This window comes from Thiorhodococcus fuscus (genome assembly GCF_042682685.1).
In the GTDB taxonomy this organism is placed as follows: Bacteria; Pseudomonadota; Gammaproteobacteria; order Chromatiales; family Chromatiaceae; genus Imhoffiella; species Imhoffiella fuscus.
In genome coordinates, this window is sequence record NZ_JBHUHX010000048.1 from 1 (window position 1) to 54,693 (window position 54,693).

General features: G+C 61.8%; 46 protein-coding genes and 2 pseudogenes. 20 read left to right on the top strand and 28 right to left on the bottom strand.

Annotated features, from left to right (window positions below; genetic code table 11):
• Positions 1 to 195: 195 nt before the first annotated feature.
• Positions 196 to 495, bottom strand: a pseudogene (gene tnpA, locus ACFSJC_RS16000) (IS200/IS605 family transposase); the annotation flags it as partial.
• Positions 496 to 520: 25 nt separating this feature from the next.
• Between tnpA and ACFSJC_RS16005 the strand changes: the two are divergent.
• A pseudogene (locus ACFSJC_RS16005) lies at positions 521 to 715 on the top strand (ISAs1 family transposase); the annotation flags it as partial.
• Positions 716 to 791: 76 nt separating this feature from the next.
• On the top strand, positions 792 to 917 hold the full coding sequence (locus tag ACFSJC_RS16010; RefSeq protein ID WP_386028217.1) for a hypothetical protein: 126 nt from the start codon (positions 792 to 794) through the stop codon (positions 915 to 917).
• 731 nt (positions 918 to 1,648) lie between these two features.
• On the opposite strand, the gene ACFSJC_RS16015 is transcribed toward ACFSJC_RS16010, so the two are convergent.
• Together ACFSJC_RS16015 and rimK are read right to left on the bottom strand one after the other, a co-directional pair.
• Entirely contained in the window at positions 1,649 to 2,689 is a 1,041-nt protein-coding gene (locus ACFSJC_RS16015) for a succinylglutamate desuccinylase/aspartoacylase family protein (RefSeq protein ID WP_386028147.1), read from the bottom strand.
• A 3-nt stretch (positions 2,690 to 2,692) separates the two neighbouring features.
• Positions 2,693 to 3,598 carry a 30S ribosomal protein S6--L-glutamate ligase gene (rimK, locus tag ACFSJC_RS16020; protein WP_386028149.1) on the bottom strand — a complete coding sequence of 302 codons (906 nt, stop codon included), beginning with the start codon at positions 3,596 to 3,598 and terminating at the stop codon, positions 2,693 to 2,695.
• Between the two features lie 343 nt (positions 3,599 to 3,941).
• Here rimK and ACFSJC_RS16025 point away from each other — a divergent pair, with 343 nt between their 5' ends.
• The 9 genes from ACFSJC_RS16025 (at position 3,942) to ACFSJC_RS16065 (ending at position 15,532) form a co-directional block, all read left to right on the top strand.
• Positions 3,942 to 4,274 carry an STAS domain-containing protein gene (locus tag ACFSJC_RS16025; RefSeq protein WP_386028151.1) on the top strand — a complete coding sequence of 111 codons (333 nt, stop codon included), beginning with the start codon at positions 3,942 to 3,944 and terminating at the stop codon, positions 4,272 to 4,274.
• 11 nt (positions 4,275 to 4,285) lie between these two features.
• A complete protein-coding gene (locus ACFSJC_RS16030; RefSeq protein ID WP_386028152.1) occupies positions 4,286 to 4,729 on the top strand; it encodes an ATP-binding protein in 444 nt (147 codons plus the stop codon).
• The gene (locus ACFSJC_RS16035) at positions 4,730 to 6,667 is read left to right on the top strand and encodes a SpoIIE family protein phosphatase (protein WP_386028153.1); all 1,938 of its coding nucleotides are present in this window, start codon (positions 4,730 to 4,732) and stop codon (positions 6,665 to 6,667) included.
• 213 nt (positions 6,668 to 6,880) lie between these two features.
• A complete protein-coding gene (locus tag ACFSJC_RS16040; RefSeq protein ID WP_386028154.1) occupies positions 6,881 to 8,350 on the top strand; it encodes an MFS transporter in 1,470 nt (489 codons plus the stop codon).
• Positions 8,351 to 8,363: 13 nt separating this feature from the next.
• The gene (locus ACFSJC_RS16045; RefSeq protein ID WP_386028156.1) at positions 8,364 to 9,506 is read left to right on the top strand and encodes an alpha/beta hydrolase; all 1,143 of its coding nucleotides are present in this window, start codon (positions 8,364 to 8,366) and stop codon (positions 9,504 to 9,506) included.
• Positions 9,440 to 10,558 (top strand): hypothetical protein, encoded by a 1,119-nt coding sequence (locus ACFSJC_RS16050; RefSeq protein ID WP_386028157.1) that lies wholly within the window; start codon positions 9,440 to 9,442, stop codon positions 10,556 to 10,558. The genes ACFSJC_RS16045 and ACFSJC_RS16050 overlap by 67 nt, the downstream gene beginning before the upstream one ends.
• A gap of 394 nt (positions 10,559 to 10,952) precedes the next feature.
• Positions 10,953 to 12,299, top strand: a complete 1,347-nt coding sequence (locus ACFSJC_RS16055) for a L,D-transpeptidase (RefSeq protein WP_386028159.1) — start codon at positions 10,953 to 10,955, stop codon at positions 12,297 to 12,299.
• Positions 12,296 to 13,432, top strand: a complete 1,137-nt coding sequence (locus tag ACFSJC_RS16060) for an aminotransferase class V-fold PLP-dependent enzyme (protein WP_386028160.1) — start codon at positions 12,296 to 12,298, stop codon at positions 13,430 to 13,432. The genes ACFSJC_RS16055 and ACFSJC_RS16060 overlap by 4 nt, the downstream gene beginning before the upstream one ends.
• Before the next feature lie 216 nt (positions 13,433 to 13,648).
• Positions 13,649 to 15,532 carry a sulfatase-like hydrolase/transferase gene (locus ACFSJC_RS16065; protein ID WP_386028161.1) on the top strand — a complete coding sequence of 628 codons (1,884 nt, stop codon included), beginning with the start codon at positions 13,649 to 13,651 and terminating at the stop codon, positions 15,530 to 15,532.
• Here ACFSJC_RS16065 and bioA read toward each other — a convergent pair.
• From bioA to ACFSJC_RS16150, 17 genes are all read right to left on the bottom strand, one after another.
• Complete coding sequence (gene bioA / locus ACFSJC_RS16070; RefSeq protein WP_386028163.1) at positions 15,523 to 16,815, bottom strand: adenosylmethionine--8-amino-7-oxononanoate transaminase; 1,293 nt, start codon at positions 16,813 to 16,815, stop codon at positions 15,523 to 15,525. The genes ACFSJC_RS16065 and bioA overlap by 10 nt on opposite strands.
• Positions 16,816 to 16,924: 109 nt before the next feature.
• The gene (locus tag ACFSJC_RS16075; protein WP_386028165.1) at positions 16,925 to 18,364 is read right to left on the bottom strand and encodes a GTPase/DUF3482 domain-containing protein; all 1,440 of its coding nucleotides are present in this window, start codon (positions 18,362 to 18,364) and stop codon (positions 16,925 to 16,927) included.
• A complete protein-coding gene (locus ACFSJC_RS16080; protein ID WP_386028167.1) occupies positions 18,364 to 20,664 on the bottom strand; it encodes a DUF2868 domain-containing protein in 2,301 nt (766 codons plus the stop codon). The genes ACFSJC_RS16075 and ACFSJC_RS16080 overlap by 1 nt, the downstream gene beginning before the upstream one ends.
• Positions 20,665 to 20,928: 264 nt before the next feature.
• A complete protein-coding gene (locus tag ACFSJC_RS16085) occupies positions 20,929 to 22,596 on the bottom strand; it encodes a methyl-accepting chemotaxis protein (RefSeq protein WP_386028168.1) in 1,668 nt (555 codons plus the stop codon).
• A 32-nt stretch (positions 22,597 to 22,628) separates the two neighbouring features.
• Complete coding sequence (locus ACFSJC_RS16090; RefSeq protein ID WP_386028170.1) at positions 22,629 to 23,201, bottom strand: cache domain-containing protein; 573 nt, start codon at positions 23,199 to 23,201, stop codon at positions 22,629 to 22,631.
• 396 nt (positions 23,202 to 23,597) lie between these two features.
• The gene (locus ACFSJC_RS16095) at positions 23,598 to 24,893 is read right to left on the bottom strand and encodes an adenylosuccinate synthase (RefSeq protein WP_386028172.1); all 1,296 of its coding nucleotides are present in this window, start codon (positions 24,891 to 24,893) and stop codon (positions 23,598 to 23,600) included.
• Between the two features lie 12 nt (positions 24,894 to 24,905).
• On the bottom strand, positions 24,906 to 26,108 hold the full coding sequence (locus ACFSJC_RS16100; protein WP_386028173.1) for an ATP phosphoribosyltransferase regulatory subunit: 1,203 nt from the start codon (positions 26,106 to 26,108) through the stop codon (positions 24,906 to 24,908).
• A 126-nt stretch (positions 26,109 to 26,234) separates the two neighbouring features.
• A complete protein-coding gene (locus ACFSJC_RS16105) occupies positions 26,235 to 26,417 on the bottom strand; it encodes a DUF2065 domain-containing protein (protein WP_386028175.1) in 183 nt (60 codons plus the stop codon).
• A 175-nt stretch (positions 26,418 to 26,592) separates the two neighbouring features.
• Positions 26,593 to 27,474, bottom strand: a complete 882-nt coding sequence (gene hflC, locus ACFSJC_RS16110) for a protease modulator HflC (RefSeq protein ID WP_386028177.1) — start codon at positions 27,472 to 27,474, stop codon at positions 26,593 to 26,595.
• Entirely contained in the window at positions 27,474 to 28,640 is a 1,167-nt protein-coding gene (hflK, locus tag ACFSJC_RS16115) for an FtsH protease activity modulator HflK (RefSeq protein ID WP_386028179.1), read from the bottom strand. Before hflK ends, hflC begins: the two co-directional genes overlap by 1 nt.
• Positions 28,641 to 28,884: 244 nt before the next feature.
• Entirely contained in the window at positions 28,885 to 30,177 is a 1,293-nt protein-coding gene (gene hflX / locus ACFSJC_RS16120; RefSeq protein WP_386028213.1) for a ribosome rescue GTPase HflX, read from the bottom strand.
• 56 nt (positions 30,178 to 30,233) lie between these two features.
• Positions 30,234 to 30,485 carry an RNA chaperone Hfq gene (gene hfq, locus ACFSJC_RS16125; RefSeq protein WP_386028180.1) on the bottom strand — a complete coding sequence of 84 codons (252 nt, stop codon included), beginning with the start codon at positions 30,483 to 30,485 and terminating at the stop codon, positions 30,234 to 30,236.
• A gap of 165 nt (positions 30,486 to 30,650) precedes the next feature.
• Complete coding sequence (gene miaA / locus ACFSJC_RS16130; protein ID WP_386028215.1) at positions 30,651 to 31,646, bottom strand: tRNA (adenosine(37)-N6)-dimethylallyltransferase MiaA; 996 nt, start codon at positions 31,644 to 31,646, stop codon at positions 30,651 to 30,653.
• A gap of 117 nt (positions 31,647 to 31,763) precedes the next feature.
• On the bottom strand, positions 31,764 to 33,665 hold the full coding sequence (mutL, locus tag ACFSJC_RS16135) for a DNA mismatch repair endonuclease MutL (RefSeq protein WP_386028182.1): 1,902 nt from the start codon (positions 33,663 to 33,665) through the stop codon (positions 31,764 to 31,766).
• An 87-nt stretch (positions 33,666 to 33,752) separates the two neighbouring features.
• Positions 33,753 to 35,150 carry an N-acetylmuramoyl-L-alanine amidase gene (locus ACFSJC_RS16140; protein WP_386028183.1) on the bottom strand — a complete coding sequence of 466 codons (1,398 nt, stop codon included), beginning with the start codon at positions 35,148 to 35,150 and terminating at the stop codon, positions 33,753 to 33,755.
• 189 nt (positions 35,151 to 35,339) lie between these two features.
• The gene (gene tsaE / locus ACFSJC_RS16145; RefSeq protein WP_386028185.1) at positions 35,340 to 35,792 is read right to left on the bottom strand and encodes a tRNA (adenosine(37)-N6)-threonylcarbamoyltransferase complex ATPase subunit type 1 TsaE; all 453 of its coding nucleotides are present in this window, start codon (positions 35,790 to 35,792) and stop codon (positions 35,340 to 35,342) included.
• The gene (locus tag ACFSJC_RS16150; protein ID WP_386028186.1) at positions 35,792 to 37,303 is read right to left on the bottom strand and encodes an NAD(P)H-hydrate dehydratase; all 1,512 of its coding nucleotides are present in this window, start codon (positions 37,301 to 37,303) and stop codon (positions 35,792 to 35,794) included. Before ACFSJC_RS16150 ends, tsaE begins: the two co-directional genes overlap by 1 nt.
• Positions 37,304 to 37,358: 55 nt before the next feature.
• On the opposite strand from ACFSJC_RS16150, the gene queG reads away from it, so the two are divergent.
• Positions 37,359 to 38,453, top strand: a complete 1,095-nt coding sequence (gene queG / locus ACFSJC_RS16155; RefSeq protein WP_386028188.1) for a tRNA epoxyqueuosine(34) reductase QueG — start codon at positions 37,359 to 37,361, stop codon at positions 38,451 to 38,453.
• 19 nt (positions 38,454 to 38,472) lie between these two features.
• On the opposite strand, the gene sbmA is transcribed toward queG, so the two are convergent.
• The gene (sbmA, locus tag ACFSJC_RS16160) at positions 38,473 to 39,729 is read right to left on the bottom strand and encodes a peptide antibiotic transporter SbmA (protein ID WP_386028190.1); all 1,257 of its coding nucleotides are present in this window, start codon (positions 39,727 to 39,729) and stop codon (positions 38,473 to 38,475) included.
• A 301-nt stretch (positions 39,730 to 40,030) separates the two neighbouring features.
• Between sbmA and ACFSJC_RS16165 the strand changes: the two genes are divergently transcribed.
• Complete coding sequence (locus tag ACFSJC_RS16165) at positions 40,031 to 40,570, top strand: flavodoxin (RefSeq protein WP_386028191.1); 540 nt, start codon at positions 40,031 to 40,033, stop codon at positions 40,568 to 40,570.
• 419 nt (positions 40,571 to 40,989) lie between these two features.
• Positions 40,990 to 41,262, top strand: a complete 273-nt coding sequence (locus tag ACFSJC_RS16170) for a hypothetical protein (protein WP_386028192.1) — start codon at positions 40,990 to 40,992, stop codon at positions 41,260 to 41,262.
• A 70-nt stretch (positions 41,263 to 41,332) separates the two neighbouring features.
• On the opposite strand, the gene ACFSJC_RS16175 is transcribed toward ACFSJC_RS16170, so the two are convergent.
• Positions 41,333 to 42,712, bottom strand: a complete 1,380-nt coding sequence (locus ACFSJC_RS16175; RefSeq protein WP_386028193.1) for an HDOD domain-containing protein — start codon at positions 42,710 to 42,712, stop codon at positions 41,333 to 41,335.
• A 220-nt stretch (positions 42,713 to 42,932) separates the two neighbouring features.
• Between ACFSJC_RS16175 and ACFSJC_RS16180 the strand changes: the two genes are divergently transcribed.
• Positions 42,933 to 43,397, top strand: coding sequence for an EVE domain-containing protein (locus tag ACFSJC_RS16180; RefSeq protein ID WP_386028194.1), 465 nt, complete (start codon positions 42,933 to 42,935; stop codon positions 43,395 to 43,397).
• Positions 43,398 to 43,415: 18 nt separating this feature from the next.
• On the opposite strand, the gene ACFSJC_RS16185 is transcribed toward ACFSJC_RS16180, so the two are convergent.
• From ACFSJC_RS16185 to ACFSJC_RS16200, 4 genes are all read right to left on the bottom strand, one after another.
• Positions 43,416 to 43,772, bottom strand: coding sequence for a hypothetical protein (locus tag ACFSJC_RS16185; RefSeq protein WP_386028196.1), 357 nt, complete (start codon positions 43,770 to 43,772; stop codon positions 43,416 to 43,418).
• A 130-nt stretch (positions 43,773 to 43,902) separates the two neighbouring features.
• Complete coding sequence (locus tag ACFSJC_RS16190) at positions 43,903 to 44,256, bottom strand: SET domain-containing protein (protein ID WP_386028197.1); 354 nt, start codon at positions 44,254 to 44,256, stop codon at positions 43,903 to 43,905.
• Positions 44,257 to 44,258: 2 nt separating this feature from the next.
• Positions 44,259 to 46,583, bottom strand: a complete 2,325-nt coding sequence (locus ACFSJC_RS16195) for a Tex family protein (protein WP_386028199.1) — start codon at positions 46,581 to 46,583, stop codon at positions 44,259 to 44,261.
• Positions 46,584 to 46,705: 122 nt separating this feature from the next.
• Complete coding sequence (locus tag ACFSJC_RS16200) at positions 46,706 to 46,915, bottom strand: hypothetical protein (protein WP_386028200.1); 210 nt, start codon at positions 46,913 to 46,915, stop codon at positions 46,706 to 46,708.
• A gap of 189 nt (positions 46,916 to 47,104) precedes the next feature.
• Between ACFSJC_RS16200 and ACFSJC_RS16205 the strand changes: the two genes are divergently transcribed.
• Entirely contained in the window at positions 47,105 to 47,800 is a 696-nt protein-coding gene (locus ACFSJC_RS16205; protein ID WP_386028202.1) for a 4'-phosphopantetheinyl transferase family protein, read from the top strand.
• A 52-nt stretch (positions 47,801 to 47,852) separates the two neighbouring features.
• Positions 47,853 to 48,665 (top strand): undecaprenyl-diphosphate phosphatase, encoded by an 813-nt coding sequence (locus ACFSJC_RS16210; RefSeq protein ID WP_386028204.1) that lies wholly within the window; start codon positions 47,853 to 47,855, stop codon positions 48,663 to 48,665.
• A 12-nt stretch (positions 48,666 to 48,677) separates the two neighbouring features.
• Here the strand turns inward: ACFSJC_RS16210 and glyA are convergent, their stop codons facing one another.
• Together glyA and metE are read right to left on the bottom strand one after the other, a co-directional pair.
• Positions 48,678 to 49,925, bottom strand: a complete 1,248-nt coding sequence (gene glyA / locus ACFSJC_RS16215) for a serine hydroxymethyltransferase (RefSeq protein WP_386028206.1) — start codon at positions 49,923 to 49,925, stop codon at positions 48,678 to 48,680.
• A 175-nt stretch (positions 49,926 to 50,100) separates the two neighbouring features.
• On the bottom strand, positions 50,101 to 52,392 hold the full coding sequence (metE, locus tag ACFSJC_RS16220; protein ID WP_386028208.1) for a 5-methyltetrahydropteroyltriglutamate--homocysteine S-methyltransferase: 2,292 nt from the start codon (positions 52,390 to 52,392) through the stop codon (positions 50,101 to 50,103).
• Positions 52,393 to 52,504: 112 nt separating this feature from the next.
• Here metE and ACFSJC_RS16225 point away from each other — a divergent pair, with 112 nt between their 5' ends.
• The 3 genes from ACFSJC_RS16225 (at position 52,505) to ACFSJC_RS16235 (ending at position 54,660) form a co-directional block, all read left to right on the top strand.
• Positions 52,505 to 53,407 (top strand): LysR family transcriptional regulator, encoded by a 903-nt coding sequence (locus tag ACFSJC_RS16225; RefSeq protein WP_386028210.1) that lies wholly within the window; start codon positions 52,505 to 52,507, stop codon positions 53,405 to 53,407.
• Between the two features lie 198 nt (positions 53,408 to 53,605).
• On the top strand, positions 53,606 to 54,370 hold the full coding sequence (locus ACFSJC_RS16230) for an SDR family oxidoreductase (RefSeq protein ID WP_386028211.1): 765 nt from the start codon (positions 53,606 to 53,608) through the stop codon (positions 54,368 to 54,370).
• Positions 54,371 to 54,411: 41 nt separating this feature from the next.
• Positions 54,412 to 54,660: an AraC family transcriptional regulator gene (locus tag ACFSJC_RS16235; protein WP_386028216.1), complete on the top strand. Its 249-nt coding sequence runs from the start codon at positions 54,412 to 54,414 to the stop codon at positions 54,658 to 54,660.
• The last annotated feature ends 33 nt before the right edge of the window (positions 54,661 to 54,693 follow it).

The following is a 54,693-nucleotide window of genomic DNA, read 5'->3' on the forward strand; positions in this document are numbered from 1 at the left end:
GGTTGAACCTTAGAGCGGCGTGGCCTAGACCCGGATTCAGTCCGCTCCTTGATTTCGCATAATGTATATTATGTTAAGTAAGGTACGGTTGGAACCAGGGTGAGCGCGTAGTAACCATCCCCCGGCAAAGCCGGGGGCTTTAAATTCGTGAGCCGCTCAAAGCGGCAAGGGGTCGCTAACGCGGCCCCACGGTCGATAGTTGCGTTGCCGTTCGCCGTAGACCCGTGCCAAGTGAATCGCACTCTTACCCTTGATGTAGCCGACTACTGCAGAGACGGCATATTTCGGCGGAATCGAAATCAGCATGTGAACGTGGTCGGACATCAGATGCCCTTCTTCGATTCGGCATTCCTTCTGGCTCGCAAGTTTATGGAACACTTCTCCGAGATGTCGGCGCAGCTGTCCGTACAACACCTTTCGGCGACACTTCGGAATAAAAACAATGTGATATTTACACTCCCACCGGGAGTGGCTTAGGCTGTCAAAGTCGTCCATCGGGACTCTCCTCACGATCGATGCGATGGGCTGTCAGCGAGCCATCGCCGAGCAGATCCGTTCCCAGGGCGGGGATTATGTGCTTGGACTCAAAGGCAACCAGAGCACGCTGCAAGAGCCTGTCGAGGATTTCTTCACCACCGCCGTTGCGGGCCAATTCGCTGGTGTTGCCCATGCCTATACCGAGGAAACCGACAAAGACCACGGACGCCTGGAGATCCGCCGTTACTGGATCACGGAGGATCTGAGGACGGTGCCCAATGCCGCGCGCTGGGCGGGGTCAGGCTCCCGCCATCATGACCGCGATTCGTCATTGCTGCGTCAATCTGCTCGAGAAGGAGGGCTCCTCGCTCAGCATGGCGCACAAACGTCGCAAGGCTGCCTGGGACGACGACTATCGCGCTAAGCTCCTGGTTACTTGACGATTAATACGCGCTCGCCCTGCGCCCGGAACCATACGCGCCCTGAAAACCCATCTGCAACGCGAGCAGAACGCAGAGCCGATCCTATCCTACAAACTGCGCTGAATCCTCAGTAGGAATAGATCGGAACCTTCTTCATGTAACCGTTCCTGCACCGAATCACATCGTTGTTCAGCTCGTTGTCGGGGCCTAAACACTCTTTCAGAGGACGGCCCGCAACCCTTTGTTCATCGTAACCGATGACTCGCTTTCGAGGACGAGGACGAGTGTCGGGACTGATCGGCGTGGTCAGAACCTGGATCGACGGGAAAGGAGCCGGCGGATTCGCTGGCGTTTGGCGTCTCAGATACGAATGTGGTTGAGGCATGTTCATGGTCTTTTCCGAAAAGCTCTGAGAAATCGCCGAGGAAAACGCTGATATGAGCGCGATTACGACCCCAACATTCGCAGCCCATAGAATGACAAAGGCCAAAACAACACCCGCAGCGATCTTGAGCACTAGCTCCATAGTTCCGCCCTACCCTGCCTGGTAGACATCGAACAAGATTCGATCTTAAAACGAAACAGTGACGTTTGCGAAAATCTCAGACAGACGACGATCAGAGGTATGGAAAAGTGAGAATTCCGGACCGTACTACTAGGTCTGCTAGGAAATGATAGGTTGGTTATTTAAATATTGAACTGGCATAACATGCGTTATGCACAAAGGCACTGCCACCGGACTGAGGTCGTCACACGATCGGAGGATCCATGACCGCAGCGTCGTCCAGGCAGTCTTGCTGAAAGGCCACCACTTCGTCCGCTACGTCTTCGTGGTCGTCGTGGAAACGCGCAATGTGATAAACAGCTTCGCCTTCATGCACCGAGGGAATCTGAATACGGCCAATGACCACACCGCGCGTCTGGGCGGCGACTGGGTGCTGGGTGCCAGTGGATGGATCGCTGATGAAACCAAGAATATCGCCGCGCTGTACCCTGGCTCCGAGTGGAACCAACGTGCGCAGCAATCCGCTTTCGGACGCGCGAACCCAAGTGCTGGAGCGTGCGACGAAGGGTGCGGTCTCTCGTGCCTGTCGGCGCTGCTTACTGAGCATTCCGAGCTCGCGCATCACATTCAACACTCCCGCCAGTCCGGCACGAATGCAAAACTCGTCGAAGCGCAGCCCCTCGCCCGCCTCATAGAGCAGCATGCGAATCCCGAGCGTCGTCGCGGCCTCGCGCAACGAGCCGTCTCGCAGGGTGGAGTTGAGTAACACCGGCACGCCGAAGGCACGCGCCAGCCGGTCGGTTTCCGGATCGTCGAGGTCGGCACGGATCTGCGGCAGATTCGTCCGGTGAATCGCTCCGGTATGCAGATCGATTCCATGCGTGCAACGCCGCACGATTTCCTCCATGAATACATGGGCGACCCGTGCCGCCAGCGATCCTGCGGCGGAACCTGGAAAACTGCGATTGAGATCGCGACGATCCGGGAGATAACGCGATTGATGGATCAATCCATAGACGTTGACGACAGGAACCGCGATCAGCGTGCCGGACAAACGACGCAACGCCTTGGCTTCGAGTAGACGGCGGACGATATCCACACCATTGAGTTCATCCCCATGGATCGCAGCCGAAACGAAGAGACAAGGCCCCGCTTTCTTGCCGTGGATCACATGCACGGGCATGGAGAGAAAGGTGTGCGAATTGAGCTTCGGCAGTGCCAGATCGACCAATGCGCGCTGGCCAGGCGCGACGAGCTGGTCCTGTATTTGGAAAGGCGCCCGCATCTCCTAGCCTTTGCCACGGGTGCGCGTGTTACCCGATGCGGCAGTTTTTTCGATGAATTCGATGATGTTTCCAGCGATGTCCTTGCCGGTCGAGCGCTCGATTCCCTCAAGCCCTGGAGAAGAGTTGACCTCCATCACCACAGGGCCGTGATTGGAGCGCAGCAGATCGACACCGGCGACATTCAAGCCCATCGTCTGCGCCGCCCGCAGCGCGGTCGAGCGTTCCTCCGGGGTGATCCGCACAACGCTTGCGGTCCCTCCCCGGTGAAGGTTTGAGCGGAACTCGCCCTCTTTGCCCTGACGCTTCATGGTCGCGACGACCTTGTCTCCGATGATAAAGCAGCGCAGGTCGGCGCCTCCGGCCTCCTTGATGAACTCCTGCACCAGAATGTTGGTATGCAGGCCCATGAATGCCTCGATCACGCTCTCGGCCGCCTTGTGCGTCTCGGCCAGTACCACGCCGATCCCTTGCGTTCCTTCCAGAAGCTTGATCACCAAAGGCGCCCCGCCGACCATCTTGATCAGATCCTGGATGTCGTCCGGCTTGTGTGCGAATCCAGTCACCGGCAGACCAATCCCTTTGCGAGAGAGCAGCTGCAATGAACGCAACTTATCACGTGAGCGTGAAATGGCCACCGACTCGTTGAGCGGAAACACACCCATCATCTCGAACTGGCGCAAAACGGCGGTTCCGTAGAAGGTGACAGAGGCCCCGATGCGTGGAATGACCGCGTCGAAACCCTCGATCCGCTCGCCCTTGTAGTGGATCTGCGGACGCATGGAGGTGATGTTCATGTAGCAGCGAAGCACGTCGAAGACCCGAACCTCGTGCCCACGCGCAACGGCGGCCTCGACCAGGCGACTCGTGGAATAGAGCTTTGGATTTCTGGACAGGACGGCGATCTTCATGGTTACCTCGCAAGCCATTGAATTGGATGAGAGTGCAGCCCTCTGATCTGGGCGGGGGTCAGGCGCCCGCTAACTGACAGGAACCTGCCAGTCGAGCCGACGTTAGAGCATTACACCATAGTCGCGGGCGCTCTCCGCGTCCACAGATGCCATCGGTCAATTGCTGCGATCGATGCTGTTGTCATCGATTTTCTCGAACTTCCCAGCCATGCGCTGCGGCTTGCACCAACTCGCGAATATGGATTATGAAACCGGGAGTATGGAGGGTTGTGGTAACCTCCGCGCGACGGTCTGGAGGATTGCCGGACCCCTTGGTTAGAGTCTCTGCGGAGAACAGACATAGATGGATATCCAGATATCGCACGAGCAGCAGGCATCGATCGTGGCTGTTTCGGGCAAGTTGGACACCCTGACGGCGCCAGCTTACGAAAAGGCGGTTACCGAGTTGATCGATTCCGGAACGACTCAGATGGTGATCGATTTTTCCGAACTCTCCTACATCAGTAGCGCCGGGCTGCGCTCGCTGCTGGTGACGGCGAAGATGCTCAAGAGCAAGTCTGGGAAGCTGGCCTTGGCGAACGTCACCGGCGGCGTTCGAGATGTATTCGAAATGGCCGGCTTCGGTTCCATTTTCGCCATGTACGACTCTATTCCTGCCGCACTCGAAGGTCTCTGAAAGGCGACGCGATGGATGACGCCCTCCTCCAGATCCCGGCCGAGCTGGAGCAGCTGGAGCGCATTCAGTCCTTTGCGGCCGAACGGGCGACTTCGGCGGGACTCGCGCCCTCAGCGCTGGGCAAATTGGCATTGGCGCTGGAAGAGGTGTTCGTCAACATCTGTCATTACGCCTATCCAGATCGACCGGGATCGGTCGATCTGCGCGCCTGGACCGAAAACGGAGATTTCGTCATCGAGATTGCGGATACGGGCATGCCGTTCGATGGCCTAGCCCTGCCCGACCCGGACACCTCCGCCGAACTGGATGATCGCGAGATCGGTGGACTCGGATGGTTTCTCATCCGACAGTTGGTGACGGCAGCCGATTATCGCCGTGAAGGCGATCGGAATCTGGTGCGTTTGCGCCTATCAATCGATCCAGAAGGGACGCCGAATGCCGCGAAGGATGCCTGAATGAAGAGTCGAACGATCGCGTTTCGTCTCATCCTCGCGGTTTCGGTCTGTACCACAGCCATTCTGTTCGCCGTCCTCGGTTTCGACTATCTGCATTCGCGCGCCTCTCTGGAACGCGAGATCGACCGCAATGCCCACAATCTGACCCGCGCCTCCGTCTTTCATGTCGAAACGGTGTTGATGTCAGTGCAGGCGGCCACCGAGACGCTGGCGCGCGCCTTGGAAAGCGCGTACTTCGACTCTGGCGAGGTCCGCCATCTGCTCCGCAGCTCGCTGGAAGCCAACCCCGCGATATTCGGTGAGGCCATCGCCTTCGAGCCTAAACTTGGCGACGACGGACGCGAGCGGCTCGAAGCGCCCTACTTCCATCGTCACGATGGACATATCGAGTTCGTTCCCGTCGAGGATGCCTACGCCTATCCCGACAAGGACTGGTTTCGCCGTCCGCGCGAGCTGAGGCGGCCCGTCTGGAGCGAGCCCTATTTCGACGAGGGCGGCGGCAATGTCCTGATGGTGACGCTCTCAGTGCCCTTTTTCGAGCGGGAAGACAGCGGCGAGCAGCGTTTTCGCGGGGTCGTGACCGCCGATATCGCCTTGGACTGGCTGACGAAATTGGTCTCGGAGATCAAGGTGCTGGATACCGGATATGCCGTGCTGCTCTCGCCGAACGGCACCTTCATCACCTACCCGGACGCCGATTTCATCCTCAACGAAAGCCTTTTCACCCTGCGCGAGGATCTCGGGTCGGGCGAACAGTTGTCGCGTCTGGGCCAACGATTGATCAGTGGCGTGGAGGGTGCGGTCGAACACACCAATCTCTTCGGCGAACCCGCGCGACTGCATTTCGCCCCCATCGCACCGGCCGGCTGGACCTTGGTCCTGGTTCTTCCCGAGGACGAGATCTACGACGATGTGCGCAACCTCGCCCTGACCACCCTGAGCATCGGAATTGCCGGAACGCTGATGATGCTGTTGGTCGTGGTGCTGATCGCGCGCTCGATCACGCGCCCACTGGGCGCGCTGGTGTTGGCGACGCGCGAAATCGCAGCGGGTCATTTCGATGCCCCGCTCCCCACGCGTATCAAAGACGACGAGGTCGGGGATCTGACTCAGGCCTTCGGCACCATGATGCGCGAACTGAGCGATCATGTGCGCCAACTCACCCTGACCACGGCGGTGAAGGAACGCATCGAAAGCGAGCTGAAGATTGCGCACGACATCCAGATGTCGATCTTGCCGAAGATGTTTCCGCCGCTGCCCGATCGCGACGAGATCGATCTCTACGCGCTGGTGGAACCGGCCAAGGAGGTCGGCGGCGATTTCTACGACTTCTTCCAGATCGATGACGAGCATCTCTGCCTGGTCATCGCTGACGTCTCCGGCAAGGGTGTTCCCGCCTCGCTCTTCATGGCCGTCACCAAAACTCTGATCAAGGCAACGGCTAAATCCGGGCGCTCTTCGGCCGAGGTCATGACGCGCGTGAATGCGGAGCTTGCGCGGGACAACGACCAAAGCATGTTCGTCACCGTTTTCTGCGCCATCCTCGATCTAAGCAGCGGCGAGGTCCTCTACACCAATGCCGGCCACAATCCGCCCTTCCTGATTCGGGTGGACGGCACCACCGAACTGCTGGTGAGCGGCCACAGTCAACTGGTACTCGGCGTCATGGAGGACGTGGTCTATCGCACCGAGTCCCTGACCCTGTCCAAGGGAGAGCGGCTCTTCCTCTACACCGACGGGGTCACAGAGGCGATGAACTCCGCCGAGCAAGCCTTCGGTGAGGCGCGCGTCGTACAGGAATTGGACCGTCTGCGTGGATCGAGCCTACGCGAGACGACGCACGCCATGGTCGCCAGCGTCCGAGATTTCGCTGGCAGCGAGCCTCAATCCGACGATATCACCATCATGCTCATCGAATACCAGGGTCTATCGGACTGAACCGTCCAAGATCCTTGTCCAGTCGCCGCACATCCCGGCGACACGCTCAATCCATTCCAGTCTCTAAACCGATTCCTATACGAAGCCGCCAACCGCGTCACAGATCCATTGTGATCGCTCGATTAGCATCGATCCCGTTTGTGCGAAAAAAGCTTAGCGCGCTCAACGATTGGCGTTTCGGCCCAACAACGACAATAAAACAATGGGGCAACAATGACAGACTCCTCCACACAGTCTGCCGGGAACCATGACGGATTGGCCAACAAATGGCTGCTGCTCGTCATGGGCCAAATCGGCATCTTCATGTGCACCTTCGATAGCGGCGTGGTCAATCTGGCGCTACCGGTCATCCGCGAAGAGTTCGGCACCTCGCTCGACACCATCAAATGGGTGGCGGTCGCCTACACGGCGACGGCTGCATTGGCGCTACCGACGGCCGCCTATCTGGGACGCCGGTTCGGTGTCGTCCGCGTCTACATCATCGGTCAAATGCTATTCACCATCGGCTCGGTCGCCTGTGGGCTAGCCGAGGATCTGACGCTGCTCATCCTCCTGCGCGTCATGGCAGCGCTCGGCGCCTCCATCATCCTGGCGCTGGACAAAGTCATCATGCTGGCGGCCTTTCCCCGGCGCCTGCATGGACGTGCGCTCGGTCTGAGCGGTTCGACCTTCGCTGTGGGGATACTGGTGGGACTCGCGGCGGGCGGTATCCTCATCCATCTGTGGGGGTGGCGCTCCATCTTTCTCATCAACCTCCCCTTCGGCATCATCATGATCGCGCTCGGGCTGCGCCAACTGCGAGCGAAGGATTTGGGGCTTCAGAAGCTGGAGCGGATTTCCTTCGACTGGAAGGGGCTCGCCTGGGCGGGCGCCGCCCTGGGGCTGTTGGTCTTCACCGTTTCCAATCTGCTCGGACAGGGTGCGTTCGAGCCTTGGACGAATCTGGCATTGGTCGTCGCCACCGTTTTCGCTATCCATCGCTGGCTCGCGCACGAGCTTGGATCGACCGAGTCCTTCCTCAATCTTCACCTGCTCAAAACGGCGCCGCTCGCCTACAACTTCTCCAACGCCTTCACCATCCGCGTGGTGATGGGGTCGGTAAACTTCATCATTCCCTTCTATCTCCAATACACCCTGGATCTTTCGCCGTTCCAAGCTGGACTGGCACTGAGCACAGGCGCCATCGCTATGGGGCTGCTGGGTCCCTTCGCCGGAGGCTGGTCGGATCGTTACGGGATGCAGCAAATCTCTCGCATCGGCATCACGGCCATGGCAGTGGCCCTGTGCGCCTATGCCTTCCTGCCTCCGGTCGTCACCGCCGAGAGCTTCGCCTTCGTTCTAGGCGCACTCATCGTCGGACAGTTCATTAGCGGATCCGGCAGCGTGTTCTTCAGCGCCGCCAACACCAACAGCTGTCTGCACAGCGTTCAGCCGAACCGCTGGGGCACGGTCTCCAGTCTGCAATCGGTGACGCTCATGGCAGGCACCGCGCTCGGCTCGACCCTAGCCGCCGACCTGGTCAGCGTCTGGGGGCTGCAGGGTCAGGATGCGTCTCAAGGCGCGCTCGGCGAAGGCTTCCCGCCGAACGCGCTGATGCTGCTGTTCGGCGCCGGCGGACTCAGCCTGGTTCTGCTCTCCGCCATCGGGTGGACGCGCAAGAACCTCTCTCCAGCAGCATCCTGACAGGAGCAAGGCGATGGATAAATCCCCCCTCCATCTCGCCGGCGACCGTCTCTCGCGGCGCAAGCGGCTCTACTACTACATCACCACGGTGTTTCCACTCTATGCGGTCCTGTTGGCCCTTGTGGTGCTGCTTTTCACCAACATCCCGAACGATGCCGATTCCTGGGTGATGGACGTTTTCGAGGTGGTTGGCATCCTGGTACTGGTAGCCGTCACGTTGCGGCTCGGGCTCCTGACCTATGGGTTATGGAAAATCAACAACCCGCAGCAGGGTTTCGGCTCGGTGCGAGACACCAATACCATTCTCGACTGCCAACCGATGAGCTACTCCTGTCAGCCGAAGAAGCCGCATGTGGTGATCCTGCTGCACGGATTCACCTCTTCGCCCATGATCTTCGATCACATCGCCAAGGAACTGAAGGACAACGAGATCGATTTCCACGCCCCGCTGATCGTCGGCTTCGGGCTCATCCGCCACGACCTGCTCTTCAGCCTGCGCGAAGAGGATTGGGTCCGTCAGTTGACCGAACTCTACGACCTACTGAGCAGCCAGTACGAGGAGATCAGTGTCATTGGCCATTCGCTCGGTGGTCTGCTGGCGGTCTATCTGTCGCAGATACGCCCGGTGAAGCACCTGATCGTCGCCGCGCCCGCGATCTTCCCGGATCCAGCCCAGCGGCTCTACCGCTTCCTCGGGCACTCGCAGGTCTCGGCGCGACTGATCGCCTGGATGTTGCCCTTTCTGCCCAAGCTGCGCCGCAAGGGACGCTCCACCGCGAACGACGTCCTGCTCGACGATGCGGCGACGCGCTACTTCCAGTATCCGGTCGCACCAGTGCGTGGGGTCTTCAACATCATGAAGCTCCAATCGCGTGTCGACTTCGCCCAGGCGCAATTCCAGACCTTCGACCTGCTCTTCGGCACCCAGGATCTGACCGTCGACAGCAACAAGATCCGTCAGCACATCGAAGGCCTGAACATCCCCCATCGCAGTCACCGCTTCGACGACACCGCGCACAACCCCTTCGTCGATTACGAATCCGAACTTGCCAGCTGGATCGTCATCTACATCCTCAACGGAGATCTCGAATGGCCGCCCAAGTCCTACGTGAACAAGCATCCGCAGACCAACGTCCTGGAGAAGACAGCGGCCTAGAAGTCCCGATCGCGAAGACGACCGGCGAGGTCATTGCACTGGCGAAACACTATGTCGAATCGTGCTATCTCGGCACACCGGGATTTCGGGGTGCGCATCTGGTGGGATCCATCATCCACTCGGATCGCAACGCGCTCTTTCCGACCTATCGGGACGTCGATATCGCCATCGTGCTGGATCGGGTCGAGTACCAGGAGATCGAGGAGGTCGAACAGGAGGGCTATGTCCTGGAATGTATCCTCTCCTCAAGCGCGCGGTACGCCAGCGCCGACGCCATCCTGGCCCTGCCCGGCATGGCCTGCAATCTGGAGAGAAACAGCGTTCTGGTGGACCCCGATGGCTATTTGACCGACATCCATCGGCGAGTCGCAGCCGAGTTTTCCGCGCGGCGCTGGGTCAAGATCCGCACCGAAGACGGTGTTCGCTGCGCGCGTTCGGCGTTGGACGCCATGCGTCAGGCGGCCAACCCGGCCGAGGCGGTCCACACGCTCGGCGAATTCATCATGCACTGCAGCGAGAGCATCACGGTTGCCCATCTGAATCCGCCCACACACCGACGCACCCTAGCCAACCTAAAGGCGTTGCTCTCGACGCCAGAGGAATTGGCGCTCTATGAAGAGATTCTCACCGCCTTCGGCGTGGAGCGGATCTCCGAACACGAGGCACGGCTCTTTCTCGATCAATGTCTTCAGGCCTTCGACCGAGCTATCGAGGTCAAACGCAGCCCGGTTCCATTCGAATGGAAGCTCGATCCCTGCATCCGCGACTATCTGAAACGCGGCACGCTGGAGATGATCGAGGAAGGGGCGCATCGCGAGTCACTGTTCTGGATCGCACTCTTCTTCATGATCTCGACCCTGGCGATCCAGCAGGATGGAACGCCCGAGGAACGCCCCATCTATGGCGCACGTCTCATGCACTTCCTCCAGGCGCTCGGTCTCGAATCACCGACGGCGATCGAAAAACGCATCCAGTTATGCTCCGAACTGCTCGGTAAGGTCGATGGCTATGTGGACCGTTTCGTCGCGACCTCTCCCGCATTGAAGGACTGACCGCAAAGCTCATCCAGCCAGCCAGCCGATCAGGGGCCGCCCCGGCCCCTGGAGTCCGCGCTCAGGCCGCTGTACGGCAGGCGAATCGGCGATGCAAACCATCAATGGTCCTTGGTTCGATACGCCACACGGTTAGTCGGGTATTGGAACCAAGGGTCTCTCCAAGATTCTCACTGTTCATCGATCCTGCGCAGCGTCCGGTCCCTCGGCCCTGATGCGACCTGGGATCGCTGCATGAACGCTCGGCTCGAACCCTATGGTTTGAGCCTGGTATCTCCCAGGCGAAAGGGGGCGAAGGGTCATGCGTGCCCTTGAGGCATTCGCGGGTTATCCTATTCCATCGGGAAAACATAAATAGGATCAGGGTGCCGGCTATCCTGGGAATCAGAAACACATGAATGACAGAACTCAGACCCTCTCTCTCGCCCTGGGCGCACTCAAGATCACATTCGGAGCATTGCTCCTCGTGAATCTCAGCGGATGCGACGGGCTCGCAAAGATGATGGCCAGGCCAGATCCCAAGCCCGATGTCGCACAGTCGGCGCAACCGGAACCCTTGCCACCGCTTCCTCCAACCAAGGACAAGCCCGAGCCCAAGCTCAAAAAGAACACGCTCTATGAGTGGAACGGCGAAGGACGCCAGGTGACACGCATCGTCGTCAATACAAACGAACAGAAGGCCAGATTCTATTCTGGAAATGACGAAGTCGGCTGGAGTACCGTGGCGACTGGCGTCTCCAAGCACCCCACCCCGACCGGCAACTTCGAGGTCATCGAAAAGGTCGAGAACAAGCGCTCCAATCTCTACGGCAAGGTCTACGGCTCGGGCGGGAAGGTGATCCGCACCAACGTCAAGGTTGGACGCGACCCGATTCCTAGCGGCGCCCGCTTCGAAGGTGCCAAGATGCCCTATTTCATGCGTCTGACGCATGATGGTGTCGGCCTGCACGCGGGCCCCATTCCGCGTCCGGGTCGCGCGGCCTCGCACGGCTGCATTCGCATGCCGAGCAAGCTGGCACCGGTCCTGTTCGCGCACGTACCCAATGGCACCCCGGTCACGATCGAGGGCAAGGGGCCGAGCTACGGCGATTACATGGAGAAGCAGCGGGCGGTTGCCGCTAAGCAGCGCGCAGCCGAACAACGCCGGCTGGCCGCGAAACAGGCAGCGCAGGAACGCGAAGCCGCTGCCGCAGCCAAGGTAGCGACCGCCGAGGCCAAGGACGTCTCGGCCACCTCTGACACGCCAGCTTCCGAACCGCGCGAGACCAAGATGCGGACTGAGCCCGCGCCGGCAACCGAAACCGGGACGGCGAACGCGGCGACGACTCCGCGCGCACCGGAAACGCCGAAGGTCACCGATACGCCAGCCGTGACTCAACCAGCCACGGCGACCCCGCCGACCCAACCCGTGACACCGCAGCTTCCCAAGCCGGAGCAGGCGGGTAGCGCCCCACCCCCTGAGCCGGCGGCCACCAAGCCTGAAGTAGTCTCGCCGCCGCAGCAACAGCCGACGCCGAGCACGCCGCCCGAGGCGCCCTCCGAGCCGGCGCCCGCCACTGCAGCCGCGAGCCCGACCCCACCGGAGGCGCCTAAGCCAGCAGCGCAACCCAAGCCCGAGGTCAAACCGGCTCAGACTCCAGAGGCCACAACCAAACCGGCCGCCGAGAAGCCGGCGCCCGCTCAGACTGAGCCGCCAGCCGCGCCTGCGCAGACCCCCACTGCGGAGAAACAGGAAGGATGAGCGCAGATTTCGCGCTCGATCCCGACCTCTGCCACCTCAATCATGCCGCCGTCGGGCCCTGGCCTCGGCGGACGGCCGAGGTGGTGACTCGGTTCGCGGAGGAGAATGCCCGCTGGGGATCCCTCGCCTATCCACAGTGGCTGGAGGTGGAGCAGCGATTGCGCAAGCGTCTGGCGAGGCTCATCGGCGCGGGATCTCCTAAAGACATCGCGCTGGCGAAAAACACCTCCGAGGCCCTTTCGGTCATCGCCCATGGCATTACCTGGCGCGAGGGCCAGAACATCGTCGGAATCCAGCAGGAATTTCCGTCGAATCGGATCGTGTGGGAATCGCTCGGCACGCAGGGCGTCGAGTGGCGCGGGCTGAATCTGGACGCTTCCGACGATCCCGAAGCGGATCTCATGGCGCTGTGCGACGACGACACCCGTTTGCTCGCCGTCAGCTGGGTCCAGTATGCATCCGGGCGTCGACTCGATCTCGAACGGTTGGGGATCTATTGCCGGGCAAAGGGAATTCTATTCTGCGTCGACGCCATTCAGGGGTTGGGTGTCCTTCCCTGCGATGTCCAACGCTTTCGGACGGATTTTCTGGTTGCCGACGGACATAAATGGCTAATGGGGCCTGAAGGACTGGCGCTCCTTTACGTGCGCCCCGAACTGCGAGAAACCTTAACGCTGCGTCAATTCGGCTGGCATATGGTCGAGCAGGTCGGCGATTTCGACCGGGTCGATTGGATGCCCGCCGAGAGCGCCCGCCGGTTCGAGTGCGGAAGTCCCAACCTACTCGGAATCCATGCGCTGGAGGCGAGCCTTTCGCTGATCGAGGAACTCGGCCCGGAGACCATCTGGAACCGAGTGCAGGAACGCACCGGCCATCTGATCGAGGCGATCGAGCGGCGCGGATTCGAACTTCTGACCCCGTCTGACCCTGCTCTTCGGGCTGGGATCATCAGCTTCCGCGTTCCGGGCCGTCCCGCAGAGCCGCTCTATCGCGCACTCATGCAACGCAAGGTGCTGTGCGCCTGTCGCGGTGGCGGGATTCGCTTCTCGCCCCATTTCCACACCGCCCTTTCCGTCATCGATCGGGCTATGGATATCTTGGACGAGATCCTCGCGGCTCCAACCGATTCCTGAGCCACCCGTCTCACCGTAGCGCCTCTCCTGAGGAGGGGCGCGCATCCCCCAATCCTCTGACTGCATAGCCGCAGAGACAGCGTGTCTTGGGCCTGCCTCCGCGCGCAGAATTGTTACGATCATGCGTAAGCATGATTACAAATCGAAGACATTTTCATGACAATCGGCTAGTCTCTGGCGCACCGGGGTTTTCCCCATGCCACCTAGTTCGCCAACGTGAAATCCTCCATTCGATCGCGTCTCGCTCGTCGACTCCTGCCTTGGGCGGGTGCCCTGATATTCGTTGTTCTCTGGTATGTCGCGGCCCAGATCGCCATCGCGCAAATCTTCGAGACCGCGCTGCAGAATAATTGGGTCTACGCCAGGGATCTGGGCGCACACCTGCTGATCGGGGCGCTCCTGTTCGGCATGTCGCGCTCGCTGCCGCGCTTCATCGTGACCGCGACCGCAATCTTTACCGCGCTGACCTTCGGCAATGCCATGAAGCTCGCTATTCTGGGCGCCCCCGTCGCGCCGGACGACTTCGTCGCCGCACGGAATATGTTCCTGCTGCTCGACGGTTGGCAGTTGGCCGCAGCCATCGCGCTGGTCATCGTCCCTCTTGCCCTCCTCGCCTGGGCCATCGACTGGCGGCGCGGTTGGTCCTGGGCCAATTTAGGCCTGCTCGGTGCAGGCATCGGAGCGGTCATGCTGGCACCGGCACCCATCACCAAAGTCTTGGATGCGACCTTGGGCAACTCGGTCTGGAATCAGCCCGGAAACTTCGCGGCCCGAGGGCTGCCTCTGCATCTGTTGCAGGAGACCGCGCGTAATCTCTCCCGGCGTGTGGCTCCACCGACACAGTCCGAGGTCACTACGGCATTCGCGGTGGTCGAGGACGGAACCAAGTCGGACTTCGTCAAGGTTTCGGCCCAGAGCGATACCCGGCGGCGCAACGTCCACATGATCCTTCTTGAGTCCTTCTGGGATCCGACCCTGCTGACCGCGTCCAAGCTGGACGCCGATCCCTTCGACCCGGCATTCCGCGCACTGTGGAAATCCAGCGGCGAATCACATCTGCTCTCCCCCGTCTTCGGCGGCTACACCGCCAATACCGAATTCGAGGTGCTGTGCGGACTCCCGGTGACCGAGGACAACGTCTTCTTCGAGACGGGCCTCAAGCGCTCGGCACCCTGTCTGCCGGCCCATCTGGTCGAGGCGGGTTATCGGACGCTGGCCTCCCATCCGAACGCCGCATCCTTCTGGAACCGCGTCAACGCCTATCGGCGCATCGGCATCCAAACCTATTGGTCGGATCGGGATTTTCTGCTCGACGACATGAATCGCAACTTCCTCAGCGATGCATCGCTCTACCGTCAGGTGCTGGAGAAGATCGGGCCAGAACTCCGAGGCAGCCAGCCGCTGTTCGACTATGTGCTGACCTATTTCGGACATTTGGACTACCCCCTGAACGACCGTCGCCCCAAGGTCATCCATGCCGCCCCCGGACATGAGACGGTCGAGGCCTACGCCAACACGGTCTATTACAAATCCCGCGAGCTTATGGCCTTCCTCAAGGAGCTGCGTCAACAGGACCCGGATGGGCTGATCGTCCTCTTCGGCGACCATTTGCCGGCGCTGGGTCCGAATTTCGGCGGCTACACCGAATCCGGGATCCTCAAGTCACAGCGGGGGGATTTCGACGACAGCATGATGCGCACCTTGGTGCGTACCCCTCTGGTCGTGATCGACGGCCAACGCGGACCGGTCAAGCTTGGCGACCTGCCCGCCTATCAGATCCCCGCGCTGCTGCTCGAACTGCTGGGCGATCGACGTCCCTCCATCATGGATCTGGCGAATCGCGATCCCGACAAGGCCCCCATTCGGCCCCTACCCGGCCTAAACGTCACGCTCGCGGACACGGAAACCAAGGTCTGTCGGGATGGAGAATCCACGGATTCCGAGTGCGCGCGCCCTTCGCATTGGGTCGAGGCGATCAAGACGCTCCGAACCGACATCTTCAGCGGCGAGCAGCACTCGCTGAAGAATCTCGATCCGCCGGGAGGCGGGTTCCGCGAGGCGTCGGTCGGGTCCGCCGCCCAGCTCTCCGATCAGTTGTGATCGGACGTTTCGCCGAGCACCTGGGTCACCGCCGAGCATAGCTCGGCGAGCTCTGCGTCGCTGACCACGTAGGGCGGCATCAGATAGACCAGCCGTCCAAACGGACGCACCCAGACGCCGCGCTCGACGAATCGGCGCTGGATCTCGCGCATCGCAACCGGTTTTTCCATCTCGACCGCGCCGATCCCACCGAGAACCCGCACCTCGGCGACGCCAGGCAAGGAGCGGCAGGGGGACAGCCCCTGCTCCAATCCCCGCTCGATCCGGGCGATGTTGGCGGCCCAATCCGTCGAGAGCAGCAGGTCGATACTGGCATTCGCCACCGCGCAGGCGAGGGGATTGCCCATGAAGGTCGGGCCGTGCATGAAGACGCCCGGTTCCGAGGCGGAGATGGTGTGGGCGACGCGCTGGGTCGCGAGCGTCGCCGCCAGGGTCATGTAGCCACCGGTGAGCGCCTTACCGACGGTCATGATGTCGGGCGCAATGCCGGCATGCTCGCAGGCGAAGAGCCTTCCGGTGCGCCCGAATCCGGTGGCAATCTCGTCGGCGATCAGCAACACCTCGAAACGATCGCAAAGCTCTCGCACCTGTCTGAGATAGTCGGCGCTGTAGAAACGCATCCCGCCCGCCCCCTGAACGATCGGCTCTAGGATGACGGCTGCCAGCTCATGATGATGTCGCTCGATCAAGTCGGCGAAGGGCTCGATCCGATCCGGTGGGCAGGTCTCGCCGAAACGGCAGTCTGGGGCCGGCGCGAAGACCTGCCGTGGCAAAACCCGACTGAAAAGATGATGCATTCCGGTCACCGGATCGCACACCGACATGGCATTGAAGGTGTCGCCGTGGTAACCGGAGCGGATGGTCATGAGGCGATGGCGCTCCGACCGCCCCGAGGCGATCCAGAACTGAAGCGCCATCTTGATCGCGACCTCGACCGAAACCGAACCGGAATCGCACAGAAAAACGTGCTGAAGCGGCTCTGGAGTCAGATCGACCAGCGAGCGAACCAGGCGCATCGCCGGCTCGTGTGTCAGTCCGCCGAACATCAGGTGCGACATACATTCAAGCTGATCGCGCGCGGCCTGGTTGAGAACCGGATGGTTGTAGCCATGAATGGCGCACCACCAGGATGACATGCCGTCGATCAGGGTACGGCCGTCCATGAGCTCCAAGCGGCAGCCGCGCGCCGCGCGCACAGGATAGACGGGATCTCGGTCGATGGTGGAGGTGTAGGGATGCCAGGCGTGGGCCTGATCGATGGCGAGCAGTTGGTCGATGTTCACTGAAGGAGGCGGTCGCTGAAAAAACTATCGGGTGAGGCACATGTCGTAGCGCCCCCCCTCGGGTTGCGAGGGGCACGAGACGGGCGAGGACTGACGATGGAAAATGGCGTCATAGATCGCTGCGACTGTCGATCTCGTCCAGAGAAACACCGCGCAGAATCCCCGTGATGATCTCTCGGCACTCGGCCTCCTGATCGGATTCCTTGCCACGTCGAGCGGCGGAAAAGAAGCGCCCCAGAACACGCTGCTGCTGCGCGGTCAATGCCTCCGTGAATCCCTGTTTACGGACATCCTTTTCAGGCACCCGATCCGGCGCAGTCTCTTCCGCAGCCTGGCGTCCATGGGCCCAGTTCATCGCGCGCGCGCTGTAGAGCACGATACGGTCCAGCAAGACGAAGGGAAAACGCGGATTCGAGACGGGACCGATGGTGAATGTGTGCGTACCAGGCGCACGCTCGATATTGAGCTTGGCCAAGGCCTTGCCGCCGACCATGCCCAGAACGCCGCCGGCGGCCGCACCGAACAGCGCCCCGGTTCCAAGCGAATGACCGGCCGTCGCCAGATCGACCGTCACCCCGGATGCAGCGCCGGCCGCCATGCCGACCAGCGCCAGCTGACGACGCGAAAGCCCCAGCGCCTGACCGACCTCTTCCGACAGCAGGTCCCGTTCGAGGATGGAATCGGGCGGCAAATGCCAGACGTTGTGACGGAAATTGGCGCGGATATGCTCCTGCGCCTCGACCTCCAAGCGCCGCAGATCATTCTCGAACTCGGCAGTCAGTTCGGCCTTGATGCGGTCGCGGCCGCTCTGGAAGATGATCTTGCTGTCCTTGACCGTGCGAGACACCTTGTAGGTCAGGGCCTGCTTGAGCAATTCCAGAATGGTCGTGACCGCCTGATCCGTGCGGCGCTCCCAATCGTGGGCGAAGGCATCGACCGCCTCCTCGACCAGCGGCTCCCACCGTTGATCGATACTCTTGAGCGCATTGAGCAGTTTGATCCGTTCGGCATAGGTCGCGCGATGCGCGTTGAAGATGCGTACCGAGTTGAACGCTTTGCTGAGGGCATCCTGCCACTGATCCATATAGCGCGTCTGACTGGTCAGGTTGTTCAGAACCGCCATGCGTGGCCGAGCCGTCAGACGCAGCAGCTCGATCTCCACGCGGTCCTTTTCCTTGATCCGCTTGGATCCATCGACCACCAGAATGATTCCAGCCCCATTGGCAACGGGCTCCAGCAACGCGCAATCGTGCGAATAGAGATCATCGGAGCCGAACTCCTTGATGAAGGCGCGGGCGAGATCCTGATTCTCCTGCTCGTTGTTCTGAAACCACTCCAAGATGGCGTTGGGATTCTGAAATCCGGGCGTATCGATGAACTCGATCACGCTTCGCCCATCGATCACCACCGGATAGACATCGGAGCTGGTCGTGGTCCCCGCGCGTTTGTCGATCGCGATACGGTCGTTCTCCGTCAGGGTCGCAACCACAGAGGATTTACCCGCGTTTGGGTGACCCATGATCGCCAGTTGCGGAATTCTCTCGGCCATCAGACTTCTTCTCCATCCTCGCTGGACGGTGCCAGCATTTCCAGGCGCAGATAGGGATCCGCCATTTGATCGATCTTGCGTTGCCAATCGGTGAAATCGAATGCGCGCAAGGACGGCAGGCGGTCGTCGTCCTCTGGATCACCGACCAGCGCCAGGAGCATCTGAGCCTCAGTTCCAGCCACCGCACGCAGCTCGCGCAGGAAGAGCAGGTTCTCGGTGATCGGAGGCTGAGAGCCGTCCTGGATCACGGCAACCCTTGGCGGAGGCGCCTGCCAATCGCCCTCTTCGAGCAGGGCCAGCGCCTTCAGGGTCATGGCGCTTCCCGCGCCGAAGGTCGCATAGGCACCGATACGCCAACCACTCAGCGCGAGCAGCAGCTGCTCCATGCGGGGGCGATCCTCGGGCTCCAAAACATCGTCGATGTCGACATGGACCAGCAGCAGGCAAGCGTCCGGGGCGAACCGGGAAGCCGTATCCGCCGAACCAGCGCCTGATCCTGTTTGCGGAACGGGCTCATCGAGCGCGGAGGGTGGTTCCGGTTCCGGCTCGGGCTCGGGCTCGGGTTCAGGCTCGGGTTCAGGCTCGGGTTCAGGTGCAGGCTCGGGTTCAGGTTCAGGTTCAGGTTCAGGTTCAGGTTCAGGTTCAGGTTCAGGTTCAGGCTCAGGCTCAGGCTCAGGCTCAGGCTCAGGCTCAGGTTCGGGCTCAGGCTTGACGTTGGACGCCTGCGCCTGCGTCTCGGATGTCTCTTGAAGCGCGCCTGGTTCCGATGTGGCGCTGGGTTCGGTTGACTCGGGCTCGGGCGGAATCTCGGGTTCTGGAGTCGACTCAGAGGTCGTTGCCTCGGTCGGTTCACCGATTTCGGGAGCACGTGCCTCGACGGCGTTCATCTGCTCCGGCCCTGGAACCTGTGTTGATTCCGGCTTCGGCTGGACGACCTCGGATCGATCGGACGTCTTAACCTCCGAATCCTCCTCTGCGGTCGGCTGGGGATCCCTCCAGGGGCGCCGACTGACCGCCGGCTTAGCCGTCGAGAGCGGTCCGACCAATGCAGGGCGGACCGCGCTCGCGGTGAGTTCGCCGGGAATGGGCATCTCCGGTCCCTGGCCGGACCCACTGGATACCGTATCCAGTCGCGGCGTCAGCATCCGAGCGTACAGCGCCTGGATTCGACCGTGCGTGAACGGCAGACGGATGAGCGCAAGTCGTTGACCGAGCAGCGAGGCACCGAGCAGGATCAATCGCGGCAGCAGTCCATAGGTGATGACCGCAAGGACCAGGAACCAGCGCCAGGAACGCAGATGCTCCGGGTTCGGATGAATGTTCTGCATGAAGGTCCATTGCTCGAGATAGACCCGAGAACCCTCGATCTGCTCCAACGTCGGATAGCCGATCCCCTCGCCGAACAGCCAGCTCCAGGGCGAGGCCATCACCCGCACCAGGTCATAAATGGTCTGCGGATGCGCGGCAAGCGAGGTGCCCCAGCCAAATGCCAGATCGGTGAACCATTCCAGAATGATGGTTGTCAAGACAACACCGACATTGAAGGCGACGCCGAAGATCTGAGCCGAGAGCAGCAGCGGCCACTGAGCGAGGGATCCATAGACGGCGTATTGAGATTTCAGCAATCCATGGGTTGCAAGCGCACGGTCGCGGATCTCTTGCGTGGAATGAAGGAGATGCTGCTGCTGTAGCCAGGAGGCGACACGATTCAAGAGCGGCTGGATGACGCGGTTGAGGAGCAGTGAGTCCTGCTCGCCGGAACGGCGGCCACGAAGACTTCTACGCACCCAGGCCCAAACGGCGGCCGAAACGATCAGGAACTGGACGATGACCAGAATGAAAACGAACCAGGGAACGCTGATCGGTCGATTGCCGTCGAAGTGCAGCAGGGTCGAGGCGACACCGATACCGCAGACCAGACCCAGAACGGCGAGGATGATGCTCCCCAGACGCTGAGCCTGGGCGAACGCTGTGCCCGGCAGCAAGGCACGCATATCCGCGCTCTCATCCGCCCGGCGGATCTTGAGCCAACTCAGGAGCGCGGTACGTCGGTGCTGGGGGGTATGAGGCTCTGCGACGGGGAGATGCCTCTCGATCCGTTCCAGATAGATGCCCCGGTCGCGGTCGGCCAAGTGTTTTCGCGACGAGGGATGCTCGCGCAGCTCACTCTCGTCCGCGTCCAGGTAATACTCGAAATCGATGAGGTCGGCGATCGTCCATTCATTGGACTCGGGACGCGCAACCTCTGAGGGATTCACCTCGGAGGGGCTTGATGCGTTCGATTCGTGTCGAGGATCCATATCCAGTGCTTCGTTGTCGATGCATGGTTCGAGCCGGTCGACGAGACCGCCCCAAAAGGACGAATAATCCCACAGACAGCGATTGGATTCACTCGATGGATGCCTTCGCAGGCGGTAAACGGGTGATGCGTGGATGGAGCGAGCGCCCGAAACGGACGCCTGTCTTCCACTGGGCATGCGGATGAGACGCGCGCAGGGCTAGCGCTCCTGGGCCGCAGTCCGTCGTGGCCCGATGGAGCGGAGTCGAGTCAGGGCGCCCCTGCGTCACACCTTGAATTGCGCGAGATCGGCATTCAGCGATTCGGCGAGGGAAGCAAGAACAGCACGCGCCTCGGCGGTTTGCTGATTGGCCGACACGGTATGCTCGGCGAGATTCTGAATCCGTAGAGTGTTGCTGCTGACCTCCTCGGTCACGGCGGATTGCTCCTCGGCCGCGCTGGCGATCTGAGCGTTCAAGTCGTTGATCCGAGAAACGGCCTGGGTAATCTCCTCCAGTGATTGACTGGCTTGGGAGGCCTTTTCCAAGGTCGCATCGACCATTCCCCGCCCAGAATCCATCACGGTAACCACATTGCGCGCACTGGATTGCAGCGCGGCGATCATGCTTTCGATCTCACCGGTGGACTTCTGAGTGCGCGATGCCAAACTGCGCACCTCGGCAGCAACCACAGCAAATCCTCGACCGCTTTCCCCAGCACGGGCGGCCTCGATCGCTGCATTCAATGCCAGAAGGCTGGTTTGCTCGGCGACACCCTTGATGACCTCCAGCACGGCGCCGATCCGGTTCGCCTCGGATTCGAGCGTCGCGATCGCACGCGATGCATTGGACACCACGTCGGCCAGTTGTTCGATCGCAGTTGACGCTTCGCCCACCACCTTGGCCCCCGAGCGTACCCCGCTGTCTGCGGTACGAGCACTCTCTGCGGCATGCGTCGTATTGGCAGCGACCTCATTGACCGTGGCGGCCATCTCATGCATGGCGGTCGCGACCATCTGAATCTGGGACAGCTGCTCCATCAAGGCCTCGTCGCCTTCGGTGGCAACGACCGTTAACCGCTCGACGGCGCTATCGACCTGCTTCGCCGATCCAGCGGTTTGAGAGACCAGGTGCTGCAAGCGTTCGAGTAGGCGGTTGAGGGCAGCGGCAATCTGGCCAAGCTCGTCATGGCCCTTTTGCTCCAAGCGGATTCGGAGATCACCCTCACCCTCGGCGATATCCCGAATGCGCTCAAGAACGCGCGACATGGGCTTGATGACGAGCGGCGGCAAACCGAACACAATCGCTATCAGGATTCCGATCACGGCCACCGCGAGCAGAAGCATCTGAAGACGGCTCTCAGAGACCTCATCCTCTACACGTTGAGAGGCGGCATCCGCAGTCTCAATCACGATGTCCTCGAGTTCATCAAGGATGGATCGCATGGCGTCGAATGACTCGACGCCCTCCTTGAGCGTGAGATTGATCGCGGTCGAGCGCCCGACCCGGGTATCTGAGCGCCGCGCCTCGACGATGCGCTGGGTGATGGCCTCCCAGGTCTCGCGCCGCTGCTTGTAGGATTCGATTTTGTTCGAAATATCGGAGTTGGAGGTCGTATGCTGATCGGCCAGTATAATGGCGGCGGCACGATCGAAACGCTCGCGAGCCTGCGCAACGTTTTCGTCGTGTTCCTTGATCGCCGCAGCGAACTCGGGGGAAGAGGCTGCGGTAAAGATCAGGGTCCGCTCGGCAGTGAGTACCTGATAGAGATCACGATCGGCTTGAAGGAGATCCTTGACGACCGGAATATCCGAGCGGACCAACTCCGAAACCTGCTCGCCCAGCCAATCGACCCGCAATAGGGTCATCCAAACAACGAGGAGGAACAGGAAGGCGACCAGGACGAGCGGAATCGTTAACTTGTATCGGAAAGAAAGATTGTGAAACCATTGCATGCGCCAACTCCTACATGGTGACTTAACCGTTCCTACCGAAATTCCTGTTCGAGCCGATCCAGGTCGATACCGATGGTGAGCGCACCGATCGCCTTGCCGGAATCCATGACCGGAACCGAGACCTGAACCAAGTACGACTGCGCGCTACTGTCGAACTTGACATCTCCGACATGGAGCGCCCCTTTCCCTCCGTCGAACGTCTTGGTGAACTTGGCCTCATCGCCCTGCCAGAAATCGGATGTCTGATTGGTCATGGCGACATTGGCCCCCTGATCGTCCATCAGGAACAGCTCGACGAAATAGGGTTGGCTCTGTTCGAGTCTCTTGAGTTCTTTTGCTGTCGGATTGTTCTGCATCTCGATCATGAAGGGTGTCGGCTCGCTCGCCTGGATCCATTCGGCATCGATACGCTTGATCTCATCGAGTGTTCGGCCGAGTGCGTTCTGTGCCTGAACGGCCTCGATCAGAATGGGATCCGAGCCCCACTCAAGCAATAGAGGGGCGATCTTGGTAACGTTTTCCGGCACTTCCTCGGCCATGACGGCCGTATGGATCAGCAGCAGACCAGTCAAGACGACAGTGAGGCGGGGTTTGAAGCAAGGCATAGAATCTCTCCAAAATCAAAAGATTGGGCGATCAAGCCCAATATAAATTGGGAATCTGATCCCTGATCAAAAGCCCTCGATGCAGACAGATTGAGAATGTGCTACCGGCTTCACGAAATATCGGGCAGCGTGTTCCAGAACCGTTGGAACTATACCAACGCCAACATAGAACACGAAAGGTTTTCGCGAGAACATGCAAAACTCCCGACAAAGGGAAGACGCTCTTGGATCCGGATCGGGCGTCGACACCGATAACCCGACATCGACTGAACAGGCGAGAAAATAACGGCAGAAAAGCGTTCGGAGTGGTCAAGGCGGCCGAGAACGCATGGCCAGTAGCGCCTTGGATCTTGCGATACCGAGGAAAGGCGGGGGGCCTTTCCTCGGGGAACTGAATCAGACGTCGAAGGGGTGGCGTCTGACGAGCGTTTCGGCGCGATCTGGGCCGGTGGAGATGATGTCGATGGGTAGACCGCTCAGTTGCTCGATGGTCTCCAGATAGGCGCGCGCGTTCGCCGGCAGTTCGTCGAGCGACGTGATTCCTTCGGTGGATTCCTGCCAGCCGGGGCATTCGATGTACTTGGGCTCGCAGCGCTCGAAGGTATCCGCGCCAACCGGAGGCGCCGTCACTTCTTGGCCATCCAGCATGTAGCTGGTGCAGATCTTCACGGTCTCCATACCATCGAGCACGTCGAGCTTGGTGATACAGATGCCGGTCACGCTGTTGATCGCGAAGGAGCGCTTCAGGGCCACCATGTCGAGCCAACCGCAACGACGCTTACGCCCGGTGGTGGCACCGAATTCGGCACCGCGTGTGCCCAGCCGGTCGCCGTCCGCGTCCATGAGTTCGGTCGGGAACGGACCCGCGCCAACCCGCGTCGTATAGGCCTTGACGATACCGAGAACATAGTCGAGATCGCGCGGCCCGATACCGCTACCGCTCGCGGCGCCGCCGGCGGTCGTGGTCGAGGAGGTCACGTAAGGATAGGTGCCGTGATCGATGTCGAGCAGCGAACCCTGGGCGCCTTCGAAGAGCATGTCCTTGCCCTGCTCACGCAACTCGTGCAGGAGTCCGGGTACATCGACGACGAGCGGACGCAAGGCCTCGGCATGAATCAGCGCCTCGTCCAGGACAGCCGCATAATCGACCGGATCGGTTTTGTAATAATGTTCGAGCGCGAAATTGTGGTATTCCAGCACCTCGCGCAACCGCTCGGCAAAATGTTCCGCGTCCAACAGCTCGCCGAGACGGATACCGCGCCGCGAGGTCTTGTCCTCGTAGGCCGGACCGATTCCGCGACCGGTGGTGCCGATCGCCTTGGATCCGCGGGCGCGCTCGCGCGCCAGATCGAGCGCGATGTGATAGGGCAGGATGAGCGGACAGGCGGCACTGATCCCGAGACGCTCGCGTGCGGGAACCCCGGCCCTTTCGAGCATGTCGAGCTCTTCGAAGAGCGCCTGGGGCGAGAGAACCACGCCATTGCCGATCAGACAGCGCACACCGTCGCGCAGGATGCCAGAGGGAACGAGGTGCAGAACGGTCTTGGCGCCGTCGATGACGAGGGTGTGCCCAGCATTGTGGCCACCCTGAAATCTCACCACGGCGGCGGCACGGTCGGTCAGGAGATCGACCACCTTGCCTTTGCCCTCATCACCCCATTGGGAGCCAATTACAACGACGTTGTTGCCCATCAGTCACGCTTCCTACTGGTTATCGATAGTGTCGATATCGTGTGGTTCCCACCGTCCATCGCGGCATACCAGCTGCTGCTGACAACCGAGTTGGCGTGGGTCCTGTTCGAATCCCGGCAAGGCATTGATCACGGTGCATCCGGATGCGCGCAGTCGCTCGACCGCCTCGCGCAGTGCCGGATCGGATGACCAGGGCGCCAGAATCCGTCCGCTGTCTTGTACACGCCCCTCCAGACCCTTGCCGTGTCGTAGCAGGCCCTTGAGGTCGGTACTGAATCCGACCGCCGGTCGGGCACGGCCGAAGACCTGCCCAATGTCGTCGTAGCGTCCGCCGCGGGCGATCTCCAACCCCCAGTCGGGAACGAAGGCGGCGAAAACGACGCCGGTCTTGTACCTGTATCCGCGCAGCTCGGCAAGATCGTAGTGGACACCGACCTCGGGCAGCCAGCGCCGCAATTCTTCCGCCAGCCCCCGCAGATAGTCGAGCGCCTCGCGAACCGGACGATCCGCAGCACGCAAAACATCATCGGCCTGGGCGAGTGCGTCGGCACCGTTGAGTTCGGCCAGGGAGGCCAGCATGTCCGCGATCGGTCCGCTGAGACCGAAGCGACCGATCAACGACTCGATCTCGGGGATCGCCTTGCGCTGCAACGCATCGAAGAGCGCGTGCTCCTGAGCGGCGTCGAGTTCGGCCTGACACGCGAGCCCGCGATAGATTCCGACATGCCCCAGATCGAGATAGCTCTCGGTGATTCCGGCCGTGCGCAGCGTCAACATGACCAATTGGAGAATTTCGGCGTCGCTCTCGATCCCGGCATGACCGTAGATCTCCGCACCGATCTGCAGCGGGCTGCGGGTGCTGGCGAAGCCGTCCGGACGCGTGCGCAGCACGGTACCCAGATAGCAGAGGCGGGTCGGCACGTCTCGACGTAAATGATGCGCGTCCATCCGAGCGACCTGCGGGGTCATATCCGCGCGAACGCCAAGAAGCCGGCCGGTCAGCTGATCGGTCAGCTTGAAGGTCTGAAGGTCCAGGTCCTGACCGGTTCCGGTCAGCAAGGACTCCAGATAGTCGATGAAGGGCGGAATGACCAGTTCATAGCCCCATCCTGCGTAGAGATCCAGCAGATCGCGCCTCAGGGACTCCACGATCTGAGCCTCGGGCGGCAATACCTCTTCGATGCCGGCTGGTAACAGCCACCGTTCCTCATTCATCGGTCGTTTTTTCAATATCACTTAGGTCGTTCGTTCACCGAGCCGCTCGCGCAGACCCAGTCGCCGTTTCCACGCGGCTGGAATGTATCATCCACATCCACCCGAATCGATTCTCCAAGAAACGAATCAGTTCACCCAGTACAGCAGCGCCAAGCCGACAAGCATGCTGACGAGTCCGGCACGCCGCAATGGACGCTCGCCTTCCATCGCAATGAGCGCAAGCGCACGCCGAAAGCTGCCTGGGCTCAAGAAGGGCCAAATGCCCTCGATCACGAGCACCAGCGACAGGGCCACCAGGATGTCATGCACGGTATGAATGAATTCCGCGAGAGTGGATCGCCCGGCTCCGAAACGCGGGCCGAGATTGGCCAAAGGGCGCTATCTTTTCAGACAGACGGGGGTTTGTCCAACCGCGAAATCCCCCGAAGGGGATTTCGCGTACCACGAGGTCGAGGCGATACCGGACGCCCCCCGATCATCCCGATCAGGGTTGCCCGGACGCCTCGCGGAAGAAGCGGAAGAACTCGGAGTCCGGTTCGAGCAGCATAAGGTTCCCGCCCTTGCCGAAGGTTTCGCGATAGGCGCTCAGGCTCCGATAAAAGGAATAGAAGTCGGGATCGCGGCTGTAAGCCTTGGCGTAGATATCGGCCGCCTTGGCGTCACCCTCACCCCTCAACTCCTCGGACTGCTTATAGGCCTCCGCGATGATGACGGTGCGCTGACGGTCCGCGTCGGCGCGAATACGCTCGGCCGCCTCGCCGCCCTTGGCACGCAGGTCGCGCGCGACCCGCTCACGCTCGGCGCGCATGCGCTGATAGACGGACTCGCTGACCTCGGGAGGCAGATCGATCTTCTTCACCCGCACATCGATCACCTCGACCCCCAGGTCGCCGGCATTGGCGTTCACCTCGCGGGTGAGCAGCTCCATCAGAGCCAGACGGTCGTCCGAGACCACCTCTTGGATGGTGCGCTTACCGAACTCGTCGCGCAGACTGGTATTGATCCGTTCGGACAGCAGACGACTCGTCCGCGCGCTGATGCCTGCCGTCGATCGCAGGAACTGCGCGGCACTCTTGATACGCCATTTGGCGTAGGAGTCCACGATCACGTCCTTCTTCTCGACCGTCAGGAAGCGCTCGGGCTGCGAATCCAGGGTCTGAATACGGCGATCGAACTTACGGATCTGATTCAGAATTGGAATCTTGAAGTGAATCCCAGGCGCATAGTCGTCGGACACGATCTCACCCAGACGCAGCTTGAGCGCGATCTCGTATTCCTTGACGACGAAGGTAAAGGTCGAGAAAAAGAGCACCACCACGCCCAGACCGAGCGGAACGAGCGTCTTTAGAAGCTTCGTCTGGTTCATCAACGGGCCCTCCGGTCACGATCCACCACCCGTTGCGGCGGCGTGGGGGTCTTCTCGGGGACCGTCGCGACGGTCGACGGCTCCTCATTGCCATTGCTGCCCGGTTTTGTCGTAGTCTGAGGCTGCTGCTTCATCAGTTGATCGATCGGTAGGTAGATCAGGCTGTTGCCTCCCTCCTGAACATCCAGCAACACCTTGCCGTTGCTGCTCATCACCTGCTCCATCGTTTCGATATAGAGGCGCTCCCTGGTTACGGCCGGGGCCTTGGCATATTCGGTCAGGATCGCCTCGAAACGCGCGCTCTCACCCTCGGCCTCGGCGATGCTCTTGTCGCGATACGCCTTGGCGTCGGCCAGGATACGTGCCGCCCGTCCTCGGGCATGCGGAAGCACCTCGTTGGAATAGGCCTCGGCCTGGTTCTCCAGACGTTCCTTATCCTCGCGTGCCTTGATGGCGTCATCGAAGGCGGCCTTGACCTGCTCCGGCGGCTTGGCCGGCTGCATATTCACGCTGGTGACGATGAGCCCTGTCTTGTACCGGTCCAGAAGCTTCTGAATACGTTGCTTGATGGTGACCGCGACGGCGCTGCGGCCCTCGGTCATGACGTAATCCAGCTTGCTCTGACCGATGGTGACACGCACGACGGTGACGGTGGCGTCGTTGAGCGTGCGTTCCGGATCCTGATCCTGGAACAGATAGTCGGCCGCATCCTGGATACGGGACTGGACGGTCAGCTCGACCTCGACGATGTTCTCGTCCTGGGTCAGCATCGAGGCCCGATGGGTGATGGTCGAGATCTCATCGACATTCACCTTGATCACGGTCTCCAGCGGGAGCGGCATATGCCAATGAGGTCCGGGACCCGTGGTATCGGTGTACTTGCCGAAACGCATCACGACGCCCCGCTCTGCGGGCTCGACGATATAGATGCCCGAGGCGAGCCACACGAGCACGAGGATCAGAAGAACAACACCGATCGCTTTGGAGCTGAACCGCCCTCCCCCATTCGATGGACCGTTGCCCGTAGGCTTGCCGCCTCCGAACAATCCGCCGAGACGCTCCTGAAGCTTACGCACGACCTCGTCGAGGTCGGGTGGCCCCTGATCGCCACCAGGTCTTCCGCTCCAAGGGTCTTTGTTGCCGCCACCTGGCTCATTCCAGGCCATAGCTTCTCCGTCTGTTCATGTTGGGGTTTGGGGAGTCGTCCGGGATGACCAAGTCGAGTATGACGCCGCCCATTCGCGCTGAATGGCGCAGCGATCAGGCCGCAGCGCCGGATGCATTTCGACGCAAACAGTGCCGACGCCGGTTGTCGATATCAAGCTCGGACAGGATAAATCTTGGCAATGGGAGCCTGATGAGCGATTGATTGTAAGTGACCGATCGACTCTCGGCAAACCGGGCTCCGAATCAAGAGGCCGCGCCGAGGCGCTGCCCGAGTTCGCGATCATGCGCGCACAGACGATCGAGATCGATCCGTCCGATCATCAGCTCGAGATCCCAACCGCCTGTGTCAGCCGCCTGATCGGATAGGATCTGGGCGTGCCGATAGAGCCAGGCCCGCCGCTTTCCCTCGCTTGGATCCAGATGAATGCGACTGCGCACACGCTCGCCCCCGGTCAGCTCGGCGAGGGCCTGAAGCAATAGATCGATGCCCAGCCCACTTTGAGCCGACAGCCAGACGCGGATCGGACGCCCTTCTGAATCCCGCTCCAACCGGGGCGCTTCCCCCCCCAGCAGATCGATCTTGTTGAAGACCTCCAGGCGCGGAATCTCATGGCTACCGATCTCGGCCAGGACGTCCTCGACATCCTCGATCAGCCGCGCACGATGCGGCGCAGCCGTATCGATCACGTGCAGCAGCAGCGCGGCGTTGCGCGTCTCCTCCAGGGTCGAACGAAAGGCGGCGACCAGTTCGTGGGGCAGCTGGCTGACGAAACCCACCGTGTCCGCCACCACCACCCGATCGCCCGTGGGCAGCTCCAGGCGACGCAGGGTCGGATCGAGCGTTGCGAAGAGCTGATCGGCCTGAAACACATCGGCCTGGGTCAAACGGTTGAAGAGCGTCGACTTGCCCGCGTTGGTGTAGCCCACGAGCGAGACCACCGGCAGCTCGGCCTTGGCGCGCGCCTTACGTCCCTGGGCGCGCTGTCCCTCGATCCTGGATAGACGCCGTTCGAGCATCGCCACGCGCGTGCCGAGCAGACGCCGGTCCGTTTCGAGCTGGGTTTCGCCCGGGCCGCGCAGACCGATACCGCCCTTCTGGCGCTCCAGATGGGTCCAGCCGCGCACGAGCCGGGTCGAGAGATGCCGGAGCTGCGCCAACTCGACCTGCAGCTTGCCTTCGAACGAGCGCGCGCGCTGGGCGAAGATATCCAGAATCAGCCCGGATCGATCCAAAACCCGACATTGGAGCAGACGTTCGAGATTACGCTCCTGCGCCGGCGATAGAGGATGATTGAAGATGACGAGATCGGCTTCGTTGGCCTCGACGAACATCTTGAGCTCATCGGCCTTGCCACTACCGATGAAGAGCCGCGAATCCGGAGCCGAACGGCTGCCGCCAAGCGTGCCGAGAACCTCGGCCCCCGCTGCGGCCGCAAGTAAGCGGAATTCTTCCCGCTCGTCTGGCGCGGCGGCGACCCCACCCATGTCCAAATGAACCAGCACGGCCCGTTCGCCGACCTTCGGGCGCTCGAACACAAGGGTCGCATCGCGACCGGGTGCGGTGGCTGTGGAATTGGTGCCAGGCTGATCGTTCAACTATTGCCAGGCTCGGGCATGTCATGGTCGGCGGTCGGCAACTTGACATTGCGCGCGGGCACCACAGTCGAAATGGCATGCTTATAGATCATCTGGCTCACGTTGTTCTTAAGCAACACCACGAACTGGTCGAATGACTCGATCTGGCCCTGCAACTTGATTCCGTTCACCAAAAAGATGGAGACGGGAACGCGCTCCTTGCGCAGGGCATTGAGAAAGGGGTCTTGTAAGCTTTGTCCCTTGGACATGGGATTGGCTCCTTGTTGTTGTTGTCAAGCATGTATGCCCGGCTAGAAACCTTCGTGGATCCCATGAGGAAAACACGCCGGGGTTGGATGGGTCGCAGCCGGGACGGACAAACCCACCGAAAGAGACGCTATTAGTTTCGTTGAAAGTGACCTCTGACACCATAGTCATTTGCAGTCCGCGCGATGTGCGGCGATCAGACGCGACGATTCTCGGCCCTCGGCGAACGCGCTCCAGAGATGCATCGATCGCTCCAATGGATTCTCGTCTTCGTCCAGCCAGTGACTGTCGGACTCCGCTCGCAGCCAGGTCAGCTGCCGCTTCGCCAGTTGTCTCGACGCGACGATGCCGCGATGCAGCATTTCATCCCAGTTGTACTCGCCCGACAGATATTTCAAGACCTGTCGATAGCCGACGCAACGCATCGAGGGCAGATCCTCGTGGAGATCGCCGCGACACCAGAGCGTCTCGACCTCCTCGACCAAGCCCTCCTCGACCATCGAACGAAAGCGCTGCTCGATCCGCAAGTGCAGGGTCGCGCGCTCGCTCGGGCAGCGCACCAATTTCAGCACCCGGTAAGGAAAGGGCTCCGATTCGGCCGCCTCCCGGATCAGAGCGCTCATCGCGAGCCCCGTCAGCCGGTGAACCTCCAGCGCCCGCTGAATGCGTTGCGGATCATTGGGATGGATCTGGCTTGCGCTCACCGGATCCACCGCCCGTAGCCGTTCGTGCATGACCGGCCAGCCAAGACGCTCGGCCTCGTCCATCAATCGCTGTCGCGTTTCGGGATCCGCGCTCGGCAGCGTCGCCAGCCCCTGCTGCAAGGCACGGAAATAGAGCATGGTTCCTCCAACGAGGAGCGGGATGCGACCGGCGGCGCTGATCTCCTCCATCGCCCGCAAGGCATCCTCGCGAAAGGCCGCAGTCGAATAGGATTCGGACGGATCCAGTATATCGATCAGACGATGTGGCGCACGGTCGAGCGTCGCGCGGTCCGGCTTGGCCGTGCCGATGTCCATACCGCGATAGATCATGGCCGAATCCACGCTCACGATCTCGCATGGAAGCCGCTCAACCAGCCCGACGGCCAGATCGGTCTTGCCGGAGGCAGTCGGCCCCATGAGCAGAATCACCGGGGGGCGCGGGTCGCGGGTCTCTTGCATCTGTCTCATGGATCCTGCACGTCGCGCCTATGGCGCGGAGATTGGTCAGCGGGTATCGGGACGAGTTCCCGGATCATAGCGAAAAGATGACGACGATCGCCGCAACGGCGAAGGCATTCAACGGCCGCGCAGAAAGAGCCGATCCAACTCATCGTGGGTCAGCTTGACCCAGGTCGGACGGCCATGATTGCACTGGTCGATCCGCTCGACCCGTTCCATCTCGCGCAAGAGACCGTTCATCTCGTCCAGTGTGAGGCGCCGATTGGCGCGCACCGAGGTATGACAGGCCAGGGTCGCCAGCACGGCGTCGACCGCCTCCTCCAGGCGCGTGCTACGCCCGTGCTCGGACAGATCGGCGATCAGGTCGCGCAGCATCCTCTCCATGTCCGCCTGACGCAACAGCGCGGGCACCTCGCGCACCACCAGCGAACCGGCATCGATCCGATCCACCACCAGCCCCAGGCGGGCGATGGACTCGGCATGAGACTCGAACAGCTCGGCCTCCCTCGGTGCAACCTGCACCGAGACGGGAACCAGCAACGGCTGGCGGACGACATCGTCCGCCTTCCAGGCGCGCTTGAGTCGCTCGTAGCCGATGCGTTCATGCGCGGCATGGATATCCACCAGGATGAGCCCATCGACGGCCTGAGCGAGCAGATAGACCCCATTGAGCTGGCCCAATGCGAAGCCCAGCGGCGGCATCGATTGGCGCGGCTCCGGCTCCGAGCCCTCATCCCCGCCTGGTCCGGTGGCAGACGCCAGCGCCACAACGCGCTCGCTCGGCGGCGGTCGCTGAAAGGCCAGATCGGCCTGATAGTTCTGGCGCGAATCCCGAACTCCACTAGCGGAGGGGAATGACCCGGATCGCACTCCCGGACGGGCGTTCGAGATCGTCTTGGTGGACACGCTGCCCGAAGTTGGCTCGAACAACGGCTCGCTCGGCGTGTCCGGGCGCTCGACGAGCGGGGCCGCACCGACAGACACGTCCTCTGAGCCCAGCGTGCCCTGCGACAGGCGCCGATGAAGCGACCGATAGATGAAGTCGTGCACCTGCCGCGATTCGCGGAAACGGACCTCGTGCTTGGCCGGGTGCACGTTGACGTCGACCAGACGCGATGGCGTCTGCAGAAACAGCACGTAGGCCGGATGTCGCGCCTGATGCAGGACATCGCTGAAGGCCTGGCGCACCGCATGGGTCACCAGCTTGTCCCGGACCATGCGACCATTGACGTAGAAGAACTGCTGGTCGGGCTGGCTGCGCGAAAAGGCCGGTCGCATCACCCAGCCGTAGAGACGCAAATCTACGGCCGATTCGTCCACCGCCAGGGATTGCTCGCCAAAGCCCTTGCCGAGCAGGCGGTCGAGGCGCTCCAGAACCCTGGACTCATCGCCTCCGGACGCGCCGAGGCTCAGGATGCCCTTGCCGTTGTGGCGCAACTGGATCCCAATCTCGGGGCGCGCGAGCGCCACGCGCCGCACCACCTGCTCGATATGATCGAACTCGGTCTTCTCCGTGCGCAGAAACTTGCGCCGCGCCGGCGTATTGAAAAAGAGATCCCGAACATCGACGCTGGTGCCCCGAGGATGTGCGGCCGGACGCGGCGAAACCAGACGACCATCTGCGCCGACGCTCACCTCCCAGGCACTCTCGGCGTCCTCCTCGGCGCGCGAAGTCAGGGTCAGCCGACTCACCGAAGCGATGCTTGGCAGCGCCTCGCCGCGAAAACCCAGGGTCGCAACCGCTTCGAGATCGGCCAGCTCGGACACCTTGCTGGTCGCATGACGCGAAAGGGCCAGCTCGAGCTGTTCCCGAGGGATGCCACAGCCATCATCGCGGACACGCAGTCGCTTGACACCTCCCTGCTCGATGTCGATCTCGATCTGGCCGCAGCCGGCGTCCAGGCTGTTTTCGATCAACTCTTTGATGACGGCAGCCGGGCGTTCGACCACCTCCCCCGCAGCAATTTGATTGACGAGGTGATCGGCGAGAATACGGATTGGATTGGGCATGTCGGGCATGGAATCAGAAGCGCCCGCCCAGGGCAAGCCTTCCACTGGGCGACACTTCTCGGACGGAGTCGAACGGGATCGGAGATTCGAAGTGAATCAGGAACCGGCAGGAATGGAGAGCACCTCTCCTGTTCGGATGAAATCGCCTTCCTTCAGACCGTTTTCGGCACGCAGCGAGCGAAGGCTCACGCGGTATCGCTTGGCGATACCCGACAGGGTGTCGCCGCGGCTGATGACATACTCACGCCCACCGGAGGAAGCGACGCTCGCGGTATAGCGTCCCCCGGCGGCCGAACCGGATCGACTCTTCACCGTGCTCGACACGGAGGCGGTGACGAGGCGCTGGGGAGGATATTTGCGGAAATAGGATTTGACGCCGGCGAGGATAGCCTTGGCGAGACGCTGCTGGTGCGCACTGGAGTTGAGCCGCCGCTCTTCCTCTTGATTGGAGATGAAGGCGGTCTCAACGAGCATCGAGGGAATGTCTGGCGATTTGAGAACCACGAAGCCGGCACGCTGGACATGCCCCTTGTGGACCGCCCCGATGCTGCGCAGATAGGACAAGACCGCATTGGCGGCCTCGGCGCTGTGCTCGAAGGTGGCGTTCTGGGTCATATCCAAGAGCACGCTCGCCAGCATCTCGTCGCTCGACGAAAGATCGATGCCGCCGATCAGATCGGCGCTGTTCTCTCGATTGGCAAGCCAGTTGGCCGCCTCGCTGCTCGCGGCACCCTGAGACAGGGTGTAGACGGAGGATCCGTGCGCATCCGGGCTGTTGTAGGCGTCCGCATGGATGGAGATGAAGATGTCCGCGTTGTTCTCGCGCGCCTTGAGGATGCGCTTGCGCAAGCCGATGTACTCGTCTCCATTGCGGATCATCACTGCGCGCATCCCTGGCTCGTGCTCGACGAGCCGCTGCAGCTTGCGCGCGATGGCGAGCGTGACATCCTTCTCCTTGGTTCCGGTGGCGCCGATCGCACCCGGATCATCACCGCCGTGACCGGCGTCGATCGCCACGATGGCCTCTCGTGAGTGCGGGACCCGCGAGACCGAGAGCGCCTTCGAAGACTCGGCAGCAGTCGCGCCACGTATCGGCATGCCGCTCAAATGATCCGAGAGGAGATCCACGACCAACTCCTGACCGCGTCCGTTGGCAGCAGGAGAGATGAAGCTTTTGACCCGGACCGCATGTTTCAGGTCCACGACGATACGCAAGTCGTCGGCGTTACGAACCCCGCTGCGCAGCCCGACCAGGGTCGGGTCCGTGGTCATTGCCTTTGGCAGCTTGCCCGACAGTGTCGCTCTCTCGATATCGATGACCACCCGGTCCGGTGAATCCAGGGTGAAGATCTGATGCGATATTGAACCGGATGCCGCAAGCGTGAGTCGCGTCCTGCCGTCATCCGTCGAGACCTGTTTACACTCGACCGCCACCTGAGCCGCAGAGGCGGGCAAGGATATCAGTAGCAGAAGGAGTACAAACAACCTGTTCACATGCTCTCCCCGATGCCGGTTTTCGTTCTGTTCGTGGCATTTAAAGATAGCAGTTTAAAACGGATTTTTCCAAGCCAAAACCTAGCATTAGCCTCCGTTTCTCGACCCTGCCTCAATGCAGTGTCGCAGATGAGCCACGTAGTCTTGTTTTATTTCCAAGCGTCAATTGGGGCAATCCCTCGCATTCCGTCACGCGTTCAGACGAACCAGGAGCGACTCTCCGATACGGCTTTCAGCCCGCAATACAAGCCGGCGACCCTCGGGAAGATGGTCGATGCCGATCCGAAGGTCGGCAGGCGGGAGCATTCCCGAGCCACGATCCGGCCATTCGACGACCCATACGGCATCCGCCTCCATGAGGTCGCGCAATCCCAGATATTCGAGCTCCTCAGGATCGCCCAGACGGTAGAGATCCAGGTGATGGAGCCGCATGGTCGCAAGGCTGTAGGGCTCGATCAGCGTATAGGTCGGGCTGCGCACCGCACCCTCGTGGCCGAGTCCGCGCAGCAGTCCGCGCGTCAGGGTTGTCTTGCCGGTACCCAGATCCCCTTCGAGATAGAGTACGAAGGGAGGCGACAGACAGGCCCCCAGACGTGCCCCGAACGCCATTTGCGACTCTGGATCGGCGAGAATGATTTCCATCAATTGACCTCGATTCGGTTGGCGGCGGCGCGCAGCTCCGCGACGATATCACCCGCGACCATGCCCCGCTCGCCTTCCCGAGCGGCTCGGTCGCCCGCCGCCGCATGCAGACAGACACCGGCCAAGGCTGCGGACTCCAGGTCGAGCCCCTGCCCGATCAGCGCCGCCAGAACGCCGGTGAGAACATCGCCGGATCCCGCCGTAGCCATCCCGGGGTTGCCGTCGCTACAGACGGCCGGCGGGCGCGACGGATCGCCCTGAATGAGGGTCCCGGCCCCCTTGAGAACGGCGATCCCACCATAGCGCGACTGGAGAGCCTGAACGGCGGCAAGCCGGTCGGCCTGAATCTCCGCCGTGCCCATACCGAGCAGGCGACCCGCCTCTCCAGGATGCGGGGTCAGTATCCAATCCTCCCGCGCCAGCGGTTCGAACGCCAGGGCGTTCAGAGCGTCCGCATCGACCACCAAGGGTCGCGCGACCCTGCTGATCGCACGCCAGAGACCCCGCCCCCAGTCGGAGCGCCCCAATCCGGGGCCGAGCGCAACCACATCGGCGCGCTCGATCAGGGGGGCTAGATCTGGGGGGTTCTCGACACCCACGACCATCAGCTCCGGCCGGGTCAGATTCAGCCAGCGGGCATGCTCGGGATGGGTGACGACAGTGACCAGACCCGCACCGCTCCGCAAGGCCGCCTCGCCCGCCAGCCGAGCCGCGCCGGACATCCCAGGCGCCCCGCCGACGACGAGGATACGTCCGCAATCGCCCTTGTGCGCCGTGCGGGAACGCGGCGCAATCGCGGCGCCCTGCTGGAGCCAATCGATGCGCCGCATCGAGAGTCGCTCACGGGCATAGACCAGAGCCGGGATCTCCAATCCGCTGAACCTGCAGTCACCGCGATATTGGGGACCATCCCCGATGAACAGCCCTTGCTTCAAACCGATGAAGCTGAGCGTTACCGTCGCCCGCACCGCGACACCCATGACCTGACCGGTATCGGAATGCAGCCCGGAGGGGATATCGACCGCGACGACGGGCGCGCGCTGTTCGTTGATGGCCGCAATCGCCTCAGCCCATGCCCCTTCGACGGGGCGCTCCAGTCCGGTTCCGAGCAAGGCATCGACCACCAGATCCGCCCTCAGCGGCGCACGGCGAAAGGGCTCGACCAGGCCGCCCGCGCTGCAATAGTCCGCATGCGCCGAGGCGGCGTCTCCACTCAGCCGATCCGGATCGCCCAGTTGCAGGACCCGAACCGAAAGCCCATCCTCCAGCGCAAGCCTGGCGACCACATAACCGTCACCGCCGTTATTGCCGACACCGGCGAGAACGACCGGCCGACGCGCCAGGGGCCAGCGCACTCGTATCAACCGATACAGTGCGCGGCCGGCACGCTCCATCAGCTCACGGCCGGGAATACCCTGCTCATCGATCGCGAGCCGGTCGAGCGCGCGAACCTGTTCGGCACGATAGAGCGCATGTGGAAGTCTGTCCCCATCGGGAATATTAGCGATCATCTGTCTCCGCAAAGCCATCCAATAGCCGCCATCTGGGCGGAGCGGTATCCATATTATGAACCCCCATCAAACCAATCATCCATCCGGAGCAATGGATACCCACCCGAACCAACGGCTCGCCGAGCGCATCAAGGAGTGGGGACACGCGCTGGGATTCCAGCAGGTCGGCATCACCGACACCGATCTGACGACAGCCGAGGGGCATCTGATGGAATGGATCGCTTCGGGACGCCACGGCGACATGGAATACATGGCCCGGCATGGCACCAAACGCTCGCGTCCGGCCGAACTGATACCTGGAACGCTGCGGGTGATCTCGGTACGCATGGACTATCTTCCGGAGACGCCTGCAACGACCCGACGGATTCTTGCCGATTCCGCAACGGCCTTCATCTCCCGTTACGCGCTCGGGCGGGACTATCACAAGCTCATCCGTCGACGTCTACAGCATTTGGCCGAGCGAATCCAGGACGCCGTCGCCCCGACAGCCTGCCGGGTCTTCGTCGATTCGGCCCCCGTGCTGGAGAAACCGCTGGCGGAAAAGGCCGGGCTCGGCTGGATGGGCAAGCACACCAATATCATCAACCCCCAGGCCGGATCCTGGTTCTTTCTGGGCGAGATCTACACCGACCTCTCGCTCCCCATCGACCGGCCCCAAGGGAGCCATTGCGGTCGCTGCCAGGCCTGCATCGACGTCTGTCCGACCCAGGCGATCATCGCACCCTATCAACTCGACGCCCGTCGCTGCGTCTCCTATCTCACCATCGAGCACCAGGGCAGTATCCCCGAGGCGCTGCGCCCCCTCATCGGCAACCGCATCTATGGCTGCGACGACTGCCAATTGGTCTGCCCCTGGAATCGCTTCGCCCAACCCACGCGTGAGGCCGATTTCCTGCCCCGCGCCGGACTGGACACGGCAACGCTGATCGAGCTCTTCGGCTGGGACGAGGCAACCTTCCTCAAACGCACCGAGGGCTCGGCGATCCGCCGTATCGGACATCTGCGCTGGCTGCGAAACATCGCCGTCGCGCTCGGCAACGCCTGTTCCGCCCCGGAGGTTTCAACGACCCTTCGGATCCATGCCTCGCATCCCAGCGCGCTCGTCCGTGAGCATGTCGCCTGGGCGTTGGATCGTCAGGGACTGACCTGACGATCCAGGCCGCATGCGCTCAGTCGGCGCCGCTTGGGGCAACGTGCGGCGAAAGCTCGGGCGGTTCGATAATCGGACGCTGATCGAACGCCGCCTCGAATGCCGCGAGACGTTTGTGGATGGATTGAAGCTCGACGATGGTCGTCCAGGAATTCACCAGGTACTGGAAGGACGAGGACACCTGGCCGAAGGCGGTCAGGATCTGCTGCAGGATACCGAAGGTCACCTTGCCCGCCGCGATGGTGGGCACCAGGATCAGATAGACGAAGATGTTGTCCGCCTGCAGATAGGTGTAGCGGGCGATGTTGAAATAGAAGTAATGGAAATAGAGTCGGAAATAGTTTTTGCGGACGTTGGTGAAGAGCATCCGTAGAGTCGGCGGTTGTGCCCGGCTCGCGTCGTCCTCGCCGTAGACCAATTCCTTTCGATAGGCCGCCTCGACCCGCTGATTGCGGAAATAGAGCCCCGGCAGCTTGATTCCGGCCACCGCCAGCAGCCCAGTCCCGAAGATCGACCACAACAAGGCTGCGGTAAAGAGCGGCGCTGGAATCTCGCCCACGACGGGCAGCTCGCTGACATAGGCCGAAAGCGCAAAGAGCACAGGCAGGAAGGCAAAGAGCGTCATCACCGAATCGACGATCTTGACCCCGAGCGTCTCGACGATGTCGGCGAAGCGCATGGTGTCCTCTTGGATACGCTGCGCGGCACCTTCGATCGTGCGCACCTCTTCCCAACGAGCGACATAGTAGTCGTTCATCGCCGTGCGCCAGCGGAAGACGTAGTGGCTGACGAAGAAGCTGGTCGCCACCACGACCAGGATGGCGACGAAGGCGATCTCGGCGAAATCGATCAGCAGCGAGAACAGCTCGGCGGACGTGACCTCGCTCGCGCCCGAGAGCGCATTCTGCACCGCGTCGAAGAACGGCCGGCGCCATTCGTTGATGGCGACCGAGACCTGCACCGAGAAATAGGTCGAGAACAGGATGGCCGAGGATCCCACGACCGACCACCAGCGCCAGGGATGCGGGTCGTAGCGGAACCAGAAGAGCGCGAACAGCGCCGTCGCCAGCGCGTAATAGATGTAGAACCAGACGAATTGGGGCGTGACGAAATAGCCGATACCGATAACCGGCGGCGCGTCTTCCGCCGAGGGCGGAAACCCCAGCGCTGCACCTAGGGCTTCACCGAACAGGTACCAGACCAGAATGCACAGGGTTGCCCAGCCGAGGGCACTCCAAAAGAAGAGTCCAGGCCGCGGAAAGAAGGAACGAAACAAGGGGAGATCTCCCGAGGTGACAAGAAGCGCGCCAGAGTGGCGCGAACCTGGTCGGATCGCAAGAGGCGCCACGACATCGGCAAACGCGGAATGGAGGGCCCGGGCGAATTCGACGTCTTTGCTTCGACGTCGGTGCAGGGTGCCGGTTCCCGGTTCGTAAGGGCTCGATAGAGTCTGACGCAATCATTGATCGGCGATGTGGACGCATTTATAATTGATAATAATTATCAATAAGAATGAAGCGCCGGCATCGCATTGCCACCATCGCTCCCTCATGCACTCCAACCGGAAGAGGTGACCCATGAAGAAAATCGGACTGTTCTTCGCCACAGACACAGGCAACACGCGCAAGATCGCCAAGAAAATCCAGCGCGATCACTTCGAGGAGGGCGTCATCGACATCTGCAATTTCGAGAAGGCGACCGCCGAACTCATCGATGGCTACGAGGCGCTCATCTTCGGCACCCCGACCCTCGGGGTTGGTGAATATCCGCAAGCGCTGGAGCACTTTCTACCCGAGCTGGACAAGGTCGATTTTTCGAGCAAAGTCGTTGCGCTCTATGGCCTTGGAGACCAGGAAGGCTATTCGAGCGAATTCGTCGACGCGCTCGGCATGCTCCATGAGGAGATTGAGTCGCGCGGCGCCCAAATCGTCGGGGCTTGGCCAACCGATGGCTACGAATATGAGCTATCGCGCGCCGATCTCGGCGACGGCAATTTCTGCGGCTTGGTCCTCGACCTCGACAATCAGGCCAGCCTCACCGATGAGCGCCTCGCATCCTGGATATCGGAGATCAAACCCGCCCTTCTTGCCGCGGCCACCGAGCCCGTGACGTCCTGATTCGAGAACCGTTTCTTTCAGCCGGCAAGACCCTCCCCCAGCCAGTTCGTATCAGCCACGACAGCCAGGATCTCCTCGACCGCCCCCTGCATTAGCACCCAGCTTCCCGGACAAGGTGCGGACATAGCTGTTCCCCTCGCCCGACGCGCCTCGACGCAAACAACGTCCATGGCGCACGACAGATCGCCTCGCGGAGTGGAACTCGAACAGCGACTTGAGTATCGTGCCCCGTCGCGCAACCAAGCGTGCAATCGAAGAGACCGAACGCGAGCACCCTCGGCGAGCCAGGACATACCGCGACGGCATGCGGAGCGGCCGGCCTCGAACAGGATTCAACCAAACCAATGGCGCCCGAGCCCGACGGTGTGGGCGCCAGGCTGCAGGCAAGACGAGCACCTGAGTGCTCATGGGAGACACTGATGATGAAATTCCAGAATCCATCGACCGGGGCGATCCAAGAGGTCTCATCGATGGCGTGGCTGTGGGTGTTTTTGTTTGGATTCGTCTACTTCGCCGTCAAGGGCGTCTGGTGGCATGTACTGGGCTGGATCCTGTTCGCCATCGTGACCTTGGGCCTGTCCCTGCTGATCTACCCTATTTTCGCCAACGACATCATGCGCAAGCACTATCTGTCCAAGGGATGGATCGAATTGCCGGTCGAAGACGAAACGACGAGCCGGCAGCCAGACTAGGCGACCGACCCGCGACGCTGCGCTCCAGCCAATCGCTTCGCACGATCGGCTGGAGCGCGCTCAGAACGTTTCAGCGGCGCGCCCCCTTCACCCGTACCGCCATCTCGGCCGGCAGATCCTGCAATTGCGCACGCAGCTTCGGCAGCACACGCTGTCGCAGCAACTCATCCAGCGTCAGATCCGGATAGCCGAGCGCGCTCAGATAGTCCGCGATGAACGGTCGCGGCCGTGCCTCTGCATCGGCATCGAGTTCCTGGTAGCAGCAGCGCGCCAGGTAAAGCGCGGCCACGTTGGCGCGCACCTCGACCGGGACCTTGTGCGGGGGCGTGAATTCGGGATAGAGGCTGTAGGCGATGCTCTTACAGAGGATATCGGGCAGGTTCCAGCTGCGCATCAGCTCGGAACCCATCGCGGCCGAATCCAATGTATCGAACAGCTCGCTGAGCCCCGCGTTGTAGGTCTTGAGCAACTCGATGACGACCAGCCCGATATCGTACAGGATACCCAAGGTCGCGACCTCGGCCGGCCTGGCGACCTGCAGCGACTCGGACAGCACGAAGGCGATCCGCGAGACCTCGATCGCACGCCGATGGAGTTCATCGAAGAACGGCGTGTCGGGAAGGCTCTGGCGCATGCTCTCGGACATGATGACCTGATAGACCGTGTTGTGACCCATCAGGACAATGGCATGGCTGATGTTGGTGATCTTGTGGCTGAAGCCGAACAGCGGGCTGTTCACCACCCGCAGCAAGGTGCTGGTCAGGGAAGGATCCATGGTGACCAGTTCGACGATCTCGTTCTTGGTGGTCCGCTCGTCGAGCATCTTGTTGAGCAGGGTGATACTGGAGACCGGCAGCGCCTTTACCTTGCTGAACAGCTGTTTGACGGCCGGCGACTGGGCGAAACTGCCGCTGGACCGGGTGCGGGCCTCGAAGAGCAGATCGATGAAGGATTCCTGCCGGGAGGCGAACGCGTCGACCGCGTGGCGCAAGCGCGTCAGGCGTTCACGATTGGATTGCTCCATGCGACGGTGCAGATATCCCGTCAACTCATCACCGACCGCCGTCAGCAGACGGGTGTCGAGAATCAGCAGCAAGGTCGAGGCACGCGCAATGGCCGTGGCCTCATGGCGCGTCGGCTTCGCGAGATCCTGCTCGCAGATCCAGTCGCCCGGACCGAATTCCTCGACGAAGGTCGCCGACGCCTGTTTCACCTGCACGCAGCCGGTGAGTAGCAGATAGATCTGCTGCGCCCGTTCGCCGCTTTCAAACAAACGCTGCCCGGAAGAGAGCTTCGTCAATTCGGCCTGATTGAACAGACGCGCCAGATTCTGATTCGAAAGTCCGGGAAAGGCACCGATCTCCCCGGCCACTTTCATCGCCTTGGCCGGATCGACCTCTTGCCCGCCCGACTCGATTTCAACGCTCGCTCGACCCCGTCGCCAGAACATCTACCGCCCCCGTGACCTGAAACATCGATAACGTCTATGGAAAAATACGTCCGTTCACGCAATGGACGTCCTCCCACCGATAGACCGCGCGTTAAGACACACGCGATCTTAACGCGTCTTGGCAAACCTGAAGCAGGAAGCGAACTCACTGGACGCGATCGGCAGAGTCAACCATGATCGGCGTCCCAAACATCATCGACGCGACTCCCCCTTCGATGCTATGAACCATTGGCTATTCAAATCGGAACCCGAGACCTTCGGTATCGACGATCTGGCCGCGCGTGCGGATCGGACCGAACCCTGGGATGGCGTGCGTAACTATCAGGTGCGCAACATGCTGCGCGACGATATCCGTCCCGGCGATCGCATCTTCTTCTATCACTCGAACTGCAAGGTGCCAGGTGTGGTCGGCCTAGCCGAGGTCGCAAGTCCGCCCCGTCCGGATCCCACCGCCTTCGATCCCGAGGCCAAGTATTTCGATCCCAAGAGCGACCCGGATCGTCCGCGCTGGTACCTGGTCGACGTGCGCTATATACGCCATCTCAAACGCACCATCACGCTCGCAGAACTCAAGCAGTACGCCGACGGTCCGCTGGAGGATCTGCCGCTGGTACGCAAAGGCAATCGGCTCTCGATCATGCCGCTCACCGAAACGCAGTGGAACTTCATCCTCGCACTGGAATGAACAGCGACCGATCTACAGCTACATAAGCCGCGTCACTTGCCCCTCATCCAGGCCCAACATCTGGACTCCGACCTTGAGTCCCTGATCGGCAAAACTGTCGATATCACCCCACCGATCGTCGGTGTCCAGCAAGTCCGACATGAGCTCGCCGATGACGCGCAGCCTATAGGCCCCGTCGGCGCGCTCGGCGGGCGGCGTCTGCTCGGCGCAGACATAGAGCACCGGCTCGGTCTGCCCTTGCGGAACGAAGGCCAGGATATAGCGATAGAAGGTTGGCGTGTCGGCCTCGATCTCGCCGAGCAGTACCGCTGTATGGTTGCCGATGCTATAGCGGCGCTTTGGAATGGCGGTTTTGATTTCTGGGCGCTTTTGCATGATCAGCCTCTGATTGGTTGATGTTTAAAAATGTTGAACTGGCATAAAATGCTTCATTGCTTGAAAATCGATCGCACAGATCGGGAATGATGGGCTGCGGAGTCGCGCCAGCAGACCGCTCGATGCACCATCAGTCGCTGCCGGCCCCATAGTCGCAGGTGACCTCCTCGTCCCGAAAGATCGCGCGCCTGGCATAGAGGTCAAAACCATCGAATTCGGCATTGGGATCGCCGCTGTGATTGACCCAGCGCAGCAGGTTGGTCCCTGCCCGGCCGACGACCTCACCGCTCTCGGCATCGCACACCCAGAGGACATGAGGACCGTCCTCATCCACCAGCGGCCCGATGAAGGTGCCGATCAGATCGCCCAACTCGAAGCCCCAGCGCGCGAAGCACCCTCGACCGTGAATCGGCGAGGGTGCTACATAGAGCCGAACGGACAGCGGGTCGGGTGCCCTCCCCTGTTGCTTCACTGCCCGCGCCATGGTCAGCCTCGCTTGGCCTTGGAAAAGGCGTCGGCCATGGCGCCTCCAGCGGGCGCCGGAGCCGTCGTCGGCTGCCCCTGGGTGCGGTCACGGCCTGGCCTATTCTGCGATGGCGGCTTCCCGGTGCGTCCCTGAGGGCGCTCGGATCGCTCACCGGGCGGAGCGGATTCGCCCAGACGCATACTCAGCGCGATACGCTTGCGGTCCAGATCCACCTCCAGCACCTTGACCTTGACCAGATCGCCCGACTTGACCACCTCGTGCGGATCCTTGACGAAGCGGTCGGCCAGCACCGAGATGTGCACCAGTCCGTCCTGATGGACGCCGATGTCGACGAAGGCGCCGAAGTTGGTGACGTTGGTGACCGTGCCCTCCAGGATCATGTCCGGCTCGAGGTCCTTCAGCGTCTCGACGCCCTCCTTGAACTGGGCGGTCTTGAACTCGGGGCGCGGATCGCGTCCCGGCTTCTCCAGCTCGGAGAGGATGTCCTTGACCGTCGGCAGACCGAATTGCTCGTCGGTGAACTGCTTCGGATCGAGCCGGCGCAGCGTGGCCGTATCGCCGATCAGGCTGCGGATGTCCTTGCCGGTGAACTCGGCGATGCGTCGCACCACCGGATAGGCCTCCGGATGCACCGCCGAGCCGTCGAGCGGCTCGTCCCCGTCCGGCACGCGCAGGAATCCGGCGCTCAGCTGGAAGGCCTTTTCGCCGAAGCGCGACACCCCCATCAGCTTCTTGCGGTTGGCGAAGGCGCCGTTGGTCTCTCGGAACTGGACGATATTCTCGGCCAGACTGCGGTTGAGCCCGGAGACCTGGGTCAGCAGGGGCACCGAGGCGGTGTTCAGATCGACGCCGACGGCGTTCACGCAGTCCTCGACCACGGCGTCGAGGGTGCGGGCCAGCCGGGTCTGGTTGACGTCGTGCTGGTACTGGCCGACGCCGATCGCCTTGGGCTCGATCTTGACCAGCTCGGCGAGCGGATCCTGCAGCCGGCGGGCGATGGAGACGGCGCCGCGCAGCGAGACGTCCATCCCGGGCAGCTCCTTGGAGGCGAATTCGGAGGCCGAGTAGACCGAGGCGCCCGCCTCGCTCACCACCAGCGAGCGCAGACCCAGCTCGGGATGGCGCTGGATCAGCTCGCGGGCGAGCTTGTCGGTCTCGCGCGAGGCGGTGCCGTTGCCGATGCTGATCAGCTTGACCGCGTGCGCCTTGGCCAGAACGGCGAGCTTGGTGATCGAGGCGTCCCACTGGTTCTTGGGCGCGTGCGGATAGATGGTGTCGGTCGCGGCCACCTTGCCCGTGGCATCGACCACGGCGACCTTGACCCCGGTGCGCAGACCCGGATCCAGCCCCAGGGTCGGCAGACGCCCGGCGGGCGCGGCGAGCAGCAGGGCCTTGAGGTTGAGGCCGAAGACGCGGATCGCCTCCTCCTCCGCCGCCTCCATCAGACGGTTCTTCAGTTCCAGATCGAGCCGGGTCATGAGCTTGATGCGCCAGGTCTTGCGCACCGTCTCGGCCAGCCAGTCGTCGGCCGGCCGGCCCTGATGCCGGATCTCGAAACGGGAGGCGACCATGCCCCGGCAGACCGCGTCCGGATCCTCGCCCTCGCCCGCCAGCAGCTCCAGGCTCAGCACGCCCTGGTTGCGGCCGCGGAACAGGGCCAGTGCGCGATGCGAAGGGATCTTGGCGATGGCCTCGCGATAGTCGAAATAGTCCGAGAACTTGTTGCCCTCCTGCTCCTTGCCGTCCATCACCTTGGACACCAGGATGCCGTTCTCCCAGAGATGGTCGCGCAGCCGGCCGGTCAGCTCCGGATCCTCGGCGAAGCGCTCCATCAGGATCTGGCGCGCGCCCTCCAGTGCGGCGGCGGCATCGGCCACGCCCTTCGCTGCGTCCACGAATTCGGCGGCGGCCGTCTCGGGCGTCTGGGAGGGATCGGCAAGCAGCGTATCGGCCAGGGGCTCCAGTCCCGCCTCGCGGGCGATCTGGGCCTTGGTGCGGCGCTTGGGCTTGTAGGGGAGATAGAGGTCCTCGAGCCGCTGCTTGGTGTCGGCGGACGCGATCTCGGCCTGGAGCTCGGGTGTCAGCTTGCCCTGCTCCTCGATGCTCTTGAGCACGGCCACGCGGCGCTCGCCCAGTTCGCGCAGATAGCCGAGCCGTTCCTCGAGATGACGCAGTTGGGTGTCGTCGAGACCGCCGGTGACCTCCTTGCGATAGCGGGCGATGAATGGCACGGTGGCGCCTTCGTCGAGCAGCCGGACGGCCGCCTCGACTTGGGCCGGCCGGGCCGAGAGTTCCTGACTGATCGTCTCGATGAGATTGCTCATGGGGCTACTGATATCCGAATGATATGGGGCCATGGAACGCGCTGAATCGGGTTCGAAGGCGACGAAGTGGGAATGTTGGGGTTCGCGGGAGGTTCCCGCAAAGATAGGTCAATCCGGTCGGGTCAATCGAGACGACAGGCGTCGCCGTAGACAGCCATGATGTCCTTCAGCTCGCGCAGCAGTTGTGCGCGCTCCGACGGACCGAGCCCCCTGGCCTCGGGCAGATCGTCTCCAGATTGCAGCGCGACGATGTCGCGGCGAACCTGAAGGCAGCCCTTCTGGCAAATCGCCTCGACGCAAGCCTCGACAGAGGAATGATCCAGGACCGTCACGAGCCACTCGACTTCAGATTGCGGGAGGATCAGATTATAAGAAGATGACGATTGGGGTCAAAGCCAAGCTGAATCCTTGGCATGATCGGGCGCAAACCGCGCCTAACCGACCGAGTTACCCCAACCAACCGGACAGTACGCCTTCACCTTGATTACGTGCGCCGATCTGGCGCCGAGCAGCGAGCGACCATGACCGACATGATTCGATGGCAAGCTCCCGAGGAACGCCCGACCCGTTCGGGGGACTTCATCCATCTCTGGAGAATCCGCGCAGACGACAGCGGGATGGCGTTGGACGACTGTATCTACCTGCTCGGCACGCGCCAGCGCGAGCGCGCCGATCGGATGCGGCATGCGGCCTATCGCGAGCGATATATCCGCGCTCAGGCCGGTCTTCGCCTGGTTCTGAGCCGCTATCTGGACGCCGCTCCCGACTCGATCCGCTTCAGCCATGGACCGGCCGGTAAGCCGTTCGTCGAGGCGGCGAATCCCATCGCGTTCAACCTGACGACGACCGGCGATCTGGCCCTGGTCGCGATCTGTGCCGGAAACAGCCCCGACTCGGACATCGGGGTGGATTGCGAATGGATTCGTCCCCGGATCGATATCCACGCCGTCGCCCGGCGCATGTTCGCACCCGAGGTCGTGGAGGCACTCGCCGAGCTGCCCGAAACCGAACGTCTGGAGCGCTTCTATCGCAGCTGGACCGCCTTGGAAGCCGACGCCAAATGCGACGGACGCGGTCTCTTCCGTCCGCGCGCGCCTGGAGCCAAGCCGCCACAGGTGCTGCACTGCGTCCCCGAGTCCGGCTATGTGGCGGCGATCGCCCGCACGCATCTGCCGGCATTGGAGACCTGGTCGACCTTCGACCTGACGTCGGTCTGATTTCCTCGCCCCTGGGATATACTCGCGCCCCTCATCCTCTTGGAGCATCCGCGTGGAAGCGACTCAGATCCTCATCCTTTCGCTCGTCCAGGGCATCACCGAATTCCTGCCCATCTCCAGCTCGGGACATCTCGTCCTCACGCCGCTGCTGTTCGGCTTCGATCTGCAGAGCCTGGCGTTCGACGTCTCGGTGCATCTCGGCACCCTCGCCGCCGTCATGATCTATTTCCGCAAGGAAATCGCGCGGATGACGCTGGCCGTTCTACGCTCGCTCGGGACACGCCGACTGGACGATCGCGACGCTCGGCTCGGCTGGATGATCGTCATCGCCACCATCCCGGTCGTGCTGCTCGGTCTCCCACTCAAATCGGTGCTGGAAATGCTGCGCCAGGACGACACCCTGATCGCCCTGGTGATCGCCGGAACCACCATCGGATTCGGACTGCTACTCTGGCTGGCCGACTGGCGCAGCACGCGCAGCCGCGACGAATACAGCCTCAACTGGCGCGACGCCTTTTTCATCGGCAGCATGCAGGCGATCGCCATCATCCCCGGCACCTCGCGCTCCGGCATCACCATCACCGCCGGACTCATGCTCGGACTCGATCGCAAGGCGACCTCCCGCTTCTCGTTTCTGCTCTCCATACCGACCATCATCATGGCCGGATTGCTGGAGAGCATCGATCTCGTGCAGGCGGTCGAGCCGGTCGACTGGACCGCGCTGCTCATCGGCGCCCAGTTCTCCTTCCTGGTCGCCTATCTCACCATCCACTTCTTCCTCCACTTCATCGAGCGCATCAGCATGCTGCCGTTCGTGCTGTACCGCTTACTGCTCGGCGGGTTGATCCTCTTCCTGGTGCTTTAGACTCGCGCCCGCTCAGCGATAGACCGGGAACCGCTGCGTCAGCATCGCCACGCGCTCGCGGACCTGAGCGATGCGCGCGGCGTCTCCTGGCGCGTCGAGCAGGTCCGCGATCAGGTTGCCGACGAGCCGAGCCTCATCCTCGCCGAAACCGCGCGTCGTCATGGCCGGGGTCCCGAGACGGATGCCGGAGGTGACGAAGGGCTTCTCGGGGTCGTTGGGGATGGCGTTCTTGTTGACGGTGATGTGCGCCTCGCCGAGCAGACGCTCGGCCTCCTTGCCGGTGAGCCCTTTCGCGCGCAGGTCGACGAGCATCACATGGCTCTCGGTGCGACCGGAGACGATGCGCAGACCGCGCTCGATCAGGGTCTCGGCCAGCACGGACGCGTTCGTCACGACCTGCTGCTGATACGCCTTGAACTCGGGCGTCATCGCCTCTTTGAAGGCGACGGCCTTGCCGGCGATGACGTGCATCAGCGGACCGCCCTGGATGCCGGGGAAGATGGCCGAGTTGATGGCCTTGGCATGTTCCTCGCGCATCAGGATGACGCCGCCGCGCGGACCGCGCAGGCTCTTGTGCGTGGTGGTGGTGACGAAGTCGGCGTGCGGCACCGGACTCGGATAGACGCCCGCCGCGATCAGGCCCGCGTAATGCGCCATGTCGACCATGAAATAGGCGCCGATCTCTTTGGCCACGCGGGCGATGCGCGCGAAGTCGATGCGCAGCGCGAAGGCCGAGGCGCCGGCGATGATGAGCTTCGGACGATGCTCGCGCGCCTGCTGCTCCAGCGCCTCGTAATCGATGTCCTCTTGGGCGTTCAGGCCATAGCTGACCACCTTGAACCACTTGCCGCTCATGTTGAGCCCCATGCCGTGGGTCAGATGCCCGCCCTCGGCCAGACTCATACCCATGATGGTGTCGCCGGGCTTCAGCACGGCGAAGAAGACGCCCTGGTTGGCCTGCGAGCCGGAGTTGGGCTGCACATTGGCCGCCTCGGCGCCGAACAGCGCCTTCACCCGATCGATCGCAAGCTGCTCGACCACGTCGACATACTCGCAACCGCCGTAATAGCGCTTGCCGGGATAACCTTCGGCATATTTGTTGGTGAGCTGCGAGCCCTGAGCGGCCATCACCGCCGGCGAGGTGTAGTTCTCGGAGGCGATCAGCTCGATGTGATCCTCCTGGCGCTGGTTCTCCTGCTCGATAACGGCGGAAAGCTCGGGGTCGATACGGTCGAGTCTGTATTGGGTGCGATCAAACATGTTCGTTCTCGGGGAGAGTTGGAACCGCAAAGGCGCAAAGAGCGCAAAGGGATTGGATGAGTCGTGTCGATGGGCGCCGTCACCCGAGCCGATGACTCGAACCGGGCGACATGCTCCATCAACCCCTTCCTCATTCTTTGCGCCCTTCGCGCCTTTGCGGTTCAAAGATAAAGAATCAGCCCAAGCTCGCCCGCAGGGTCTTGGCCGCCGAGACCATGTTGGTCAGGGCCGGGATCACCTCGTCCCATTGGCGGGTCTTGAGGCCGCAGTCCGGGTTGACCCACAGACGCTCGGCCGGGATGCGCTCGGCGGCCTTGCGCATGAGCTGAACCATGTGTTCCTCGGTCGGGATGTTGGGCGAATGGATGTCGTAGACGCCCGGTCCGATCTCGTTGGGATATTTGAAGTCGTCGAAGGCGTCGAGCAGCTCCATGTCGGAGCGCGAGGTCTCGATCGTGATGGCATCGGCATCCATGTCGGCGATCGCGGCGATGATGTCGTTGAACTCCGAGTAGCACATATGGGTGTGAATCTGGGTCTCGTCCGCCACACCGTTGGCGGTGATGCGGAAGCTCTCGACCGCCCAGTCGAGATACGCGCCCCATTGCGACTTGCGCAGCGGCAAACCCTCACGCAGCGCCGCCTCGTCGATCTGGATCAGTCGCACGCCGGCCCGCTCCAGGTCCAGCACCTCCTCGCGGATCGCCAAGGCCAACTGCTGGCATGAGACCGAGCGCGGCTGGTCGTCGCGCACGAAGGACCAGTTGAGGATGGTCACCGGACCGGTGAGCATACCCTTCATCGGCTTGGTCGTCAGGGACTGAGCATAGGTGATCCAGTCCACCGTCATCGCCTTCGGACGGCTGATGTCGCCGAAGAGGATCGGCGGCTTGACGCAGCGCGAGCCGTAGGACTGCACCCAGCCGAACTGGCTGAAGGCGTAACCGTCGAGCTGCTCGCCGAAATACTCGACCATGTCGTTGCGCTCGGCCTCGCCATGCACCAAGACGTCCAGACCGAGCGCCTCCTGTTCGCGCACGCAACGTGCGATCTCGGCGCGCATGATCTCGACGTAGGCCGCCTCCTCGATCTCGCCCGATTTGAACTGGCGGCGCGCCTGACGGATCTCGCCCGTCTGCGGGAAGGAGCCGATGGTGGTGGTGGGGAACCTGGGCAGATTGAGCCGTGCGGCCTGCTTGTCGGCGCGCTCCGAGTAGGGGCTCTTGCGTCGACCCAACTCGGCGTCGATCTTGGCGAGCGCGGCCTTGACCTCGGGATTGTTGACGCGCGGCGAGCTGCGGCGCGCCTCGATCGCCGCACGGTTGGCGGCCAGCTCGGACTGGACCACATGACGCCCCTGGTTGAGCGCGGTCGCCAGGATGCGCAGCTCATCGAGCTTCTGCTTGGCGAAGGCGAGCCAGGATCGGACCTCACTATCGAGCGTCTGCTCGCTGTCCAGGTCCACCGGCACATGCAGCAGCGAGCAGGAGGGTGCGATCCAGAGACGCTCGCCGAGTTGCAGCTGGATCGGCTCCAGCCAGTCGAGCACCGCGTTCAGATCGGTCTTCCAGATGTTGCGGCCGTCGATCACGCCCAGCGACAGGATCTTGCTGGAAGGCAGCAGGTTCAGCAGCGGAACCAGGTCATCGCGTCCTCGGACGACGTCGATGTGCAGACCGGCCACCGGCAGATTGGCGACCAGATAGCGTTGATCCTGGAGCTCGCCGAAATAGGTCGCCAGCAGCAGCTTGACCGGCGCGCCCTTGAGCTCGTGATAGGCGATCTCGAAGGCATGACGCCAGGGCTCCTCGAGCTCGGTAACCAGGATGGGCTCGTCGATCTGAACCCACTCGACACCGTTCGCAGCCAGCGTATTCAGCAGTTCGGCATAGACGGGCAGCAGACGATCCAGCAACGCCAGACGATCGGAACCGTCCTTGGTCTTGCCGAGCGCGAGATAGGTCACCGGACCGATGATGACGGGCTTGGCCCGCACGCCCTGAGCCTTGGCCTCGGCCAGTTGCTCCAGCAGACGCGAAGCGTCGAGCCTGAACACCGTGTCGGCGGTGAATTCCGGGACGATGTAGTGATAGTTGGTGTCGAACCACTTGGTCATCTCACCGGCCGCGACACCGCATCCGCACTGCCCCTCGTCCGCGACCGACGCCGAGCGTCCGCGTGCCACACGGAAATAGTTGTCGAGCACATCCCCCTCGAAGCCACGCACGCGCTCGGGCAGATTGCCCAGGGTAAAGCTCATATCCAGCATCTGGTCGTAGAAGGCGAAATCGCCGACCGGCGCCAGATCCAGCGCAGACTGCGCCTGCCAATGACGTCCACGCAGCTCGGCCCCCACCGCCTTGAGCGCGTCGAGCGAGGACTGGCCCTTCCAGTAGGACTCCAGTGCGAACTTCAATTCCCGCTTGGCGCCGATACGGGGAAAGCCGAGGTTGTGCGTGATCGCCATGTCGAGTGTCCTTGATGGATGAAAGATGGCGCCATTCTCGTCGGCTCGAAACATGAATGAAAATGGTATTATTTCATCAAAAAATGAACACCATTCATGAGAAACTCGTCGCATGGCCCACATTGAACGCAGCCACCTTGCCATCGTCCGCGCCGTCGACCAGTGCGGCTCGCTCACCGCCGCAGCCGAAAAGCTGCACCTCACCCAGTCCGCCCTGAGCCACGCGATCCGCAAGCTGGAGAATCAGCTCGGCGTGGCGATCTGGTCTCGCGAGGGCCGCAGCCTGCGCCCCACCCAGGCCGGCGACTATCTACTGGGAGTGGCCAACCGGCTGATCCCCCAGCTCTCGCACGCCGAGGAACGCCTGAGACAGTTCGCCCTGGGCGAACGCGGCACGCTGCGTATCGGCATGGAATGCCACCCCTGCTACGAATGGCTGTTGAAGGTGGTCTCGCCCTATCTCGCGGCCTGGCCCGACGTGGATGTGGACGTGAAGCAGGAATTCCAGTTCGGCGGAATCGGCGCGCTCTTCGGCTACGAAATCGACATGCTGGTGACGCCCGATCCGCTCCATAAACAGGGTCTGCGGTTCGAGCCCGTCTTCGACTACGAGCAGGTCCTGGTGGTCGGTCCGCGCCATCGGCTGCGCGGCACCGAGTTCGCGCGACCAGAACAGATCGCCGACGAGACCCTCATCACCTACCCGGTCCCCATCGAGCGGCTCGACATCTACACCCGCTTTCTGCTCCCCGCCGGTATCCGCCCGAAACGCCACAAACCCATCGAAACGACCGACATCATGCTGCAGATGGTCGCCAGCGGCCGAGGCGTCGCAGCCCTGCCCCGCTGGCTGGTGGACGAATACGCCGGCAAGCTCGACGTCATCGCAGTACGGCTCGGCGCACAGGGAGTCGACAAACAGATCTTCCTCGGCTTCCGAGACAGCGATGCCGAGATCGATTATCTACGCGCCTTCGTCGAACTGGCACGACTGCATCGCAATGGGATGGGGTGATTGAAATGGGATTTGGCACCAAGGGCAGCACAAGAATAGCTCCGTCGAGACAGATAATCACACGGGACGTAATATTTAAGTTATAGCGCAATTGAAGTACAGCAAGATTCGGGTCGACAGTAGTCGTTCTATCCTCCTAGCATAGCCCCTTTCGGGCAGGTGCCCTTTTATAATGCGCAACGCTAGTAGGAACGACCAATGACTACACTTGCTAACAAAGTTGCTATCGTTACTGGCGCCAGCACCGGCATTGGCTACGCAACCGCAAAGCTTTTTGCGAAAGAAGGTGCTGCCGTCGTGGTGGCTGCAAGGCGACAAAAGGAGCTTAATTACCTTGCGTGCTCAATCAACGCGGAAGGCGGTCAGGCACTGGCATTAGCGGGCGACGTCGGTGATGAGGCTTTTGCCAAAGCTTTGGTAAATAAGGCGGTAAGTCACTTTGGCGGATTGGATATCGCTTTCAACAATGCGGCTATCCTGGGCGCTATGGGTCCTGTTCCGGAGATGTCGCAAACGGATTGGAATCAGGTTATTGCTACGAACTTAACCAGCGCATTTTTGGGCGCAAAGTACCAACTGCCCGCTATGGCTGCCCGAAAAGGAGGTTCGTTAATTTTCACCTCTACCTTCGTTGGTTACACCGCAGGTATGCCAGGCATGGCTGCCTACGCAGCCAGTAAGGCTGGCCTTATTGGATTGACTCAAGTGCTGGCGTCAGAGCATGGACCTCAGAATATCCGGGTCAATGCCCTTCTGCCCGGTGGTACTGATACGCCCGTGGGACGCGAATTTGCCAATACGCCGGAAGCATTGGCGTTTGTGCATAACCTACATGCTCTCAAGCGTATGGCGACACCAGATGAAATTGCTCAATCCGCACTGTACTTAGCATCCGATGCCTCCAGTTTCACAACTGGTTCTGCGATGTTGGTAGATGGCGGTATATCCATAAATCGTGTCTGAGAGGCCGCGCCATGTCGGACTATGACCGAATCGCAAGCGCTATGGCCTATTTGGTTGATAGGGCAGTGGATCAGCCCAGCCTTGAAGAGATAGCCGCCCATGTGCATTTGAGTCCGTATCACTTTCAAAGGCTGTTTTGTCGGTGGGCGGGTACTACGCCGAAGCGCTTTTTACAGGTCCTGACATTGGAACGGGGCAAAGTGTTGCTGGAGAATTCTCATTCCTTGCTCGAAGTTTCACATGAACTTGGGTTAAGTGCATCTCATTACACACAACTTCATAATTCATGAGATTCCCTGGCGAATTTAATCCCGGCAGCCACG

What these genes read in the sequence shown, in the direction of transcription:
- ACFSJC_RS16010 (WP_386028217.1), top strand. Translation starts at nt 792, where the DNA reads ATGACCGCGATTCGTCATTGCTGCGTCAATCTGCTCGAGAAGGAGGGC.
- ACFSJC_RS16015 (WP_386028147.1), bottom strand. Translation starts at nt 2,689, where the DNA reads ATGCGGGCGCCTTTCCAAATACAGGACCAGCTCGTCGCGCCTGGCCAG.
- rimK (WP_386028149.1), bottom strand. Translation starts at nt 3,598, where the DNA reads ATGAAGATCGCCGTCCTGTCCAGAAATCCAAAGCTCTATTCCACGAGT.
- ACFSJC_RS16025 (WP_386028151.1), top strand. Translation starts at nt 3,942, where the DNA reads ATGGATATCCAGATATCGCACGAGCAGCAGGCATCGATCGTGGCTGTT.
- ACFSJC_RS16030 (WP_386028152.1), top strand. Translation starts at nt 4,286, where the DNA reads ATGGATGACGCCCTCCTCCAGATCCCGGCCGAGCTGGAGCAGCTGGAG.
- ACFSJC_RS16035 (WP_386028153.1), top strand. Translation starts at nt 4,730, where the DNA reads ATGAAGAGTCGAACGATCGCGTTTCGTCTCATCCTCGCGGTTTCGGTC.
- ACFSJC_RS16040 (WP_386028154.1), top strand. Translation starts at nt 6,881, where the DNA reads ATGACAGACTCCTCCACACAGTCTGCCGGGAACCATGACGGATTGGCC.
- ACFSJC_RS16045 (WP_386028156.1), top strand. Translation starts at nt 8,364, where the DNA reads ATGGATAAATCCCCCCTCCATCTCGCCGGCGACCGTCTCTCGCGGCGC.
- ACFSJC_RS16050 (WP_386028157.1), top strand. Translation starts at nt 9,440, where the DNA reads ATGGCCGCCCAAGTCCTACGTGAACAAGCATCCGCAGACCAACGTCCT.
- ACFSJC_RS16055 (WP_386028159.1), top strand. Translation starts at nt 10,953, where the DNA reads ATGAATGACAGAACTCAGACCCTCTCTCTCGCCCTGGGCGCACTCAAG.
- ACFSJC_RS16060 (WP_386028160.1), top strand. Translation starts at nt 12,296, where the DNA reads ATGAGCGCAGATTTCGCGCTCGATCCCGACCTCTGCCACCTCAATCAT.
- ACFSJC_RS16075 (WP_386028165.1), bottom strand. Translation starts at nt 18,364, where the DNA reads ATGGCCGAGAGAATTCCGCAACTGGCGATCATGGGTCACCCAAACGCG.
- ACFSJC_RS16080 (WP_386028167.1), bottom strand. Translation starts at nt 20,664, where the DNA reads ATGGATCCTCGACACGAATCGAACGCATCAAGCCCCTCCGAGGTGAAT.
- ACFSJC_RS16085 (WP_386028168.1), bottom strand. Translation starts at nt 22,596, where the DNA reads ATGCAATGGTTTCACAATCTTTCTTTCCGATACAAGTTAACGATTCCG.
- ACFSJC_RS16090 (WP_386028170.1), bottom strand. Translation starts at nt 23,201, where the DNA reads ATGCCTTGCTTCAAACCCCGCCTCACTGTCGTCTTGACTGGTCTGCTG.
- ACFSJC_RS16095 (WP_386028172.1), bottom strand. Translation starts at nt 24,893, where the DNA reads ATGGGCAACAACGTCGTTGTAATTGGCTCCCAATGGGGTGATGAGGGC.
- ACFSJC_RS16100 (WP_386028173.1), bottom strand. Translation starts at nt 26,108, where the DNA reads ATGAATGAGGAACGGTGGCTGTTACCAGCCGGCATCGAAGAGGTATTG.
- hflC (WP_386028177.1), bottom strand. Translation starts at nt 27,474, where the DNA reads ATGAACCAGACGAAGCTTCTAAAGACGCTCGTTCCGCTCGGTCTGGGC.
- hflK (WP_386028179.1), bottom strand. Translation starts at nt 28,640, where the DNA reads ATGGCCTGGAATGAGCCAGGTGGCGGCAACAAAGACCCTTGGAGCGGA.
- hfq (WP_386028180.1), bottom strand. Translation starts at nt 30,485, where the DNA reads ATGTCCAAGGGACAAAGCTTACAAGACCCCTTTCTCAATGCCCTGCGC.
- miaA (WP_386028215.1), bottom strand. Translation starts at nt 31,646, where the DNA reads ATGCAAGAGACCCGCGACCCGCGCCCCCCGGTGATTCTGCTCATGGGG.
- mutL (WP_386028182.1), bottom strand. Translation starts at nt 33,665, where the DNA reads ATGCCCGACATGCCCAATCCAATCCGTATTCTCGCCGATCACCTCGTC.
- tsaE (WP_386028185.1), bottom strand. Translation starts at nt 35,792, where the DNA reads ATGGAAATCATTCTCGCCGATCCAGAGTCGCAAATGGCGTTCGGGGCA.
- ACFSJC_RS16150 (WP_386028186.1), bottom strand. Translation starts at nt 37,303, where the DNA reads ATGATCGCTAATATTCCCGATGGGGACAGACTTCCACATGCGCTCTAT.
- queG (WP_386028188.1), top strand. Translation starts at nt 37,359, where the DNA reads ATGAACCCCCATCAAACCAATCATCCATCCGGAGCAATGGATACCCAC.
- ACFSJC_RS16165 (WP_386028191.1), top strand. Translation starts at nt 40,031, where the DNA reads ATGAAGAAAATCGGACTGTTCTTCGCCACAGACACAGGCAACACGCGC.
- ACFSJC_RS16170 (WP_386028192.1), top strand. Translation starts at nt 40,990, where the DNA reads ATGATGAAATTCCAGAATCCATCGACCGGGGCGATCCAAGAGGTCTCA.
- ACFSJC_RS16175 (WP_386028193.1), bottom strand. Translation starts at nt 42,712, where the DNA reads ATGTTCTGGCGACGGGGTCGAGCGAGCGTTGAAATCGAGTCGGGCGGG.
- ACFSJC_RS16180 (WP_386028194.1), top strand. Translation starts at nt 42,933, where the DNA reads ATGAACCATTGGCTATTCAAATCGGAACCCGAGACCTTCGGTATCGAC.
- ACFSJC_RS16185 (WP_386028196.1), bottom strand. Translation starts at nt 43,772, where the DNA reads ATGCAAAAGCGCCCAGAAATCAAAACCGCCATTCCAAAGCGCCGCTAT.
- ACFSJC_RS16190 (WP_386028197.1), bottom strand. Translation starts at nt 44,256, where the DNA reads ATGGCGCGGGCAGTGAAGCAACAGGGGAGGGCACCCGACCCGCTGTCC.
- ACFSJC_RS16195 (WP_386028199.1), bottom strand. Translation starts at nt 46,583, where the DNA reads ATGAGCAATCTCATCGAGACGATCAGTCAGGAACTCTCGGCCCGGCCG.
- ACFSJC_RS16205 (WP_386028202.1), top strand. Translation starts at nt 47,105, where the DNA reads ATGACCGACATGATTCGATGGCAAGCTCCCGAGGAACGCCCGACCCGT.
- glyA (WP_386028206.1), bottom strand. Translation starts at nt 49,925, where the DNA reads ATGTTTGATCGCACCCAATACAGACTCGACCGTATCGACCCCGAGCTT.
- metE (WP_386028208.1), bottom strand. Translation starts at nt 52,392, where the DNA reads ATGGCGATCACGCACAACCTCGGCTTTCCCCGTATCGGCGCCAAGCGG.
- ACFSJC_RS16225 (WP_386028210.1), top strand. Translation starts at nt 52,505, where the DNA reads ATGGCCCACATTGAACGCAGCCACCTTGCCATCGTCCGCGCCGTCGAC.
- ACFSJC_RS16230 (WP_386028211.1), top strand. Translation starts at nt 53,606, where the DNA reads ATGACTACACTTGCTAACAAAGTTGCTATCGTTACTGGCGCCAGCACC.
- ACFSJC_RS16235 (WP_386028216.1), top strand. Translation starts at nt 54,412, where the DNA reads ATGGCCTATTTGGTTGATAGGGCAGTGGATCAGCCCAGCCTTGAAGAG.